Origin of the sequence: uncultured Campylobacter sp. (assembly GCF_937973075.1) — a bacterium.
In the GTDB taxonomy this organism is placed as follows: domain Bacteria; phylum Campylobacterota; class Campylobacteria; order Campylobacterales; family Campylobacteraceae; genus Campylobacter_B.
The window spans coordinates 1-57,671 of sequence record NZ_CALBWL010000023.1; the positions used below are offsets into that span (position 1 = coordinate 1).

Genomic DNA, 57,671 nt, shown 5'->3' on the forward strand with positions numbered 1-57,671 from the left:
CATATATATCTTTGTAAAAAATTTTAAGATGGGAATTTAAAAATTCCAGCAGTTCAGCATCGGCGTCTTTTTCGATCTGAAGCCGCACGAAAGCCCCTTTGCGGCGCAGCTTAAGCCCCGCTTCTAAGATCATCATAAAATCATCGGCTTCCTCCTCCTCGATCACGATGTCGGCGTTTCGCGTGACGCGGAAAGCTGCGGAGCTGATGAGCTTGTAGCCCGGGAAAATCTCCTCCGCGTGGCGCTTTACGATAGTGCCGATCGGCACGTAGGTGTTTTGCGCCACCTGCACGAAGCGCGGAATCACGCGCGGAATTCTAATCATCCCAAAATGCACCGACTCGGGCGCGCCCTCATCGCAGAGCTTGACCGCAAGGGAGAAGCTGAGATTATTTAAATGCGGGAATGGATGGGTCGCATCGACTGCGATCGGGACGATGACGGGCATTATCTGCGAGAAGAAAAACTCGTCCGCTGCGGGCTTTAGCTCGGGCTGCAGCTCGTCGTAGCTTTTGATAAAAAGCCCGTTTTTGCAAAGCTCCTTTTGTATGCCGAAATACTGCTGCTCAAGCTCGGTTTGTTCGTTTCTTAGATAGGAGCGGATCGCGCGTAGCTGCTCAAGAGGCGTCATCTCGTCATCTCCGCTGGTTATAACGCCGGCGGTAAAAAGCTGCTTCAAGCCCGCCACGCGGATCATATAAAATTCGTCTAAATTCGTGCTGTAAATCGCTAGAAATTTTAATTTTTCAATTAGCGGGATATCCTTTTTACATTGTTCCAGCACGCGGGTATTGAAGCGCAGCCAGCTTAGCTCGCGGTTTATAAAATTATTTTGTGTTTGCATAAAAAACTCCTTTTTGAATATTAATTCTAAGATTATAGCCCAATTAAGATTAAATTTTAAAGCCCAAATTTTAAGAGCTTGCAAGAGGGGCAATTTAGTATTTAAAATTCTGCCCTAATTCCCTATTTTTCCTAAATCCTTGCACATTTGCGCATTGCCGTCTTTGCAGCCCAGCTGCAAATACCGCCTTAAATATAAAATTTGCTCTTCCTCCTTCTCACTCATATCAAGCACCCATTTGCACGCTTGTTTTATTGCGAGTTAGACATAGCGCTTTCATTTCAGACGCTCTAAACGATATAAATTTAAATCAGAAAACAACGTAAATTTTATCTCTTTGCTAACGGCTACGCTTTGATTACGCTCTACCGCAGCTTGCGTTATTAAAGGAGCCAAAATTACGGGATAGAATTCTTTAATTATTACTCTTTGCCACTCTTTGGATTTGCCATCTTTTACTCCTTAATTGAATTTGCGTTGTATTTATCAGTTATTTCTTTAAATGCTTCTAGCGCACACTTTACGGGATCGTGTTCCTCCTCATCTCGTAAGCAGTTTTCTAAAGCTACCTTTAACGCGCAAGATCTTAGTTTAAATAGTTTTTTCTGATCGGTAAATTTTTCACAAGCCGTAGTGTAATTTATAACAGCCTTTTCAATGTTGCCTCTTAAACCTATGTCTTGTGTTCCAAGAGCAAAACAAGACTCCGCGATACCCGCCTTGCAAGATTTTTCATAAGGAGTGATAGAAGCTTCACGCATACCAAGCTTAGGACCTAATATATAACCAAGATCCGAGCATCCGATCATATCTCCGCTATCACATTTTTTAGATAAAATTTCTATTAGTTTAGTACACGAGCTATATTTGCCGTTTCCTTTATCGCATTCGTTATAAAGATTCTCCTCTTCAGCCGTAGGCTTATCCGCTATTGCGATAGAAGCTAAAAATATCATGGAACAAAATGCAAAATTAATTTTCCCCATATAATTTCCTTTCGACACCTTCAAAAATAATTTTACCTTTTTTTATAGGGTTACACTCTTTATCTTTTAGGCAGGCTTTTAGTTCCTCGATATTTTTGCAAACTATATCTCTATCTTTAAGATCGCTATTACAAACTTTTTCAAGACTTTTAATTGCTGCTTGCATATTACCGTTTACATATATATCTAGCGTACCCAATATAAAACAGTGATATGTACTATTAGCATCACACAGCTTAATCAGATATTTCGTAGCTTCCTCTATTCGGCGTAATGATCGTAAAAGATCACTCTGTATAGCACATGAGCGCATATCACCGCCATCGCACTCTTTAGATAAAATTTCAACGAGTTTATTGCACGAACTATATTTTCCGTCACCGTAATCGCAGGATTTCAAAAGCGCTCTTTGCTCTTCGCTCCTCAAATCTTCTAACTTTATTAAACCTGTTAAAGACGATTGTGCCGCAGCAGGGATCGATACAAATGCCATTATAAATGCAAGTAGCCAAATTTTAAGATAGAATTTTTTCATTAGCACTCTTTGCCCTTCTTTGGATTTGCCATCTTTTACTCCTTAATTAAAAATTTTAATTTTGCATTATATTTTTTTAGCCGTGTAGTAAATACTTTCTATCGCTTTTAATGGATTACATTCACTATTGCTTAAACACTCTTTTAATTTATCTTCGGCCATGCAAGATACTTGTAGAAGTTTTTCATCTTCAATGCCAAGCTCGCAAGCTTTTGAAAAACTAGCATGCGCTCTATTTATATTATCTGTGCGCCCAAGCTCATCAGATCCTAATTTAAAGCAATAAAACGCTAAATCCGCATCGCAAGCTTTCTCTAATGGTGCGATAGACTCTTCGGTCTTGCCTATCTCATATAGCACATATCCGAGCTCTCCGCATTTTTCGGCATTGCCGCCATCACAATGCTTTGATAATATATCCGTTAGCTTCGTGCAGGCACTATATTTCCCATCACCCTTATTGCAAAGCGAATATAAATTTGCTAAATCCTTTTCTTTAAAACCAAAACCCGCATACGCACACGAGAATGCCAACATCGCTATCAATACCAAACTTTTCATATCATTGCTCCACGATCCAGTTTAGAAGCTCTTTGCCTCTTTTTATCGGATTACATTCCGTATCTTTTAAGCAAATTTCAAGCTCGCTTTTAAATTTACAATATTCCTCACTGCCGTCGATTTTGGCATCGCAAATTTTATCCAAGCTTCTTATCGCTCTATCGATATTTCCCGTAGCTACTATATCTGTCGTCATTAACGAAACGCAAGACAACATCAAATTTGCATCGCAAGCCTTGTTTAAAGGCGCGATAGCGTCCCTATATCGTCCGAATGCCGATAAAACTCTCCCGCAATCTCGCAGCTCCTAAAATCTTCATTATCGCATCTTTTGGTTAAAATTTCAGCCAGTTTCATACACGCGCTGTATTTCCCATCGCCGTCATCGCAAGAGATCGCTAAATCTTTTTCCTCTTGCGTTTTGAAGTCATCTAAACTTACCTTTGCCGCAGCGGGAATTGCCGCGAATACCGCTATAAACGCAAATAACGAAATTTTAAGATAGAATTTTTTCATTATCGCTCCTTGTTTTAAGCGGCGATTATATTTAAAAATTTTTAGCTGGCTCTTAAATTTAAGGAGCGCGGCGGCACGATAAGTGCGCCGTAATCCCACCCGCCGCCTGTGCGCATGGATGAAATTTTAAAATTTCGCCGCCCGCTACGCACGAAAACTCCATAATCCGCCGTAAAATTTCGCTCGCAACGGGTCTAAGTTACGCGGGCATAATCCGTCGCCCTACTTCCCGTCTAAATTTAAAATTTCACTCGAAATTTCATCTATCGTCGCGTTGAAATCCTGCGCCAGCGCGCGCTTTAGCTCCTCTTTCGCCGCCATCATATCGCGCACGATCGCAGCTTCAAACTCCTCTCGGTTCAGCGCCTCGTCGCCCTTAGCAAACGCAAAATCCAGCCCAAACCACGTAGCCACGGCAAACGCAGGCACGCACACCACCGCGCCCGGGCCGCACACGAGCCCCGCACTACCGCTAGTCGCGCTGGCGCCCACCTTAGTAAGGGTCTTCGCGCCCGTCTTGGCCGCAGTTTTAGCAAGGCTCTTGCTTATCAGCTTTGCACCCAGCACGCCGCCCAGCACCCCTAGCCCCGTCCCGCTCGCGCGATACGCCTTGCTTTTTAGGCTGAAGCTCTGCGTGACGTTGAGATCGATTTTCGCGCCGTATTTTTTGAGCGTAAAATTTAGCGAGCTCTCATAATTTTTGACGTTTGCCGCAGCGATTTTAGCGATATTCTCGCCGAAATCCTTCGGAAAGCTTTCGCTTACGAAGAGCGCAAATTTCTCATTCAGATACGCCCCCGCATCATCGTCCCACACGCCGTGCCACAGCACCAGATAATCGCTCAGAAACGAGTAATTGAAATCCGCCATTTTCTGCGCACTAAGCCTCGCGCCCTCGTCGTAAACGGCGTCGATGTAGCTATTCAGCGCGGATGCGGCGTTTGCTTCTGCGGCGAAGCGCGTGGCGTTTAGCTCGCCTCTTAGCGCATCCGCCTCGCGAGCGCTTAAGATCAGCCGCTCGCCGCTTTGCAGCACGATCTGCACGCTCGTCTCGACCGCGCTTTTAGGATGCACGCTCTCCGAGCCGCCGCCTGCCGTGCGCGTCTGCGCGGCGCAGATCAAACACAGCGTGACGTAGGCAAGCGCGAAGATCGTGCCGCTAAAGTGCCCTATTTTGGGCGCAGCCCGCGGCATAAAAAGCACGAAGGCGCAAAGATGCAAGATCGCGCAGTAAAAGAGGAAATCTCCCGCGCAGATCAGAAACAAAAGAGCGATTTTTAGCGCGCTAGGGCTCTGCGACAGCGCCAGCTCGAACAGCGCGTTTTTGTAAAATTTCAAAGCGTAAATTTCATTTAGCAGAGCGGATTTGAAGTGTACTTGCGGCGCGGTAGATTTTAAAATTTCAAAAATTTCAGCTACCGATGCGGGGCTGGTCGCGGATTTTTCAGCAGGACTGTCGGCAGCCATACTCGGTGCGGCGGGATTTTGGGTTAAATTTTGCGCTGCGGCGGGGCTAGTCGTAAAATTTTTAGCGTTGATTTGCGGTGCGGCAGCGGTATTTGCCTTTGAATTTTCAGCCGAGGCGTACACCGCCCTGACGGAGCCCGCTTTAAAATTTGCGGTCGAAGCAGTAGGTTTTTTGGCGGCGTTCGGCACGTACTTGACGGTATTATCCGTCTCGGAATTTCCGACAACTATGGCGGCGTTGTTCACAGCGAAATTTTTAGCGGATTTAGAGGTATTATCTGCTGCTAAATTTCCGACGGGTGCGGAAGCGTTATTCCTCACGAAGTCTTCGGCGGATGAAGCGGTGCGGGCAAGCGGAGTAAAATTTATCGCAGAATTTAAAGAGTGCGCGGCGGCATACGCTGCGTCCGCGAGCCGCAAATAGGCCAAATTTATGGCGAAATTTACCGCTACGGCGAGCATTGCAAGCAGCAAAATACTAAGTTTGAGCGATAAAATTCTAGGATTTTTAATCTCTTTTAGGCTGAGCTTAAGTACCGCCAAACGCATCAGAGCAAGCCCCGCTGGCAGCGCCGCTAGCGTCACGAAAAGCGCCGCACCGCGCAGATCGGCTAGACCTAGCGCCAAAGTAGCGCTTAAAAGGATCGCGCCCGCGAAGGCTAAAACTCCGCTTATCAGCCTGCCTCTAAAAATTTTAATCAAAGTCCCGCCGCTGCGAAATAGCGCCGCATTGGCGCGCTGCCTCGCCTCGTAAAAAAAGCTAAATAGCACCCGAAATAGCGCGTAAGCCCAAAACGCCGCCAACGCGCAAAAGCTCGCGTCGTCCAAATCCTGCGCGTAAAGCGCGAAGCAAAAAACGCTAACGATCAGCGCTAGCCTAAGCGCTATTTCACAGATCCAGCGGCGCGTCGTCGTCATCGAGCCTGTTTGCCTCATTGATCTTTGGAATGCCCATCTCTTCGATATTTAGAGGCGGTGCGGGTTTAAATTTCGCCTCATCCTCTTGCGGCTCAAAAGGAGGCTCATCATCTCTTTCAAAATACGTAGCATCCTCTCGCTGCGCACTCTCCGCTCCTCGCGACGCGCCCGCTACCTTCTCTGCGCCTTGCCGCGCGTCTTTTGCGCCCCGCGATGTGTCTTTTACGCCTTGCAGAGTGTCCGCTAAATTTTTATGCACGCCCTCTGTTTCGGGCGAGACGCCGCCAGCTCTTGCATCATCTAAATTTTGCCCCTGAAATTCTTGCTTTTGCGGTGCGTCCTGTGCCGCGCGACGCACCTCTGCCAAGTCCTGTTCTGCGCTAAGCTTAGACTCGCCGTCTATCTCCTCGCCGTCCTGCTCACCGCTTTGACCGAAGCTAGGCATCTCATCAAAATCGATATTTACTCTGGAATTTCGGGCGCTAGCGAAGCTTGTGTTTAAGCTTACGCCGCTATTTTGAGCTTCATTAAAATTCTGCGTTAAATTTTGCTGTAAATTCTGCACTGCACCCTGCTGTGTCGTATCAAGGCGCGGCGTAGCAGGCTCCTCAAAGCCCTGATCTTGTAGCTGCGAGACGTAGTCGAGATTGTCATTTTCGTTAAAGATCGCGCTCTCGCTGGGTTCGCCGCCGAAGCTCGTATCGACGAAGCGGGTAAATCTACCCTGAAAACCCACCTCGATCGTCCTGCCCGCCTCGCCCGAGCGGTTTTTGCCGACGATGATTTCGGCTTTTTCCTGATAGTCGTTGCGCCTAAATACGGGCTCGCCCGCGTCCTTGCCCTCGGCCTCCAGCCGCGAAATGCGCTCGCGCTCCATCTGCTCTTTATAAACCTCGTCGCGATAGACGAAAAGTATGATGTCTGCGTCCTGCTCGATCGCGCCGCTTTCGCGCAGATCGCTTAGCATCGGGCGTTTGTTCGAGCGCGCCTCAAGCGAGCGGTTTAGCTGCGACAGCGCGATTATCGGGATATTTAGCTCGCGCGCTAAGAGCTTAAGCCCGCGTGAAATTTCGGCGATTTGCAGGTGGCGCTCGGAGTAGTTGCTCGTGCTCGTCATAAGTCCGATGTAATCGATCACGCAAAGCTCTATGTTAGCGTCCGCGGATTTGAGCTTGCGCAGCTGGGTGCGGACTTGATGGATGTTCACGTAGCCGCTGTCATAGACGAAAAGCGGCATATTCAGCACCGCATCGCAAGCGTCGTTGAAGCGCGTCCAATCGTCGTCGCTGAGCTTAGCGCTCATTATGTCGCTTAGCGGGATCGAGCTAAGCGCGCTTAGTATGCGATACATCAGCTGCACGGAGGGCATCTCGAGCGAGAAAAATACGACGCCTTTGCCGCTTTGCAGCGTTTTCATCATCAAATTTAACGCAAAGGCGGTTTTGCCCATGCCGGGGCGGGCGGCGATAATGATGAGCTCACCCGGTTTCAACCCCTTCGTACAGTCGTTTAGGAAGCGAAAGCCCGTATCTAGCCCCACGAGCTCCGAGCCTGCGAGCGCCTTTTGGCGTTTCAGCTCCTCTACCACGTCAGCGATGATCTCGTGTGATTTTTTGATGCCGCCGTGGCGCTCCTCGTCTATGAGCTCGTAAATTTTGGAGCTGATTTTATCGGCAGTGTCCTTGCTGCGCACGGCTTCGTTTACCATCGAAGGGATCTCGTGCGCGACCTTGATTAGCGAGCGCTTGATCGATTTTTCGCGCAGTTCGAGCGCGTATTTTGGGGCATCGACTACGCCGCTGGTGGCTACGACCTCGGTAAATGCGCCATCGTCGTAGCGTTCGGCTAGCCATTTTTTAACGAAGCTCGGCGCGATAGGCTCGTTGTGCGAGGAGCACTTGACGATCGCCTCGTAGATGTCGGCGTGCGGCTTGTAGAAAAAATCGCCGACCGAGATTATCTCGCTCAGCTCGCCGTATGCGTCCTCGTTTTGCAAAAGCGAGCTTAAAATCGCGCGCTCCATATCCAGATCGTATAAATTTGCAGGCACATTCTGCTTCGTTGCCATCGCTTCCCCTCGTTTCGCATTTAAATTCTATAAAATTTCAGGCTCGCCTCCGCAAATCTCTGCGGCGCGATAATTTTAAATTTTATAGAATTAAAATATCGCCTACCAGCAAAATTCTATCGGACAAAATTTTATAATTTGGGCCGCTTTAAATTTTGCTATCTAAAATTTCATCCTCGGAATTTTCGCCTTTAAAATTCCGTCAATTTTAAATTTCGCCCTTTGAAATTTTGACTCTTAAAATTTCGCTCGCCTTAAATTTAGGTGCAGGATGAAATCTAGCCGTATGAAATTTCGCGGCGTATCGGAAGCTCATTCGTCAAGATTCCGCTTTGCGGCACGGAATTCTACCGAGGCAAATCTGCGAGTAAAATTGGCGAGCGCATAGAGCCTGCGCCTAAATTTCATAGACAGCATAAATTCTACCGCTTAAAATTTCGCGCGGCAAATTCTACTCTATAAAATTTCGCTCCAAATCGCGAGTTTGAAATTTTAAAATGAAATTCCAAGACGAAATTCCAAAGCTACAATTTTAAACTCAAAAATTTCACACGAAATTTCAGCGCTAAAATTCCAAACCGAAATTATAAGCCGCACTCTCAAAGGCTCAAATTTAAAAACGCCGCCTTAAGGATGAAATTTTAAAATTTCACGCCAAAACGCGCTGTACCGATGAGCTGAGCAAACCGCGATGAGCCCGAGAGCACCTTAAAACGCCGAGCAAACTACAACTAGCCCGAGCGCGCCGAAATACCAAACCGCGAAACCGAGCCACCCAAGCCACGAATCATAGCGACATTTAAGCCGATAGGCGCCGCAGCCCTCACGCGCCTTCGCGAGCCCGCACCTCGTCCTCGACCTCTTGCAAAAACCGCTCCACGAGCTTGCTCTCCTCGAGTTTGGCGACCACTTCGCCGTGGCGCATCACGATGCCGCGCCCGTTGCCGAACGCGATAGCCACGTCCGCGCCCTTCGCCTCGCCGATCGCATTTACGACGCAGCCCATGACGCTGATATTTAGCGGCGTTTTGATATGCGCGGTTTTTTCTTCGACGATTTTGATCGCGCTTAGCAGATCGCTTTGCAAACGCCCGCAGGTAGGGCACGAGATGATATTAACGCCGCTTTTCTGCACGCCCGCGTCCTGTAGGATCGCGCGCGCGACGCGGATCTCCTCCTCGAGCTCGCCCGTGATGCTCACGCGCATCGTATCGCCGATCCCCTCCATCAGAAGCGCACCCAGCGCGATCGCGCTTTTGATGCTCGCGTGAAATTTCGTCCCCGCCTCGGTCACGCCCAGATGAAAAGGATACTCGCATAGCGGGCGCAGCGCGCGATACGCAGCCACCGTACTAGGCGCGTCCGAAGTCTTAAGCGAGATCGCGATATCGCTAAAGTCCTCGTCCTGCAGCAGCGCGGCGTTATACAGCGCGCTTTGCACCATCGCCTCCACGCTGCGGCCGTATTTTTGCTCAAACTGCTCCTCGAGTGAGCCCAAATTTACGCCGATGCGGATGGGCAAGCTGCGAGCTTTGCACGCGCGCACGACCTCTTTGATGCGATCCTTGCCGCCGATATTGCCCGGATTGATGCGGATAGCATCGACAAACTCCGCAACCTGCAGCGCTAAGCGAAAATTAAAATGGATATCCGCTACGATGGGAAGCGGCGAGCTTTTTTTGATACGTGCGAGCGCGTCCGCGTCCTGCTTATCAAGCACGGCGCAGCGCACGATGTCGCAGCCAGCGAAATACAGGCGGTTTATCTGCTCTAGCGTGCCCTCCACGTCCTTCGTTTTAGAAAAGCTCATCGACTGCACGGAGATGGGCGCGCCGCCGCCGATTTTGACGGAGCCGACGGAGATTTGGCGGGTCGGATAGCGATTTTTCAAATTTAAGCCTTTAGAATTTTTTGCGCTATTTTATTCAAAATGGGGTTAAAATTTAATAATTCGCGCTCGCCAACTGCCGCTAGAATTTTGCCTACAGAATTTCACCCGCCAAATTTTGCTCTCTAGCTTACAAAAAATCTGATTTCGCCGCGAAATTTGAGCAAATAGAGTTCTATAAAATTCCGCCATCTAATAAAATTCTAAAAATTCCGCTAGCAAGCGAAACTCTACAAAATTTGATGGCAAGCGAAATTTAATAAACCGCGCAGCCAAGCAAAATTCTGCAAATTTAGCAGGCGGGCGAAATCCTGCGACGTAAAATTACGAAATTAAGCTCTTGAAATTTCGACGAAATTTTATCCGCAGTATCGTCGCAGTGCCCGTTCGCGCAAAACTAGTGCAGTCTGGTTTATCCTAGCAGCGCGACATGCAGCCGTAAAATTTCAAAGCCCGTAGATGAAATATGAAAATTTTATTTTTAATTGCAGCAGTAGGGCATTGTTTCGCGCGGCTGCAAAGCTGAAAAAACGTCAGCCGTTCGTATTTTTGCAATGCAAGCGCCGTTCTTACAGAGGCAGCGAAATTAAACTGCCTACGCATATAAATTGCGCCGGCGCGCCGCCTAGGCTAGCGCACCAGCTCCATATTCACCTTGACCCTGCTCATCTTGTCCTGCAGCATATCCATCACCGACTCATTGCGCGACGAAGCGTCATCCATCGGGGCTTCGTGCTGCTGCCACTTGCTTTTCGGCGCGGCAGGGCCCCACTGCGACGAAAATATTAGCCCGCGCTTTTTCTCGGTCTCAGGCGCAGGCTCGTACGGCTGTGGAGCGGGCTTCGCCCAACGCTCATCATAACGCATCGCAGCACCTTGTCCTAGCGCATTACCCCGCTTTGGCGACGACATCTTACCAAGCGCGCTACCGCCAGAGCGCCCTATCGCACGGCTAGAGCGAGCAGATGTGGGAAGATAAGGCGCGCGGGCATTTTGACGAGCCGTATATTTCGTGGCGCTCGAATGAGATGCAGCTGTATGCCCCATAGCGCCAGAACGAGTTGCACTATAGCCGTAGCGAGCTCGCGGCTGTGCAATTCGAGCCGTCGTTAATTTGCGAGTTCGTGCGTCTACGGTTTTGCCGGTCTGATCATCCGCGCCTCCGTGAGTTTGCGCGCTTACGCTTCTCCGCATATCTGCGCCTCTGTAAGTTTGCTCCGTATCGCGGGCGTTTGGCACCTCATCCTCATAAATACGAGTCTTTGGCAAACGCATCAGCGTAGCGACTAGGCTCTTGCTAGCTTCATTCTGACTGCTTGATTGATTAGCCGGGCGCCTAGGTGCTTTATTTCTCACAGGATGCGATGCGGAATTTTGCCCGGGATTTTCAGTGAAATTTTTCGCATTTTTTCGCATGGAATTTTTAGCGGAATTCCTAGATGCACGCGTATTTTTTGTGAGCTTGGAATTTGAAAGGCTTTTAGCATTTGTAGGTTTTTTAGCAAGCGGCTCGGCAGGAGATTTTGCCGAGGTATTTTTACTCGGATGATCTTTAGCTCGCAGATTTTGAGATGAAATTTTAGATTTGTGGCTTTGCTGCGCGGCAAAAGCGCTAGAAAAACTCGCCAAAATGAACGCAATTAAAAAAATACGAGCTAAATTTTTCATCGTTTTCCTTTCAATGGATTTTAGGCGAAATTTAGCAAAGCTTAGATTAAGCCGCGTTAAATTTAATGAGTGAGGCTATGAAATTTCGGCTCTAATTCCAAGCCATATCGCCAAATAAAAACCTGGATAAAGGCTAAGCTTTAAAAATTCCGCAGCTAGAATTCTGTTTGGCAATAGAATTTTATCACACTAAAAATATGACGTCACGAAAAAATTTTATCTTGTAAGTGTTTAAGAAGGAGAGCTAAAAAATTTTAAAGTTTTAGAATTCTGCGCTTAAATTTTGAGTGGCAAGTCAGAATTTAAGGAAAAAAGCAAGCTCAAATAAAGTTTTTAAATTTAAAGGATAATGCGGCAAAACTGTAAATTTGCGGTGAGATACAAAATTTATCAGATCATGCGGTGACTAAAAATTACACCGCTTAATCGTTAAATTAATAATAAATCACCGCGCTTTAGACATATCCAAAACGCGGCACATATCATTATGGCGGCGTATGGCAAAAATATCGCCGCGCATAAAGCATTTCGCGGCGCTGTAAAATCTCACAGCGCCACAGCAAGGCGTATAGGAGCGCCGAATGACGCTCCTATGAGGGCTACATCATTCCGCCCATGCCACCCATTCCGCCCATATCAGGCATTGGAGGCATTGCAGGTTTCTCCTCTTTGATCTCGCTTACGGTCGCTTCGGTCGTTAGAAGCAAGCTTGCGACAGAGACCGCGTTTTGAAGCGCAATACGCTCGACCTTGACCGGATCGATGATACCTGCCTCAAACATATTGACGTACTCGCCGTTTGCGGCGTTGAAGCCGAATTTTTTGTCTGAGCCTTGCTCAACCTTATTAGCTACGACACCCGCGTCAAATCCCGCATTCTCTGCGATCTGGCGAAGCGGAGCGAAAAGCGCGCGCTTAACGATGTCTGCGCCGATAAGCTCGTCGCCGCTTAGAGCTAGCTTTACGCTAAGTCCCGCTCTGATTAGCGCAGCGCCGCCGCCGATTACGATACCCTCGTCTACGGCTGCTTTAGTTGCGTTTAAAGCGTCGTCCACGCGGTCTTTTTTCTCTTTCATCTCGGTTTCGGTCGCAGCGCCCACCTTGATAACCGCAACGCCGCCGCTAAGCTTAGCCATGCGCTCTTGAAGCTTCTCTTTGTCGTAATCGCTCGTAGTCTCAGCGATTTGAGCTTTGATCTGCAAAACGCGCGCGTCGATATCTTTTTTCTTGCCCGCGCCGCCTACGATAGTGGTGTTATCTTTGTCGATCACGATGCGCTCGGCTTGTCCAAGATCAGCCATAGAAGCACTTTCTAGCGTTCTGCCAAGCTCCTCGCTGATGACGGTACCGCCTGTTAAAATCGCAATATCTTCAAGCATCGCCTTTCTGCGATCGCCAAATCCAGGGGCTTTGACCGCGGAGATGTTTAGCACGCCGCGAAGTTTATTTACGACCAAAGTCGCAAGCGCCTCGCCCTCGATATCCTCGGCGATGATTAGAAGCGGTTTGCCGCTTTTTTGAACCTGCTCCAAAACTGGTAATAGGTCTTTTAAATTTGTAATTTTTTTGTCAAATAGAAGCACTAGCGGCGAGCTTAGCTCGACTAGCATTTTCTCGGCATTTGTAATGAAATATGGGCTTAGATAGCCGCGGTCAAACTGCATTCCCTCGACTACGTTTAACTCATCGTTGATCGATTTTGCCTCTTCGACGGTTATAACGCCGTCCTTGCCTACTCTTTCCATAGCGTCTGCGATCAGATCGCCCACCGCGCTGTCGTTATTGGCAGAGATCGTAGCAACCTGAGCGATCTCTTTTTTGCCACTTACTTTTTTAGAGGATTTTTTTAGCTCCTCGATAACCGCAGCGCTAAATTTATCCATACCGCGTTTAACCTCGATAGGATTTGCGCCCGCAGTTACGTTGCGTAGACCTTCTTTAAAGATCGCGTGAGCTAGCACGGTTGCTGTAGTAGTGCCGTCGCCTGCTTGATCGTTGGTTTTGCTCGCTACTTCGCGCACCAAAGAAGCGCCCATATTCTCTAGCGTATCTTTTAGCTCAATCTCTTTAGCGACGGTTACGCCGTCTTTTGTGATCGCAGGAGCGCCGAAGCTCTTTTGGATTAAGACATTGCGACCACGAGGTCCCATCGTAACTTTTACAGCGTCGTTTAGCTTTCTCACGCCCGCGTATAGTCTGTTTCTTGCGTCGTCTGAAAAAATAATCTCTTTTGCCATTTTCAATCCTTTTTATTTAATTATGCCTAAAACATCTTCTAAATTTAAGATAAGGTATTTCTTATCGTCTAAGCTAATCTCGCTGCCTGCGTATTTTGCAAACGCTACGGTATCGCCATTTTTGACGCCCTCGCATTCGCTGCCGACGGCTACGATTTTGCCGGTCGAAGGCTTCTCTTTTGAAGCATTGTCGGGGATGATGATGCCCGAAGCGGTCTTTTTTGTTTCCTCCTCGCGCTCTATTAGAACGCGCTTGCCAAGTGGTTGAAATTTCATTTCAGTCCTTTCTTTGATTTGTGATTTTCTAAAATTGGCACTCAATGTGTTTGAGTGCTAAGATTATATGCAAAATTTAAAATCTTGTCAATAGTTTATGAAAAATTTTTATAAAACTTTAGTGATTTTAACTCAAGTATTGAGATTTCAAACTTTAGTCTGTATGCTCGTATACGTGATAGGTAGTGGATTTTAACTCAAGTATTGAGATTTCAAACGTTAAATTTTAAGGGCTATAATACCCTCAAATTTTAAATTTTAAGGGGACGAAATGAAAATTTTCGGCATAATCTCAGGAATTTTAATCCTGCTTATCGTAGGCGCGGGCTGCCTATTTTTCAGCGATTTTGGCAACAATCTCACCAAGCCTTACATAGAAAATTTGATCAAAGAAAAAAGCGGACTTGACGTGAAGCTCGATAAATTCGATCTAAATTTCGGCGATTTGGACATCAGCGCCAACGTAAATGATGCTGCGAGCGTAAACGTAAAGGGCAAATACTCGCTTTTTGCGCGCTCTTTCGATCTTAGCTACGACGCAAACGCGCACGATCTAGCCAAGCTCGGCATCAAAACGAGCGAAGGGCTAAGCCTTAAGGGGCAAATTTTGGGCGATCTTGACAAATTCGGCATCAACGGCAGCGGGCGGATTTTTGATAGCAACGTAAAATTTTTAGCAAATTTAAAAGATCTCAAGCCGCTTGATCTGCAAATCGACGCTAAAGCTCTAAACGTCGAAAAAGCCCTTGCCGTGGCTTCGCTACCGATCTACGCCAAAGGAAATATCGACGTGCTCTCAGACATCAAGGCTAGCAGCGGCGGCGCAGAGGGCAACGCAAGCATCAAGAGTTCAAATTTGATCCTAAACGAATCTGCGTTTAAAGATATGAATATCTCCATCCCAAAGGGCGTGCAGATCACGCTAAACTCGGACATTACGGCGCAAAATGACGTCCTGCGAGCAGCAAGCAAGATTGATTCGACGCTAGGCAAGATCAGCGCCGAAAAGTCGGAATTTGATCTAAAAAATAAAACTTTAAACTCAGATTTTAATCTGAATTTGCCCGATCTAGCGAAGCTCGAAAGCCTGCTCGGGCGTAAAATTTCTGGCGACGTTAAAGCAAACGGAAATTTAAAGACCGATTTTTCTACGCTTGAGCTTTCAAACTCGCAAATTTCAGCATTTAAAGACGCGCTTAAAGCGGATGCGGGAGCCAAATTTGACCTGAAAAACAAAAACGGCGAACTGTCCGCAAAGCTAAACGCAAACGATCTAGCCGCGCTGCAAAACGTCCTGGGAGTGAAGCTGCAAGGCAAAGCAAACGGCGAGCTTAGCGCGGCTTTAGCGCAAAATGAGCTTAAAAATCTAAACTTAAATCTAAACGCGATGGGCGGTAACCTGAATGCGAGCGGAAATTTAAGCGATCTAAAGCTTAAGGCGAGCAATCTAAATCTGGCCGTGCTTTCGGCTCTGTTTTACGGCAGCGCGATCGGAGAGGGCACGATAAACGGCGATGCGAAGTTAAGCTTAAAAGACGGTATCAACGGTACGGCGCAAATTTCGCTCGCTAACGGCGTGATTTTTAAGAAATTTTTAGACGGCGCGACGGGCAAGAACTTCCCAAGTGATCTGAAAGCGGACGCGCAGGCGCAGACAAATATCAAAAACTCCGTCGCGACCTTTAGCGTAAGTGCGAACTCCGATCTGGCGCAGCTTCAGAGCCTAAACGGCACCTACGAGCTCAAAAATAAAGCGCTTAAGGCAAACTACGCGCTGCTGATCCCGAGCCTGCAGCGACTAGAGTTTTTTCTAAATCGCAGACTAAACGGCAAGATCGCAGCTACCGGCGAGCTTTCTCACGACGGAAAGAGCCTGTTTGCGACCATAAATTCCAAGGTCGCGGGCGGCGAGCTGAACGGACAGATCGCGGGCGATGAGGCGAACTTTAAAATCCAAAATTTCATCGTCAAAGAGCTTACGACGCTTCTAAATATCGATCACGTCTACGACGGCACGGGCAACGCAAATCTTACTTATAACACGAGCTCGCACGGCGGAAAATTCGACGCGATCATCAACAACGGACGCCTTCCTAGCGGCGGATTGATCGATAAAATCGGTAAAATTTTAGGTCGCGATCTAGGCGGCGAGGTCTATAACGACGCCAAAGTAAACGGCACGATCAAGCAAAATTTGATAAATTTCAATGCCGATATGAGCGCGCAAAAAAGCAAGCTAAACGTCACCGGCGGCACGCTGGATAGCAAAACGGGCGCGATTTCGGTACCGATTAAGGCAAATATCGAAAAGACCGATCTTGAAATAAACATCACCGGCACGATCAAAAATCCAAAATACGACGTGCGATCGGACTACCTCAAGGGCAAGCTCGACAAGCAGATCGGCAAGGGTATCGACAAGCTTTTCGGCGTCAAAAAGGACGATAACAGCAGCAAAAATGACGCAAAAAAGGAAAAATCTGACGCGATTAAAGGGCTGATAAATGGGCTATTTTAGCCCATTTGCTCCCATTTGGCGCTTAAAATTTATGGATACTGCTAAACGAGCGCGAAATTTAAAATTTTAAAATTTTGAAATCTCGAGCAGTTTAAATTCTAAAATTTAGCGCTAGCCGGCGCAGACAAAGCCGCAAAATTTCAAAACTCGGCGCACGCTATTTATCAAAATTTTAAATCTCGTTTCGGTATATTTTTGATGACGATTTAAATTTATCGCCGTAAGCTTATCCTACTCGCCGCCGCTACCCGCAATGAAATGCACGCCGCAACCTAGCGTCTTTTAAAGTATTTCGTATCGATATTGCGCGCCGTGTTTTCAGGCTATCCGATGCTAATTAAAATTTCGCGGCGCAACGTTTATTGCAGGCGCCATGCTTGATAAAATTTACCCGCCATAATCGCAAGAAAGATAAGCGTCAAAGCTCCAAATACCGTAGCCGTAAATTTATCATCCGTCGTAGCGTATTTGTCATATCTGAATTTCATCAGATACTCGCGCTGCGGCGGATCGACGCTTGCATTATAATCCAAAAATAAAACCTGATACGCCGTGCCGCGATCTTGAAACGGAAACGGACGGCTTTGATACCAAGCCTTAACTCGCTTGCCTTCCAGCCATTCGTATGCGATTAGCGAAATAGAAGGCTTGATATTTACGCCTTGCCACTCGTCCGCTCCTGAGCGCTTAAAATTAGCTTCCGTAATTGCCGCATTGAGCAAAATTTTATTTTTATAAAAGTAGGTTAAGTTATCCGTATCGCCATTTAAAAAGACTTTGATAAATTTGCGCTCGTCCGTAAAAATCTGCATATATTCGCGCCCATCATCGCTTCCGACATCCATGATTATTCCATTTGCGATTTTCAGATCATCTAAGCTTTTCGGATTCAAGCTAAAAAGAAATCCGTACCACATCGCCGCCAAATAAAATGCGATCATAAATAGATCGAACTTACGATCTAAGTTATGCCAAATTTCGCCGAGCTTCATCGATCATTACATTGTAAGTTTCGCTGCAAGATACGCAATTTCACAGCTTTTATTATCGCGGGCTATATTCCTGCATCATTACCACGGGCAGAAACAGTACCGTTCCCACAATTATTATCGGTATAGCTACGATGGTGCTTATCGTATACAATAGGGCGTTGCCCTCGCAGCGTTCAGGCCTAACCTCGATGTTTGCCGGGATCGGAGAGCGCAGCCTATCGCTTGGCTTCATTATTTCGCTAAGATTTTTGATCTGCACTACTCGCGCATCAAAGTTAAAAATAACTTCTATCTCGCCTTTTTTCTCATCGATTTCGATGCGGTTCGCTAGAGCCTTGATTTTGGCGACATCTGCACCGGCTGCAGAATTCAAAAATGCGCTGAAGCTACCGCGCACCTCGCCGTTTTTAGCATCGGTTACTTCGATCTGTACAAACTCGCGCTTAAGCCCCTTGGCGTATCCGCCGTCGTAAAATTCAGAAATTCTCTTAAGCGACGAGCCGTCCGTCAGCACATAGCTGAGTTTCTCACCTACGATGTATTCCTTGCCATCGTTTATGAAAAATGCCGTGATCTTTTCGGGCGTTTCGTTCGCCCCAGGCACTACGTTTTGTTTGCACTGGCATCCCACAAGCAGGACAGCTAGTAAAACCGCGATAAATTTTTTCATGATGATCCTTTAAAATTTTAAATTAGCGTATGAATTCCGCAGCCAAAGCTTTATCTCAAAAAATTTCAGCGGCGAAATTTTACGTCGATACAATTTAGCCGTAGCCGGACTTAAATTTAACTCCAAACGAAGGCTACTTCAGTGCCGCTTTGACTGCATCGCTCAGCCGTTTGCCGTCCACTCTTGAGCCGAGCGCTTCCTTGGCGGCTTTCATCACGCGCCCCATATCCTTTGCGCCGCTCGCACCGAGCTTGGCGATTAGCGAGCTAACCGCAGCGGCAAGCTCGGCATCGCTTAGCTGCGCGGGCAGATAAGACGCGATGATCTCGATCTCGCCCTGCTCTTTTTGCACCAGATCGTCGCGACCGCCCGCGCGGTACTGCTGCACGGAGTCGTTTCGGCGCTTGATCTCGCTTTGAAGTATGCTAAAGACGCGCTCGTCGCTAAGGCTGATGCGCTCGTCCACCTCGACCTGCTTAAGCGTGGCGTTAAGCATCCTCAGGCTGTCTCTGCGGAAGTGATCGCCGCTTTTCATCGCCGTTTTAATGTCTTCTAAAATTTGCTCTCGCACACCCATTTTTCGCTCCTTTAGATTGAAATTTCGGCGGTAATTGTAGCAAATTTAAAATTTGGCTCGGGTAAATTTAAGAGGATTAAATTTTAAAATTTTAAAGATTTAGCGCAATTTGCGGCTAAGCTTAAGACTCGCGCGGATATCGTCCGCGAAAATAAGCTCACGCACAAAAGGCTCGCGCAAAGCCGAGTAAAATTTAAAAAGCCTCGTAAGAACATAAAATTCCTGCGAGGCAAAGCGAGTAATTAAAGCCCGCGAAAGCTCTATTTAGCGCGTGAGAATATCATTCGCACGATTTGAAGCAAGAAGCACACGCTTCCTACCAAAAAGATCGTATCGCCGATGATACGCGCCCAGCGGAGCCCGTAGAGGCTGTCTTTCTGCAAAAATTCCGCGCTTCTTGCATACCACATACCCACGTCGATCGCCGCAAACGCCTGCAAAATTCCAACCGGAAGAAGCGAGATTAGTACCATCAGAAGCAGACCCGCATTTAGCGCCCAAAAGCCGATCTTCATCAGCGTATCGTCGAAGCTTTTGTCTTTGTAAATATAAAGCGCCACGAGCCACACGAAGCCAAGAGCCAAAAAGCCGTATACGCCAAATAGCGCCGTATGTGCGTGCACTGCGGTGGTGTTTAAGCCCTGAATATAAAATAGCGCAAGCGGCGGGTTGATCAAAAAGCCGAAAACGCCCGCGCCCAGCATATTCCAAAACGCTACGGCGATGAAGCAGTAAAGCGGCCATTTTAGGCGCTTAGCCCAATCCTGCGCGAATTGAAGCTTGTAGTAGTGAAACGCCTCCGAACCCAAAAGCACCAAAGGCACGACTTCAAGCGCCGAAAAGCTTGCACCCACAGCCATTATCGGCGTAGTGGTGCCCGCAAAATAGAGGTGGTGGAAGGTGCCCGGAATTCCGCCGATTAGGAAAATCGATGCGCTAGCAATCGAGGTGTAGGTGGCAAATTTCTTGCTTACTAAACCTAAGGACGCGAACACGAACGCCAAAGACGCCGTCGCGAAAACCTCAAAAAATCCCTCGACCCAAAGGTGCACGACCCACCAGCGCCAGTACTCCATCACAGGGATCGGCGAGCGCTGTCCGTAAAATAGTCCTGCGCCGTAAAAAAGCCCCACGGCGATGACCGAAGCGGTAAAGATCGCTAATAAATTCTTATCGCCCTCGGCTCTAAAGCCTGCGATAAAGCCGCGAAGCACGAGTACCATCCAGATCACAAGGCCCACGAACAGTATCAGCTGCCAAATTCTACCGAGGTCTAAATACTCGTATCCTTGATGTCCGATCCAGAAGCTGCTGCTTGGATCCATCTTGCCTGCAATCGCCATGTATTCGCCCGCGAAGCTGCCGACGACCAAGAAAAGAAGCGCATAGAAAAGCACGTCCACGCCGAGCTTTTGAAATTTAGGATCCTTGCCGCCGTTGATGATCGGCGCTAGAAACAATCCCGCCGCCAAAAAGCCAGTAGCGATCCAGAAAATGGATGCCTGCACATGCCAGGTGCGCGCTAGCGAGTAAGGGATATATTGCGAAATATCAAGCCCGAAAAAGGACTGACCCTCGATCGTGTAGTGCGCAACAAAGCCGCCGATGAAGGCCTGAAATGCAAACAGCGCAACCGCTACGAAAAGATATTTGCCAAGCGCCTTTTGCGACGGCGTAAGCGCCAAAGCGGCGATAGGATCGGCGCTAAGCTTCGCAGGAGCCTCGAAATCTTCGTCCTTTTTGCCATAGAAATTTCCAAACCACACCAGAAGACCGATGCCGGTAAGCAAAATAACGAGGCTTGCAATCGTCCAAACAACGTTTTCCGTGGTAGGGACATTGTCTATTAGCGGCTCGTGCGGCCAGTTATTGGTATAGGTCGCCTCTCCGCCCGGACGATCCGTAGAAACCGCCCACGCAGTCCAAAAGATGAAATCCACGAGCTCGGCGCGGTGTTGCTCGTTTGCGAGCGTGTTTTCCTTCATCGCGTAATCCTCGCGAAGCTTCTTAAAGCGCGGATCGTTTCCGAAAACGCCCATGTACTCGTCTTTTACGACCGCCATAGCCTTTAAGCGATCATCGCTTAGCTTAACGGTGCCGTCTTTTACGGTATTGGTGCGGTACTCGGCCTTGGTAAGCGCCTTGATCTGCGCCTTTTGCTCGTCGCTCAAAGCGTCAAATTTCACGCCGAAGCGCTCCTGCGACTTGATATCCATAAACGCAACCAGCTCCTTATGTAGCCAATCCGCGCTCCAATCAGGCGCTTGATACGCTCCGTGACCCCATATCGAGCCTACCTGCATACCACCGATGCTCTGCCAGGCCTCCTGTCCGCGGTAAATGCGCTCGGTACCGATCAACTCGTTGCCGCTAGCATCGGTAAATTTTACCACCGGCGGAGACTGCCTATATACCTCGCCGCCGTAAAAACCCAAGAAACTAAAGCCCACGATGAGTACCGCTACAAGCGCCATCCAGAGCTTTTTAAATTCTGCCATTTTCACTCCTTTAACTGAAATTAGGAGAGAATTCTACCCATTTAAATTTCTATAAGCATTGAGGCTCGTCAATAAAAAGATAAATTTTATCTGCTTAAGCTGGAATTTATTAAAGTATACTTGGAAGGAGTACGAAACGATTGAGAAAATATACGCATAAAATGGTGTAAAGATACGGTAATTAAATAGCGCCGAATTAGTTGTTTTAAATTTAAATAATCAAGCAGCATGGCGGCATGATGCACGCGCAACTTAGAGGCAAAAAAGATAGATATGCAAACAATCAAATTAGGCGAGGAATTTTCCTCGCCTAATTTTACTTAATTACTCCAGCCGCTTGCGTAAATCTGTGCGATCTGCTCATTGGAGCGGAATTTATCCTCACCGAAATTTACAAATCCTTTATCGCTCGCATAAGAATTTAGATCCTCGATGATCTTTGAAATTTTATCACTAGTGATGTAATCTCCATCGCCAAGCTCTATTCTCTCTACCGCAGATTTAGAGCTGAACTGGTTTTCTATGGTTAGGCTTTTGCCTGCGTAACGCAATACTAAATCCTTGCCGAAAACCCCGTTTCTGCTAAATGAAATTTCATCCTTGCGAGCGCCTTGTAGTTTTAGTACATCTCTGCCGCCGTCTTTTAAGCTTAAATACTCTTTATCTCTAATCACGACGCCGTCTAAACTCGCAGATACGATGTATGTATCATCGCCGTCCGAACCGATAAGCGTAGCGCGATTTGCAGTGGCTATCAGCGTATCGTTTCCCTTTTCGCCGTTTGCGATATCGCCTTCCGCCGCAAAGATCACATCGTCACCCTTGCCTGCATTGATATGGTTAAATTTACCGAGGCTAATAATGGTATCGTTTTGCTTCGAGCCGTTCAGGATGTTTTTATCACCGGATGAGACGATGGTACCTGCCGTTTTCAGAGTAGCCGTCTTTTTGAACTGATACCATTTCTTGCTTGGAAGCGCCAGGTTGGAATTTGAGATATTTATCTCGGTGCCGCCGTCAAGAAGAATTTTGCTAAGTTTCATATCTTTTGAGATGAAATAATCCTTAAGCGTCGTATTTGATCTGCCGCCATTAATGATCAGATCATTACCCGATCTTGCAAATTTAAGATCCGCCGCCCTGCTTGTAGTCAAATTTAGCGTATCACTTGCCTTACCGTCGATTACTATATTTTCGCTTCCGTCATTTATATAGCCGAGGTTTTTAAATTTAAGCGTTTTGGTAACCGAGATACCACCATCGCTAACTTCGATTTTAAATTCCTCTTCGCCTGCGGATTTTGAATTATAAAGATAACTTCCGTCGGAATTTAGCTTTAAATTTTTACTGCCGCTAATAAGCTTAAATCGAAGCACATCGCCGTCTACGTCGCTAGCTGCTATCTTACCCGCGTAGCTGAAAGTATTTTTAAGAGTGACGGTTTCATTAGGATCTTCTACGATCGGCGCATCATTTACCGGATTGATTTTTAGAGCAATCTCCTTTTCGCAGCTTAGTCCAAATTCGTTCGTAACTCTGATTTTAAGATTTTGCTCGCCGTTAAAATTTAGCGCAGGTTTTACGTGTAGCATTCCATTATCGTCCAGCTCGGTGCTCAAATTCTCATTTGTAGTTAAAATTTCAAATTTTAACGCGCCGCCTATTTTATTTTCCACTTCAAGCGCCCCAGTCAGACTCGTATCCTCATCGAAGACAAATTTTTCGCTTTTTATGTCGGGAGTTGAAACTTTTACGTTAAATTTAATCTCGCTTTCATCAAAGCTACCCCGACCGTCGCTCACTCTAATTTTGACGCTATCCTCGCCGATAAATTTATCGTTCGGGATGTATTCGTAGCTTCCGTATTCATTTATGCGGAATTTGCCATTTTCTGCGTCTTTTAAAATTTCATAGCTAAGCTTATCGCCGTCAGGATCAATTGCTTCTAAAGCGGATACAAACTGTCTTACATCGTTTAACTCGGCATTTACGAGCTTATCTTTGAATTTTACAGGATTATTTTGCGGAAGCTCCGCTTCAGATATCTCTTTAATAAACTCATCAAAACCATAAACCTTACCGTCAAAATAAAATTTTTCTATCTTGCCTTCGGTGTAACCTTTTTTTATAGTTATACCGCCTATAATTTCGGTTTTATTATATGGATTGTAGACCGAAATTTTCATATCGTCGCCCTCGCGCCTAAACTTTAGATCCTCAGGGCTTAAAAAGGCAAATCTTAACGCATCCGCTCCGCCGTCATCGTAGATGATGTCCTCACCATCGCCTAAATAGTATTCGTAGATATTCCTATCCTTCGATCCGATTAGCAGATCGTTACCGGCTCCGCCGTTAAGAATGTCTATACCGCTGCCGCTCATTAAGATGTCATTTCCTGCGCCACCGTAAATCTCGTCGTTAAAATCCGAACCCACTACGAGGTCGTTGCCCTCTTTTGACGAGATGATAACGCCCGAACGCTCTTTGCTATAATCAAAGGTCTCGCTAGTTTTATCGCCAAATACATGCTTGCCGATAACGCCCGTGATCTCGTTTCCTGAAAGACTAAATTTTATACCGGTTTTAGCCAGAAGTGACGAAATTTTATCATTGCTTAAATAACTCTTATTGAGCTTAAAAAGCGCGTAATTATAGTCTCTTTTTAACACCGATGCTAGCAGATTGATCGACAGAGCCGTTTCACTTGCATTCGCTTCACCGCTAATTATGCGAGCTAACTTTAAATTTAGAGCGTTAAACATAAGTGCGCAGCTTTTCGCATCCTCGCCAAAAAGTTTATTTGCTAAAATTTTACTGATAGAATCAAATTTTATATTCTCGTATTCTTTAAGCACCGCAGTAATTATATACGGATTCGCCCTTTGTTCTGCGCTAAGCCTTGCGCCGCGGAAAGCCTCCACAACGGAGATTTTCTTTTCGGTTTCGTCGTCTAGATCGCTAAGGGCGATGCTTTGCTTTTTGCTCGTCTCAAACCACACATCGCGTACTATGCCGCTGCTGCCGTCGCTTCTTCTAAATTCCCCGCTTGCGGTTATTTTATTGCCGTTTTCGCTTTGGGTATCCTCTGTAGTTTTTAAAGATATAGATGAAATTCCGAGCTCTTTTAGGCTTTTTACTTCGTCTTTTCCGCATTTGCCGTCGCCATTGTCTTGCCAAAGAAGTAGCTCACCGAATCTCTCGTCTCTTTCGTCGATCACGCCGTTATTATCGCTATCGAAATCCTTTAGAGCCTGCACGCCGTCCTTTGCATAGGTGCCATTTTTAAGCTTGGAATTTGATCCGAAAAGCTCGAAAGAATTATTGATAATCCCGTCTTTATTGATATCTACGGCTAAAATTCCATCGCCTTTTTCTATCCATGCGGTTTTATTTCTTCTGCCGTCATTTATATAATCAAAATATGCCTGCGAATTATCTAGCGGCGTAGATGTGATACCGTTGCCGTTAAGATCGAGCACGACTGGAGGCAGCGATAAATCCTGCGAGCCGAAATTATCGTTTAAAGCCCATTTGTCTAAAATTTTATCCATATCCGAGCTTAGCTCATCAAACGCTTTATCTACCGCACCCGCTCTGTACTCTTGCACGCTTTGTTTCAAACCATCATCGCCCGCCATAGCGTCGTTTAGCGATCTGACTTTACCGCTTCCCGCGAGGCTTGAAAGATCTCCCCCTTGCTCTGCGTCTTTTCTTTCGTAGATCGTATCCAAAGTATCCGATTTAAACCATCTGTTTTCAAAGCTAAGCTCCCCGTCGTTGGCGCCTATTTTAGCTCCTCCGGAGCCTGTATAGCCGCTACGTATATCTATACGCTCGATGCCTGCATTAGATAGTGACTTTATGCCATTTTTAGGGGTTGGGTTAGGAACGACCGGGCCGGAGTGATCTTCGTTGCCATGATCCGGTAAAATTTCGTCTTCTCCTATTTGTCTGAAGTATAGTCTTTTAAATCCCTTTGTCACTCCATCTTGAGAAAAGGTGGCGTCGCCAATGACAAGATTATCGTTTTCTTGCCTTCTATTCTCTCTAGTGTCGCCTGCATATATACTATCTATACCTAGTTCTTTTAGCGTTTTTATCTCGCTCCTTTGACTTATTCCGTCGCCGTTATCCTGCCAAACTAGAATTTCATTAAATTTATCGTCCTTTTCATCCAAAATTCCGTTATTATCACTATCGAATTTCTTTAACACCGCAAGACCTCTATTTATATAATCATTATTTCCCCATCCTTCAAATTTTTCGCCTATTAGTTCAGTGGTAGGATCAATGTATCCATCTCTATTTAGATCCATAGCAAGTAGCCCGTCACCTCGCTCTATCCAACCGCTCCTTTTAATCTCGCCATTTATATTAAATTTAGGCGAGGAATCGTCGCTTGGCGAAATAGAAGTGATACCATTATTATTTAGATCAAGCACAAAGGCATTTAAGGAGTTATGAATTACCTTATTTTCTTGGGCGCGATTATATATTTCTTTGTCATCCCAATCGGTACCATCTTGGAATATAAGTTGTAATCTTGAACCTCCCTTGATATATATCTTATCACTTAGCTCATCAAAACTCTTACCTTCCTCTTTTAGCGCTATCTCATACGATATCCAATCAAATAAATCATGATTCTTTCTAATAATAATGTCATCAGTAGTAATGCCTTCTTTAAATTCTATATTTGTATAAGCATAACCACGCCAAGATCTCCATACCTTATGACCGATTATGATATCTTTTCCATCCCCTCTACCAAATTTGAAGACATTAAAGCTACTACTTCTAGAGTCACTTTTAAAATAATCGTCTCCCTTGCCTGCGTCTATAATATTATATCCGCTACCTACTGATATCATATCATCTCCATCTCCGGCACCAATTTCATAATCGCCGTCTCCACAAACTATAATATCATTACCATCTCCGGCGTTAATTTTGCGACTATCGTCTCCACAAACTATAAGATCACTTTTATCGGTACCGTTATATAAAAAATCGAGATTTAATCTATTGCCGTCAGATAAAACAATATTTTCTACAATACCCGTAGTTTGAGCTGGCTCAGAAATAGCTCGCTTACGTCTAGAATTGGTACCCGCGGATAGATAAGCCGCATTATTAGCGATATTATTGTTTTCGGAAGCAATTGCCTCTGATGTCGCTACCGGTGCATCGCCAGCAACGGCATAATCGACTCCAAAGTTTATAGTAATTACGTCCGTTATTTTACTTAAATCCTCATCCTTGGTAGCGATACCGTTTTTGACGTAAATTTTAATAGATTCATTCGTCTTTTCGATGATTAAATTCTCTCTACTGATTCCCTCGCCAAATTTTAAGGTATCTATGCCATTCCAATCATATATGTTGACCTTACCGCTTCCTCTTTCATAGGTATAAAGAGTGTTGCCTAGGGTATCGTATTCACTCTCTTTTAGATTCACCTCGCTCGAATATCTTATTCCATTCAAATCCCAAGGCGCAGCATCGGAAACCAAATTAATCGACCTAGGATCGCTATATTCGGGCTTTTGCTTATCTAAATTTAGCTCTTTCACATCCTTATAAAAGATAACCTCTTTTACTCTTTTTAACCCCTGGTCTGTTTGCAGAGTAAGGTCTTTTGTTTTATCTCCCAAGAATGCTCTTGCCCTGTCGTCTCCATAGATGTATAAATTTATAGAGTTATCGTCATTATTTTTAATGTAGATGTAATCATAAATTTTGTCGCTTTTATCGATCTTCATATCGTGATTTCTATCATATCCGCTAAGAAGAGTATCCAAATAATTTAGAGATATCGATTTGATCGGGGAGTTGGCGTCGTTTATAGAGATCAGTTCGCCCTCATCCGTTTTGGCATTGCGATTTTTATCTATCCAGATACTTAGGCTGGAGTTATCCTTGCTATCTATAACTCCATCTTTATTTGTGTCAAAATCTCTAAGCAGAGATAAAGTATCCAAGGTGGTTTCGCCCTTGGAGTTTAAATATCTGTTGCCTATGATCTCACTGCCATTATCAACTATGCCGTTACGGTTTGTATCATTTACCAGCACCCCCTCGTCTTGCCCGAACCAATCAAGCATCCTCTCTTTAAATCCGTCGGAATTCATATCGAAATAGAGTTTATTGCCGGATTTATCAGTATCGGTAGTACCCGATAAATTTAACGCAGCTCCGCTCTGCTTGGAATTTGCATTATTCGCATTTGAAGCAAAGCCCGCCTTATCTTTATTACCGGAGCCAGGATTCTGCTCGGAGCGGTTAGGTACACACATACCGTCGGAGCAAGAGTCTGAATTGTCGTTTTCGTTCGCGGCTTGGGAATTTAATGGGTTAGAATTTGCGGGAGCGGTATTATTTACCGCCTGCGGTATCTTTGCTGTCAGCATAGAGTTAAGCTCGGGCTCGTCAGGGCATTCTACGTAAGGAATATCCGGAGTTGGTTTCTTAGAAGAAATCGAGATACTAGGAGTTGATCCTATGCCCCAAGACGCAGAGCCACCAGCTCCTCCGCCACTTCCGCCTGCTCCTGCACCTACACCGTATGAGGTAGAACTAGGCAAATTAAAGCTTAAATCAAAATTCTTGTGGGTCGGTTGAGGACATCTATCTTCTGGGAAGTCGATCAAAGTGGCATATGCCATATGTATATCATTTATACCTATAGCACTTGCCAATTCGGTATCAATAGGATCTACATAAAGCCCAAATACCTCTTTGCCCTCATAAATTCCATCCCTTACTACTTTAACCTTATAATCATATGAGGTTTGCCCCGCTTTTATAGTTATTTCGTCTTTGCTTTTAGCTTCATAATCACTTGGAGATTTCGCCGTATCGTCTATCGTAGTTACTTTTAGTTTTAAATCCTGACTTAAAGGCTTGCTTAGAGTTATTTTAAATACTGCATATTCATCTACTTGATCGTATACGATAGGGTTGGAGATGGAGAGAGTCGTTTTATCGGAGTATTTTTCTATTCTATTCGTATCGTCTAAATCAAAAAACCATTCACCTATAATATTTAAAGCAATAAAGTCATCAAAAGTTATAGAATCGTATGATATTCCATATCCTGCTTCTCTCGCATCTCTATATCCATCAGAGATAAATTTTTGATCCTTCTGGTCGTCAAGATAACCATAATTTCCCGTCTCTCTACCTATTCGCATACCTTCGTTCAAAAAATATTGAAATAGGGCTGCGCTAAATTTCTTTGGATTATTTTTCTTAATTTCTTTTGCGGCCTCATAATATTTTTTATATTTATCCTTATCACTCTCTCCGCCATCCGCAGGCATATCATTAGACATATCGTCAAAATAGCTTTTACCCTTCTTCAGGGCCTGTTCCATAATTTTTACGACTTGTTGCGCACCTGCAGCAGCCTTTGCAAAATTTTCATCTATTCCCATAGCTTGCGCTACAACTCCATAATTATAATTCCCAAAATTTTCGTATTTGCTCGACCTTCCCTCTGCTTTAGATGTCGTATCTCTTAGTTTGTAATCCATAGGCCCGCCAGATTTTACTAACTCATAAAAGGTTGTGGCACTCACATGCTTTTCTGGAAAAATGTTATGCGAAAATTTTTTCTGTGCAACTAATATTGACCTTATGGATGATACAAAAATTGCATTATTTTCTACACTAACATTTTCTGGAACTTCACCCTTAAAATTAAAATTCATTTCTTATCTCCTTGTAATAAAAGATTTTCAAATACGAATTTAATTGCCGAATATAATACGATATCTAGCATTAAGCAAAGAATATCCGCAGTCCCGTCTTGACCAAGATTAAAGCCGTCAATCAACTTAATATAAAATAGGCGCGCAACGATATAATCTATAAAAGGAAATGCTAGAAACAAAATAGATATCTTTCTTTTACTGATAAGAGAAAATATCATATAGACAGCGACGCAAAGGGTAAGAAATGTAGTAGTCATAAAAGTATATACTAAATCTCCTCCTCCTGCAGTTTTATATATTATATTCCAAATAGAAGCAGCTATACCAGACACACATTTAGAATAAAACAGACAAAATAAAACAAAGATAAGTACAAATAGGGCGCGAATTAAAAAGAGCGGAATCGGCTTATTTATAAATGCGCCACCGGAGTGAAAAATATCGGTAATCTTATCAGATTCATATTCCCATTTTTTCGCTGTCGTCATAATTAATTCCTTTTAACTTAAAAATCTCTATTATTCTTTTAGCTTCGTCGTTTTGCATATTGCCTTGAATAAATACCCAAAAAATTCTACTTCTCTCTACTAGATAAATTTCATTACCCAGCCATTCGGGATTTTTTCCAATCGTCTTTGCAAATTTTATTCTAAATATTACTATCCCTCAGCTTAAACTCATATATAAATCTTAAATTAAATAGCTTTAAAATTAATGCTAAAAATTTCAGAGCAAATTTCATCAACGCTATTAGCATTTATTATCTTTTAAAACGTCGATCCGTCGCTACTACTTTCGCGAGGTTTAGGAAGTGGCGAAATTTTAGTATAATACTCCTCCTTGCCGTTGTATTGGCGGCTAAAAACGCCGTCCGGGACGGTGAAGTTGCGCTTGGTTTGCGGATATTCTTTTAAATAGGCATCTAAAAATTTTGCAAACACCGGTGCTGCAGTGCGACCGCCGCCCTCGACCTTTCGCATAGGTTTATAATCGTCGTTGCCGTACCAGATGATGATCTGCAAATCGGGCGTAAAGCCGCAAAACCACGCATCTATGCTATCATTTGAGGTGCCTGTTTTACCCGCTATGTCGATGCCTTGCACGCGCGCGCGAGTACCGGTGCCGCGCTGCACGATATTTTTTAATAGCGTAGTCATCAGATACGCCTGTTCAGGGCGCAGCACGCGGCGGCGCTCAGGCTCGATAAAGCGAGTTTTGCCGTCCTTATCGGTAATCGAAACGATAAATTTTGATTTTGCAGTAATCCCAAGCCCCGGGAACATCGAATACATCGTGGAGTATTCAAGCGGCGAAATTCCGTAGCTGCCGATAGCCACTGACAGGGCTGGTGGAACGTTTTTAAAGCCGAACTCGCCAAGCTTTTTTACCGCGCGATCGACGCCGATAGATTGCATCAGATTGATCGAGGCAAGGTTGCGCGAGCGAGTTAAAGCTTCTTTGATCGTGATGTAGCCGCTGTAAGTCTTGTCGTAATTTTTCGGCTTCCACGTTTTATCGCTGCCATCGTCGAATTCTCTAGCTATATCGGGTACTTCGGTCATCGTCGAGTAGCCCATATCAAGGGCGATTTGATAGACGAAAGGCTTGAAGCTGGAGCCGGTTTGGCGCTGGGATTGGCTGGCACGATTGAAATTTGATTTCGCGTAATCCACGCCGCCTACTAAGGCTAAAATTTCGCCGTTTTGCGGATGCGTGACAACCATAGCACCGTTTACGTTGCTTGCATTGGCGTCTTTGTTGCGCTTTAAAATTTCATTGTAGCCGAAAACTAATGCCTCTTGCGCCATCGCCTGCGCCTTTAGATCAAGGCTCGTATCTATGCGGTATCCGCCCGTGCGGACGTCCGGTAGAATTTTTTCGGCTTCTTTTATAATCTCATCTACGGCATACGGCGCTACGTTTTGCGTGAGCGTTTCGTTGTAGATCGTAGGCTGTTCGTTCATCGCAAGCTCATATTCGGTCTTATTTATCCAGCCGAGCTCATGCATCCTATAAATCACGTTGTTGGCGCGCGAAAGCGACAAATCCAGGTGCTTAGTAGGATCAAAGCTGCTAGGAGCTTTCGGTAAGCCCACTAAAATCGCGATCTCTTTAAGGCTTAAATCTTGCAAATCCTTTTTAAAATATCCTAAAGCCGCCGTGCGGATGCCGTAATATCCGTGTCCGAAATACACTTCGTTGAAGTAACGCTCTAGAATTTGTTCCTTGCTTAGAGCGTTTTCTATCTTAAGCGATAGGATCGCTTCTTTAATCTTGCGATCAAGCTTCTTTTCGCTCGAAAGAACTAAATTTCGCGTGATCTGCTGCGTAATCGTGGAAGCCCCTTCGACAAATTTCATCGCTTTGACATCCTTAATAATCGCCCTAAAAATCGCCTCGACATTCACACCGCCGTGTTCGAAAAACGCCGTATCCTCGATAGCTACGAGCGCCTCGATCACGCGGCCCGGGATCTCGTCAAATTTTACGTAAATTCTATTTTGTTCATTAAAAACGTTGGCTATCAAATTGCCGTTGCGGTCATAAATTTTAGTCGTAAGCTCGGGATGATAATCGATGATCGAGTCCGATTCCAAGCGGATTTGCGAGTAAAAATACAAAAAAATTCCGCCTGCAGCAAACGCGCAAACCGTAATAAAACTAAATAAAACTCTTACCATACAAACCTCTTTAAAATTTCCAGATCAAGCCCCATCGCCGTGAATTTTGACCCACGCGAGCTTTTGATATATTTTTCGTTAAAGCCTTCGATACTCATCGCACCCGCCTTGCCACGCCAATCGCCGCTAGCGATATAACCTTTTAAATCCGCTTCATTAAATTCCGCAAATTCAAAGCTTGCGACGCTAAGCGCCGAAAGCTCTAGCGCCTTACTGCAAAAAATCATCGCAGTATAAACGGCGCAGCTAGCACCGCTTTGAGCTCGCAGCATCCTTAACGCGTCCGCTTCATCACGTGCCTTGCCTAAAATTTTACCGCCGGTAAGTACGGAGCTATCGGCAAACAGCACTCTATCATAATTTTTATAAATTTTAAAAAACTGCGTTTTTTTGGCTACGGCAACGCGGTAAGCATAGGTGCGTGCATCGTCCTTCCTAATGCCGCTTTCGTCGAAATTAAAAGGAATTTGCGTAAATTCTACGCCGTTATCCTTTAGAATTTGCGCTCTAGTAGGCGAGCTGGAAGCTAAATAAATCATCAAAACTCGCCCACCGTCACGCCTAGATAAACGCAAATCAGCGTAACTACGATATTTAGCGGGATGAAATATTTAACAACGATGATTAAATGCTCATTCGCCTCAAGCTCATCGCCCGCATCCAAAGCTCGCTTCAAAGATAAAATTTTATAATGCATGTAGATAAAATTTAGTAGTATAAAGCCGGCGCCAGCCCACAGCGTGGCAATCGCACCTTTTACCATAGGATCTGAAAATTTAAAACTTCCGCCGTCCGCAAGAAAAAATCCACTTACGCAAACGATCACCAAAAATAGCGCAAAGAACTGCTCATAGCGTTTCATATATCGCAAAATTTCTGTAAATTTTACATCTTTCGCATCCGCTTGGCTTTTACTGCTTAAATTCATAAAAATTCGCGCGATCAAAAATACGCAGATCTGCGCGCAGATCAAAAAAATCACGCTTAAAATGTGAATCAACGGCAAAATTTGCGAGGCTTTGATGAAGCCGGTATCGATTTCGTTCAAATTTTACCTTTTGCGTAAGAGATCGCCTCTTTGATCGCTTCTTCGATTTTTAGCACGTCCCTGCCGCCTGCGGTCGCAAAATCATCGCGTCCGCCGCCGCCGCCGCCTAAAATTTGCGCCGCGAGCTTAACCCATTCGCCCGCTTTAATAGGCGCGTTTTTAACGCCTGCCGCGATTGAAATTTTGCCGTCTGAGCCCACTTGCATCAGCATTATCGCCGCCTTTTCGTGGCTATTTTTAAACTCATCTATCATAGTTTTTATATCACCGCTTTCGACCGAGACTACGCAAAGTTTGGTATCACCGACATTTAAAAAAGCCAGTGCATGGGAACTGCTTGCATGCTTGATCTGATCTTTTAGCGATCTGATCTCATCTTTTAATTTCTCAATCGCGCGGAGAGGCTCAATCCCTTTTAGCTCTGCAGAAATTTCAGCAAGCTTAGCGCGATTTTGAAGCGCCAAATTTAAAGCGGCGCGCGAACAAACCGCCTCGATACGCCTAACACCCGCACTTACGCCGCTTTCTTTGACTATAAAAAACGGTCCTATCTCGCTTAAATTACGCACGTGAATTCCGCCGCAAAGCTCCTTACTAATCTCTCCGAAGCTCACGACGCGCACTTTTGAGCCGTATTTTTCGCCAAAAAGCGCAATCGCGCCGCTGTTTTTAGCGTCATCTATATCCATAATCTCAGTTTTTGCCGCACAGCCCTTGCAAACGGCATTATTTACAAATTCCTCGATTTTAGCTAGCTCCTCGTCGCTAAGTGCCTTAGGATGCGAGAAGTCAAATCTTAAGCGGTCTGCTTCGACTAAGCTTCCTGCTTGAGCTATATGAGCCCCTAGCACCGCACGAAGCGCCGCGTGTAAAAGGTGCGTCGCGCTGTGATGACGTGCAATCTGCTCACGCTCCTCAGAAACCTTGAGCCCGACGATATCGCCAATTTTCAGGTTACGATTAAGGCGCAAGTGGGATAAATTTAGCCCATAAAATTTCTGTGTATCAAACACATCGGCTATGGACTCCACTTCGCCGCTATCGCCCGTCTGACCGCCGCTTTGTGCATAAAACGGAGTGACATCAAACATCGCCCAGCCGATATCGCCGGCTTTTAGCTCATCCACTTCCGCAAAATCCTCGTTAAGTAGCGCTAAAACCTTGCTCGTGCGACTAAGCTCTTCGTAACCGCTAAATTTATTCTCGCCGAATTTCTCTAACAGCGCCTTGAAATCGCCACGGACGTTTTTATCGCCACTGCCCTTCCATGCGGCTTTAGCTATCTGCCTTTGCTCGCTCATAAGCGCGTCAAATTTAGCCTCATCCACGCGCAAATTTTTCTCGCGCAGCATATCGGCGGTCAGATCGAGCGGAAAGCCGTAGGTATCATATAACTTAAACGCGACCTCGCCGCTAAAAATTTCTTTAGTGCGCGCAAGCTCCTCGTTAAAAAGCTCGATGCCATTTGCCAAAGTGGCGAAAAACCGCTCCTCTTCGAGCTTGATCTGCTCCTTTACGGCTTGCTTTTTTTCGTTCAGATAGGCGTAGTGCCCGCCCATCAGCTCGCATACTTTATCCACAAGGCGATACATAAATGGCTCTTTGATGCCGAGCAAATAGCCATGGCGAACGGCACGGCGCAGAATTCTACGCAAAACATATCCCCTGCCCTCGCGGTTAAAATTTGTTCCCTGTGCTAGCAAAAACGTAACCGAACGGATATGATCGGCGATGACGCGATAGCTTGCGCCGCCTTCATAAACGTAAGGCTTGCCGCAAAGCTTTGCAACCTCGTCGATTAGCGGCATAAAAAGCGAGCTGTCGTAGTTGCTAAATTTGCCCTCTTTAATCGCTGTGACGCGCTCAAGCCCCATGCCAGTGTCGATGCTAGGCTTTGGAAGCGGGCTAAGTTTGCCGTCTTTGCTGCGCTCGTACTGCATGAAAACTAAATTCCAAATCTCCAAAAAGCGGTCGCCGTCGCCGCCCATATAATCCTCGGGCGAGTGAAAATGCTCCTCACCCTGATCGTAAAAAATTTCGCTGCACGGTCCGCACGGTCCGGTATCGCCCATCGCCCAAAAGTTATCGTGATCGCCGAAGCGGTAGATGCGCTCCTGCGCTATGTGGCGTGCCCAGAACTCGTAAGCTTCGTCGTCCTTTTCATGCACGGTGACATAGAGTTTGTCTTTTGGAAGCTTTAAAATTTCAGTGATAAACTCCCACGCATAGGCGATCGCCTGCTCTTTGAAATACTCGCCGAAGCTAAAATTTCCAAGCATCTCAAAAAACGTATGATGGCGCGCGGTGTAGCCGACGTTGTCTAGGTCGTTGTGTTTGCCGCCGGCGCGGATGCAGGTCTGACAGCTCGTGCGGATAGGCGGCGTCGGACGCGGAACGGCTCCTGTAAATATGCTTTTAAACGGCACCATGCCCGCGTTGGTAAAAAGCAAGCTATCATCATCCGGCACCAACGGCGCACTAGGGATGATCTGATGCCCCTTGCTTGCAAAGAAATTTAAATATTCGCTTCTAATATCCATGATTTGTCCTGATTTCAAGTTAAATTTTAAAGGCGCATTTTAGCTAAATTAGATTTTAAAAATTATAAATTTTAACCATTCTTAGTTATAATGGCGCGAAAGATTAAATTTAGGGCATGGCGATGAAAAAAAAGATAGCGATCATAGGCATGGGCGAGCTTGGTCAAAAGCACTTCAGCGAGCTAAGAAGGAGCGATTATTTCGAGCTTGTAGCGCTTTATCATAAGGGCAGCAGTGAAAATTTCGGCCCGCGCTATCCGATCTTTGATAATCTAACCGATCTTTTTAACGTCGCTAAGCCCGACGCCGTAGTCATCACAGCTCCCCCGCCATCGCATAAAGAGCTGATTTTAAAATGCCTGCCGTTTACTAAAAATATCTTTGTAGAATCTCCGCTCGCACAAAGCCTAGCCGAAGCTAGAGAGATAAACTACGCAGTCACTACTAACGGCACGCGCCTAGCCGTAGGCTACTCCGACCGCTACAATCCTGTCATCGTATCCTTGCTACGCGAGCTAGCCAAGGGGGATAAAATTTTTTCGATGAGCTTCGTAAGCGGTTTTGCAAACGATGATAGAGCAGATATCGTCGCCAATGCCCTTTTTAGAGATATCGATCTTGTGCGGCTGCTTTCTCACAGCGAGATCGCCTGCATAGAACTTAGCAAAAATATCTCTAAAGAGCGCACTCTAGCCGCATGCGCTACGCTTCACACAAAAAGCGGCTGCTATTGCACGCTAATGCAGTCCAATCTCTATCCGATCAGACGCCACGGTATCGAGATTTGCACCGACAGCGGCGTGTATTTCGGCGATCTAATCTCAATAACTCTTTTTAAAATTACGCCTGACGGGCGCGTGAATCTGCGCGTCGATCGCGATGACTTTTCGCTGCGCCGCGAACACGAAGCGTTTTGCGCGATGTGTGACAGCAGTACTAATGCAGGTCTTGCAAGCGTAGAGGATGCGATAAAAATACGAGAAATCATCTCATGAAAAAAGCCCTAATTTTACTCAACATGGGCGGTCCTAACAATCTGAGCGAGGTTGAAATTTTTTTAAAAAATATGTTTAACGACCCCTTTATTTTGAGCATTAAAAGTGGTTTTTGGCGCAGCGTTTTAGCCGCAATCATTGTAAAAAGTAGAGCGGCGGCGGCGCGTAGCAACTACGAAAAACTGGGCGGGCGCTCGCCAATATGCTCCATTACCGCCGCTCTTTGCGAGCGGGTAAATGAACTAGCGCGAGCCGAATTAAGCGCGCGGTTAAAATTTGAAGGTGCGGCGAGTGTAAGCGCTGCAAATGAACCGCCGCAAGACATTTCATTGCAGAGCAAGCCGTCGCAAGACGTCCCGACGCACGGCGAGCTGCTACAAAATGAGGCGTCGCAGGATGAAAAACCGATAGACGAGCTAATTTGCAATTATGCGATGAATTACACGCCGCCATTTGCGGAGGATGTGTTTAAAAAATATGCGGATTTTGACGAGATAATTTTGATGCCTTTGTATCCGCACTTCTCAAAAACTACGGTGCAATCGAGCCTGTGCTCTGCCGAAGCGGCGCTTAAACAGCTCGGTATAAAAAATTATAAAACCATTGACATCTTCTACGACAACGCCGCTTACAACGAAATTTTATTAAATTTAATCGCGGGGCGCGTCGCAAATTTAAGCGCGGATGAAATTTCTCAAATTTCGCTCATATTTTCTGCACATTCGCTGCCGGTAAAAATGATCACCGCGGGCGATCCCTACGAGGCGCAGGTAAAGGCGCACGTGGAAATTTTAAAAGATCTATTGGCTGCGCGCGGGATTAAATTTAAAGAGATTATCTTGGGGTATCAATCGCGCCTTGGCCCCGTGAAGTGGCTAGAGCCCAACGTAGCGGACGTTTTGCGGGATCTGCAGAGCAAAAAAGCGCTCATATTTCCGATCGCGTTTTGCGTGGATAATTCCGAAACCGATTTTGAGCTGGATATTTTTTATCGAGCCAGGGCGCGCGAGCTAGGTTATGAATACTACGAAGTGTGCAAATGCCCAAACTCCGGCGAGGATTTTGCAAAATTTATACTCGCGCAAGCGCTGTAAATTTAGAGATTAAATTTAATCTTTTAGTTTGGATTTTTTATATTCTATATGAAGCTTGAAAGTAAATATAAAAGCTATTAGAACTAAAATTATACCAGCTATAACGCTAGTTTTTCTTCCTTTGTAGAGATAGCTCATGTTTGTCGTATCTTTAAATAAAACCAAACCATCATCGCAGCGGCTCAGCTTATTCAATACAAAATCAGACATATTTATGATTATACATCGATTAAATACATATTCTTTAAAAAATATATCACAAATATATGTTCCTTCTGAAATTTTTACATCTACAAAGCGTCTAGTGATGATTTTATTATTATTTTGGATTGACACTACACAATTGGCTTTCGTACGATAATGTCCTTTGTGCCTTTTAAGTTCTTTTATAGTACCGGAAAATACGAATGGATCTCTTATGCTTTGAGTACTTGGTACGATAGAGTAGGAGTACAAGAGAAGTATCGGTGCGATAAATGAAACGCAAACAACGATTAGCGTTATAAAAGTGTGTTTCCGATCGAAGCCGAATTTAATCAAATCATACCAATAATCTACGTAGTAAAGCGGGTTTTTCATTGTATTCCTTTAGTAGCTTTTGGCAAATCAGAATATTCTTGTAGCGATTTAAAACCACCTGTAATAAGTACACCTTTTATCAACACTTCCTCTACTCATATATATCTCCTTTATTAAAATTAAGGCATTGGAATTTTGAGCGTCAGAATTTTCCTGCAAGCCTCGCTCTAAATTTTGACGCCGCCCATCTAAAAGTCTCTTTAACTTTTCAAGCCTTGCCTCGTTCATCCTTATCCCCGCTAAGCTACTGATTTAGAAGTCTAAATTTAAACCCCAAGCTAAATTTCAGAGCTTTCCTTGCGCGCCTTTATAGACGTTTTTTACGTCATAAACCAGCGAACCTGCGTAATCAAGCTCGAAAAATTGCTTATGCGCCACGGCGATTACTACGCAGTCGAATTCGCGCAAATCGGGCTTTTGCAGCAGGTCGATGTCGTAGTACCTCTTAGCATCGGCGGCGCTCGCCCAAGGATCATAGACGCTTACTTCGCAGCCGAAATTTTTAAGCTCGCTTATCATATCCACGACGCGCGTATTGCGGGTGTCGGGGCAGTTTTCTTTAAACGTCAGCCCCAAGATCAAGACCTTCGCGCCCTTTACCTTTTCGTCGTATTTTATCATCATCTTGACGACCTCCGTAGCGACGTAGCTTCCCATATTATCGTTAATGCGGCGGCTTGAGAGGATGATTTCGGGGTGATAGCCCACCTCGGTCGCCTTCTGCGCCAGATAATACGGATCGATGCCGATGCAGTGTCCGCCCACGAGGCCCGGACGGAAGCTTAAGAAATTCCACTTCGTAGCCGCCGCGTCGATGACGTCGTTGGTGTTGATACCGAGCTTGCCGAACAGGATCGCAAGCTCGTTGATAAAGCCGATATTGATATCGCGCTGGGTGTTTTCGATCACCTTCGCGGCCTCTGCGACTTTGATGCTGCTGGCGCGAAAGGTGCCATTTTGCAGGATGCTAAGATAGACGCTATCTACGACGTCCAAAGCCTCCGCAGTGCTTGCCGAGACGATCTTTTTGATCTTAGTGACGGTGTGAATTTTATCGCCGGGATTGATCCGCTCGGGCGAATATCCGCAGAAAAAATCGCGGTTAAATTTAAGCCCGCTTGCGCGCTCTAAAACCGGCACGCAGTCCTCCTCCGTAGCGCCCGGATAGACGGTGCTTTCATACACGACGATGTCGCCCTTTTTAAGCACGGCTCCGACGCTTTCGCTGGCCTTGATTAGCGGCGTGAGATCGGGACGATTTAGCCTATCTACGGGCGTCGGTACGCACACGATGTAAAAATTGCTCTGCCTCATATCATCTAGATTTGCGCTAAATTTAAGCCCGTTTTGAATCGCCGCAGCAAGCTCCTCGTCGCTAAGCTCCAGCGTGCGATCGTGCCCGCCGCGCAGCTCGTCTATGCGGTCCTGAGCTACGTCAAAGCCCACCACTTCGTGCTTTGCCGCAAACGCCGCCGCCAAAGGAAGCCCAACGTAGCCAAGCCCGATTATCGCTATTTTCATTTTTCCCTCATTCGCTTTCATATTTTCCTCTTTTCTTTGCGTTAAATTTCATCGTTAAACCTTGCCGTTAAACTCGTTAAATTTCGCAGCTGCACGGGCATACGACGCGAATTTAATAGCGCTGCGTCTTTAAATTTAAGCAGCTAAGCTCGCTCGCCGTTTTACTTGCGCTACTTGCGCGGCAAATTTAAAATTTTGCCTTGACGCGGAATTTTACGCCACGTAGAATTCCGCATCACGATAAAATTCCATCGCCGTGCCGTTAAAATTTGCGCCGCGAAATTCTATGCCGCCAAAATTCCGCGCCGTAAAATTTAAACGCCGATAAATTCAAAAAAGCCGCGCCGAATTTCGCGAATTTTCGTCGCCGCAAGCCGCAAAATTTTAAAAAACCTCGCGAAATTTAGCAAATTTAATCTTTAATTTCAACTGCCTCATCCTTGATTTCGACCTTTTGCGTAGCGTTTGCGTCAGCTGCGGGCTTTAGATAGCCCTCCTCTATCAAAATTCCTACCGCTCGCTTAAAGATCGGCAGCGCATTTTGAGCGGCGTAGTAGCTGCCTCTTTTAGGCTCGCGCACCAAAACGCCGATCGTGTAGCTGGTGTCCGCGTCGTTGGCAAAGCCGAAAAACGAGCTATTATAGGCGCTCGAATAGCCGCCTCCCTTGGCGATACGCGCAGTGCCCGTCTTGCCGCCGATTTGCAGCCCCGCTACCCGCCCCTTGCGCCCAGTGCCGCTCTCAACCGTTTTGATTAAAATTCCTTTAATCACGTCGGCGGTAGGTTTAGAGATTACCTGGCGGGTTTCGCTTTCGTTGACGATGTAAGTTTTGCCGTTATTTTCTAGATTTTCGACTAGACGCGGGCTAATCATGACGCCGCCGTTGTTAAAGACGGTGTAGGCATTAAGCATCTGAAGGAAGGTCATCTGCGCGCCGTAGCCGTAGCTGATAGTGGCTTTGTAAATTTTATTATTCAGGCTTTTGATGCTTGGGATATTTCCACTTTGCTCATACGGCAGATCGATACCCGTTTTTTGCGACATACCAAAGTTCATCAGCCCGTCATAAATAGCCTGCCCCTCCAGCCGCTCTGAAATTTTAATCATTCCGATATTTGAGCTGTGGATGATGATCTCCTCGCCGCTCATCTGCTTAGCCGGGTGCGTGTCGCGGATCGTGCGAGTACCAAGCTTATAGCTGCCGTTATAGGTATTGATGATCTCGCCCGGTTTGACAGCTTTGGCGTCATAGGCGATTGCGAAAATTATCGGCTTCATAATCGAGCCCACTTCGTATGCGTATTCGCTCGCGGTAAAATTTAAATTCTTAAGATCGTTTTTTGTGATGTTTGAGGGATCATAGCGGGCATTGGTCGCGAGGGATAAAATTTTGCCCGTTTTGGAGTTCATAATGCCCACTACGATTTCGCGCGCGTCGTAATTATCAGCGCCTTCATCGCTTAGGTGCTCTATCTTTCTTTGCAGCGTTAGCGGCACGCTTAGACGGACGTTATAGCCGTCGATCCTACCCGTTTTTTTGCTGCTGCGCTCTAGAATGATGTTGCCGCCGATATCGCGCGGGCCCACGATAAACTCATCTCTAACCGGCGCTAGATAATACTCGTAGTACTTCTCGATCCCTTTGATGCCGCTAACCTTGGTGATACCATCAACCTCTTTTTTATTGATATAGCCGATTAACGGAGTGAGCGAATCGCCGACATTGTAACTGCGCTTTTCGCCGCTTTCGCTCACGCTCATGCGGATAGGCGGATTTAGCCTGCCGTTTGAGCCTATGAAACTAACAAAGACCTTTTTTAAATTTAGCTTATATGCAAGCTCTTTTAGATGCACGGCGGTTTTGGCGTCGATCTTATACGACAGCACGGTCGTGCCGCCAGAGCCCTCGATCGCGCTTTTGACGCGCTTTTCACTATCGCCCGTGTAGATGCAGTATAGACGCACGAAAAGATCAAGCTTGTTTTTATCGATGCTGCGCGCATCGACGCTAACTTTGTAGAGTTTGACAGAATTTGCCGCGACGTAGTTATCTTTTGCGATTATCGCGCCGCGGATCGCGCTGTTGGTTTCATTGACATCCAGGCGCGGTAACTTGCGCTCGGTGCTGCCCCAAAAATATAAAATCGCCAAAAATACGAAAAGCGCCGCTGGCACGAATATAAACATCACAATAATCATACCGACTGAGGAGCTTTTATCTCTTTGCCACATCTTATTTCTTTAAAATTCTAAATTCCGCGCGTTTTCGTGCTACCGCATCTCAAGCTTTGGCTCAATGCTGCGCTCCGCGCGGAACTTTAAGATCCGCAAAGCGCCCAAAACCGCTATCTTGCACACTAAGCTCAGCAAACAGAGCGAGGAATTCCGCTCGCGGCATCTCTTTAGCACCCATAAATTTCAGATGCTCGTTCATAATCTGGCAGTCGATTAGAAAGCCGAAATTTGCAAGCACCTCACAAAGCCTAATCAGCGCGACTTTCGAAGCGTTGCTCTTTAGGCTTAGCATACTCTCGCCGCAAAACACACGCCCAAAAATTAGCCCGTATAGCCCGCCCACAAGCTCGCCATCCTCGTACACCTCGACGCTGTGAGCGTAGCCGTCTGCTGCCAAACGTGAGTAAGCCTGCACGATCTGCTCGCTGATCCACGTGCCGTCGCTCTCTTTTTTGCGCACGTCTTTGCAGCGCTCGATGAAGCCCTTAAAATTTGCGTCAAATTTCACTTCATATCGCTTAAGATAGGGCTTGATAGACTTTTGCACACGCACTTCGCGTGGATCAAGTACTGCGCGCGGATCGGGCGACCACCATAAAATCGGCTCATCCTCGTTAAACCACGGAAATATCCCTGCGCTATAAGCGCTAAGCAAGCAGTCCTCGCTCAGATCGCCGCCACTTGCAAGCGGCGCAAAATCGGGTGCATCCATAGGATCTGGAAAATCGTAAAACCGAGCCATTATTTAACGACACTGCTTTGAGCTAGTGCTGGTTGCTTTTTTTCTATCTGTGGCAAAGGCGTAGAAGTAAAGCTAAAGCTTAGCTCGCCATCTTTTACGCTCACGCTAACTAAGCCGCCCTCTTGTAGCGCGCCAAAAAGCAGCTCACCGCTTATGTGATCGCTGATCTGCGAGCTGATCTCGCGCTTTAAATTTCGCGCGCCAAACTCGTCCGAATAGCCGCGCGAGATAATCAAATCTTTTGCTTCCTTGTTTAGGCTAATTTTTACGTTTTTTAGCTGCGACTCTAGCTCGCCGATAGTCTTATCCACGATCTTTTCTAAAATTTCGCCGCTTAAGCGGTTAAAATTTATGATTTTATCGATACGATTGCGAAATTCCGGCGCAAAGAAGCTTCTTATGGCGCTATCTACTTTATAGCTCTCGTCCTTCGTAAATCCAACCTGCGGCGCCTCTTTCGTGCCTAAATTCGACGTCATTATTATGATCGTATTTTTAAAATCGGTCGTAACGCCGTTATTATCGGTAAGGCTTGCGTTATCGAAAATTCCTAAAAAAATATTCGTCATGCTAGGATGAGCTTTTTCTACCTCATCAAATAAAATGACGCTGTAGGGGTGCTTTTTGATGTTATTCGTTAAAATTCCACCGTTTTCAAAGCCCACGTATCCGGGAGGCGCGCCGATGAGCCTTGAGACGCTGTGAGCTTCCATATACTCGCTCATATCATAGCGCTCAAAATGCACTCCAAGCTGCGCGGCTAAGACCTTAGCTAGCTCACTTTTGCCCACGCCGCTACTACCTGCGAACAAAAATACGCCGATTGGGGAGCTTGCGCCTCCAAGCCCGGCGTAAGAGCGCAAAAGTGCCTTGCAAAGGCTGCTAACCGCCTCGTCTTGACCGAAAATTTCACGCTTGATATTAGCTTCCAGATTTTTTAGTACTTGTTTATTATCGACGCTACTGCTTAAATTTGCGATATTCGCGCTAATCGAAAGCGTATTTACCAAATCGTCCTTGCTGATTTCAAGCGGAGCTTCGTACGGTTTAAACGCAAAGCTCGCGCCCACCTCGTCGATGAGATCAATGGCGCTGTCGGGAAGGAATTTATCGCTTTGATATTTTTTAGCAAGCGTTACGCTATCACGCAAAATTTCGTCGCTAAATTTTACGCCGTGAAATTCCTCATATTTTTTGGCTACGCCTTTTAAAATTTCGACGCTATCGTCAATGCTAGGCTCGCTTACATCGATCTTACAAAACCTGCGGCTAAGCGCTTTATCCTGCGAAAACGAGCGGTATTCGCCGTATGTAGTAGCGCCGATGACCGATAGCTCGCCGCTTGCAAGCGAAGGCTTTAGGATGTTTGACATATCAAGTTCGTTGCGATTGCCCGTGCCTGCACCAACGATCGTGTGAATTTCATCGATAAATAAAATCGCGTTTTGATTAGCGCTAAACTCGTCTATGAGATCCTTTAGCCTCTCTTCAAACTCCCCGCGCAGCGTAGTGCCTGCGATTAGCGCGCCAGCATCGAGGGCGTAAATCACCTTATTTTTTAGCTTTTCTGGCACTTCGCCGCGGACGATTTTTAGCGCGATACCCTCGATGATCGCGGTTTTACCAACTCCCGCTTCGCCCACTAAAATCGGATTGTTTTTCTTGCGGCGACAGAGGGTTTGCAGCGTCTTTTCGATCTCTTTTTCGCGCCCGATGAGTGGATCGATCTTACCCTCAAGCGCGATTTTATTGAGGTTTGCCGTATAAAGCGAGCTAGGCGAGTCCTTTTTAATATCGCGCTCATTTATGGCGTCCTTTTCGCCCTCAAACGCAGGCTCAAATTCCGTATTCTGCCACTGTCTGCGGCTTTCGTCGTAATTCATCGCATGCGTGATATCGTCGATATCGTATGAGTTTAGCTTAATCGCTGCGGCTTCGTCGCGAGAAACGACCTCATCACGGTGATCGAAAGCGGATTTGTACTTTCTCACGATGAGCTCAAAAATCGCGGCATTGATACCGTAGTGATTTAAAATTTTAGTGCAGTCGTTTTCCTTATCATTTAAAATTTTAAGCATAAAATCGAGCTCGTTTTTAGGCTCTTTAGCGTTATTTAATTCGGTATAGAACTGCTTAAATTCTATCGTCTGCACCGGATCCTTACCGCTTGATTTAGGCATCATATCCAAAAGCCCGCCCAGATTATCCAAGATATTTAGGTAGTTAATATCCGGAATTTCTTTGGCGATGAGCCCATGGAAGGGCTTATTGTATTTAAAAATCGCATAAACTACGTGCGAAGTAGTGATGTATTCGTCCTCGCCGTCGTTTGCGACGCTGATTGCTTGTTCAAAATGTTTGTTTAAAAAAAATCCTATCATTGCTTTCCTTTAAATTTAATCCTCTTCGATCTCACATCTAAGAGGGAATCCTGCGGCCTTTGCCGCTTGTAAAACCGCTTGTTGCTTGCACTCGGCTATCTCTTTAGGATACGCGCCGCAAACCGCGCGACCCTGCTTGTGCACTTTCATCATTAAATCTACGGCATCGTTAAAGTTTTTGGCGAAAATCTCCATCAAAATATAAACCACGAAATCCATCGTCGTCACGTCGTCGTTTAGTAAAATCACCTTATACGGGCGAGGCACGAAAGATTTTGTTTTGGCGCGAGTGTGAATCTGCACGCCGGTTTTAGTTGCCATTTTTTATCCTGGCGATATCGCTTTTTATCACATCAGTATCGACCATGCCTAAGTAATACGGCTTGCCCCGCTCATCGCCCTCGTTAATGTCGGTAAGCCTTTGATATTTTCCGTCTTTAAGTACTACCTTAAAAGGGATCGAAAGCGCGTGGCGATAACCGATGTCGCTTAAAATTTGACCCACTATGCGCTCGTTCTGTTTTGAATTGGAGATGAAATAATATGCGTTAAATTTTTTCGTAAAATTTTCGATCACTTGCGCATCGGTAATGTCCTCGAAATAAATCAAGCCGACCATCAGAAAATCCGCTGAATTTTTTAGCTGAAAGTCCATCAGATGCGGCGCTTCGATGCGGCACGGCTGGCAATACGTACCGAAAATATCAAACATTAAAATTTTATTGCTGTCCGCGAGCTTAAAGCCCTTTTCTGTGCGCTCGATCGTTACCTCGCCGCCTACGACGCTTTTAAGCGTAAATCGTTCGCCCGTTTTAAACGGCATAAAAGCTACCTCCTCGCCGCTCTCGCCGCCGATACGCTCGCCATTTTTATCTTGAGCGGAATTTTTTGCCATCTGATTCTCGCTCGCGGCAGGATTCTCGCCCGCAGAGCCCGTCTTTTTCTGCGAATCATCTCCGCAGCCACTTAAGACAAAAATCGCCAAACATAATAGTAAAAATTTCTTCATTCAATTTCCTTCGGGTTTAAATTTAAGCCCGCATTTTAACCAAAGTTTTGTGAATTTAAAATGAATGCTTGTCGTATCGCTTCATCGCACTTTGCGCTTCGCGATCGGCTTCCTTACGCTTTAGCGATTCACGCTTATCGTGCAAATTTTTGCCACTAGCCAAAGCGATGCGCGCCTTTACGCGGTTTTTATCATTGAGATACAGCGACAAAACCACGATGGTAAGGCCCTCTTTGCTAACCGCGCCAAGCAGCTTGTCGATCTGCTTTCTGTGCATCAAAAGCTTTCGCACTGCCCCTTCGTCTGGACGAAAATGGGCGTTGGTGCTTTCAAGATAGCTGATATGCGCATTTAGCAAAAACAGCTCGCCGCGGATCACGCGACAAAAGCTATCTTTGAGATTGCCCCTGCCCGCGCGCAGAGCTTTGACCTCGCTACCCTTTAGCACGATGCCCGCTTCAAAGCTTTCAAGTATCGTAAAATCGTGAAATGCCTTGCGATTTTTACTCAGTTCTTTCATCTTTTTCCTTCTAAATTTAGCCCTAAGCTTAGCCCGTTTTTGCTTAAATTTAAAAGCGGGCGAGCGAAATTTTAAATTTTATATTTCAATTTAGCTTTTAAATTTTAACCGCGCGCCTTGGAATTCTTATTTTAAGAAAAACACGCTGCTGCCGCTGCCGCTTAGAAACATATCGCGATACTTGCTCATCTGCGGATATAGCTTTATGCACGGCGCGAAAAGATCATTTAACACAAAGCCGTCGTATCGCGCTAGCAGCTGTTCGCTGCTTAAACTCAACATCTCTTGCGCCTGCGCGACGTTTATATTTTGCATAAAGCTTGCGCGAAACTCATTATAAACCGCGCCGGTGGAGCAAAAGATCGCGGGCGTTAAAATTTCGATCGCGGGCAGGCGGTCCTCGAAAGGCTCGATGATCTCGCCGATACCGCGCACGTTTGCGGCCTCAAGCCCGCTAACAAAAAACGCGACGTCCGCGCCGATACTTTGCGCGATTTTAGTAAGCCGCTCGCGCGGAATTTTTAAGCTTAATTCCTCGTTCGCAAGCCACAAAAAGGCCGCCGCATCGCTACTGCCGCCCCCAAGACCGGCACCGATCGGAATATGTTTTTTAAGCACGATCTTATGCGAGCTGAAAAATTCCGCAAGCTCGCGCGCAAAGCCCGCCTGCTCAAGCGCCGCCTTGGCCTTTAAAATTATGTTATCCGCGATCTGCGCGGTGTCGCATTCAAGCGCAAAGCCGCTCGCTCGCTCAAAGCTTATCTCATCAAATAGCTCCCTGCGCAGCACGAAGCGCGAGGCGATCTCGTGGTAGCCGCCGCGCATGCCGACGACTTTTAAAAAAACATTGATCTTTGCATAAGCTTTCAAAATTTTACTCCTTCTGCGCTTTGGCGCACTTGCGTTAAATTTAACCCGCAGCAAGCTCATCTAGTGCGATTAAAATTTCAAATCCGCGCGCGAATTAAATTTCAGCCCGCGGCAAGCCCAGTGCAATCAAAATTCAAAACCGCGTTCCGTGAAGTGCGCGCCGCGGAATTTAACCCGCGATCGCGGCGCCCGATACGTAAATTTTATAAAGCGCGAAATTTTAATCCGCAACGTACGCGGCCAAATTTCAGCCCGCGGCGCAAATCTATCTCATAGATTAAAATTCCAAGCCGACAAAATTCTAGCCGCGCTGTGCTAAATCGCAAATTTAGCTTGGCGGTATGCCGCCCGCTGCAAAATCAAACCCGTCGGCGCAGACTACGCATTACCGCGAGCTAAAATTTCATTCGGCAGAGGCCGCTTGCTGCGCCGCAATAAGCCCCGACCTGCGCGCTTTGTAAATCGCGAAATTTTAATCTCGCGGCGCGTTGTAATCGCGCACCGAAAAGCAAATCGAAACGCCGCTCCGCCGGATCCGCCACGTTTAAATTTAGCCCCGCGGATTTATGCCTTTCGCGAGAGCGTCGCCTGCCTAGCCGCACGTTTAAATTTACGCCGCCTGAGGCAGATTTTGCGATCCGTGCGCAACAAAAAAGCGTGACGCTCGCTACTCCGCACGATAAAATTTAACCGCACATAGCAGCGCGCTATGCGGTTAAATTTAAACGCTTAAGCCAAGCGCTGTGCAAATATGAGCCGCACCGCAAACACATGACGCAAGCTGCACGACCGATCTTGCGGCTTAAAACCCACCGCCTGCGATCGGAACGTCGTTCCAAAGATAGCGCACCTCGCCCGAGCTTATCTCGATGATCGAGTAAAAATCGCCGCAGATAAGCAGATAGCGCCCGTCTGCGCGGCTCGCCAGATCCTTTGCGGCAAGCTTTTTGCCCAAGATCACGTCGCGCGCGTCGCCGTCGTAAAAGTTTGGCGCAAGGTCCAAAAACTCGAGCGGATTTAGTGCTGTCTCATCCGCAAAGCGCGGATCTTGCAGGTCAAAAACTCCCTCACTCTCCCGCCTAAGCGCGCTTAGCGTGCCCGTGGCGCCTAGCTTTTCTGCTAAAATTTGCGCAAAAGAGCGCACGTAGCCGCCTTCGCTGAGTGCGACGCGAAAGCTCACGAAGGGGTGAGCGTAGTTTAAAATTTCGGCATCAAAAACCCGCATCGAACTCTCTTTCAAGCTCACCTCTTCGCCCGCGCGAGCGAGCTTGTATGCGCGCACGCCGTTAATTTTCTTGGCGCTGAAAGCGGGCGGGATAAATTTTATCTCGCCGCGCATTTGCGCCATCGCGGCGTCTAAAACCTCTCGCGAAAGTGGCGGGATTTGTTCCACGCGCTCCATGTTTTCATTATCGCCGCTTGGGCTTTGCGCGCCCAGCCACAGCGTCGCGACGTAGATTTTTGGCTCCTTTTTTAAAAACCTAAAAAAGCGCGCGTATTGCCCGAATGCCACGATCAGCGCACCGCTCGCGAAAGGATCGAGCGTGCCGCTAAAGCCAGCCTTTTTCACGCCGTATTTGCGCTTAAGAGCGCTTAAAAATTTATTGCTGCCGATGCCCGCGGGCTTGTCCGTCAAAAACAATCTATTCATAAGAGCCGATCTTTTCTACGAAATTTGACATTATCACGCGCGAAATTCCGCCGAAATTTATCGTGAGTCGGTCGCCGTTTACCGCCGTAATCTGTCCGATGCCAAAGAGTTTATGTTTGATCAGCTCGCCCTTGCTAAAGCCGCTACTTTGCTCGCGCGGCGGCTCTTTAGCCACCAAACCCGCCTCGGCTATAAACCTGCTAGCATCGAGCCTCTCGCGCTTGCCGCGATAAAAACGGCTAGCGGCAAAGCTAAGCGTAAGCGTGCGCTTGGCACGCGTAATCGCTACGTATGCGAGCCTACGCTCCTCCTCGATGTCGCTACTGTCGCCCAAAAGCGGGAAAAACCCCTCCTCCAGCCCGATTACGAAAAGATGCTCGAACTCAAGCCCCTTGCTTGCGTGCACGCTCATTATATTTATCGCATCGCCCATGATGGCGTCCTGATCGCTAAGAAGGCTTAGTTCGTTTAAAAATTCCGCCAGATCAAAATCGGGCTTATTGCTCGCCTCATCCTTCAGCATAGCCAAAAACTCGTCGATGTTCGCTACCCGATCGGCGCCGTCCGGAAGCGAGGCGTAGTAAGCCTTTAGCCCGAAAGCGGGCTCTAGAGCGTCTATTTTTTTGATAGTATCGGCTAGCGCGGAGATAGAAGCGATACCGCTTTTAAGCTCGGCTAGAGCCTGCGCCGCCTTGGCGCTAAGCCCCGCGTCAGGCTCGCTAAAAGCGTCAAATAGACTGATAAGTCGCAGGCGCGAAAGCTCCTCGAGCTTTGCTAGCGAGACCTTGCCGATACCGCGCTTGGGCACGTTTATGATCCGCCTCATCGAAAAGTCGTCGTGCTCGTCGTTTACTAAGCGCAGATAGGCGATCGTATCCTTGATCTCGGCGCGCTCGTAAAATTTCACGCCGCCTACCATTTTATACGGGATTTTGGCGCGATTCAGCCCCTCTTCCAGCGCGCGCGAAAGAGCGTTTACGCGGTAAAGCACGGCGATTTGAGAGGGCGCTACGCCGCTTGAAAGCAGCTTTTTGATAGCTTCTGCGATCTTTGCCGCTTCGATACTCTCCTCGTCTGAACGCAAAATTTCGATCTTTTCGCCCCCGCCGTTCATGCTAGTAAGACTCTTGCCGAGACGGTTTTTGTTATGCGAGATGAGCTCGTTGGCGGCATTTAAAATTTCATCCGTGGAGCGGTAGTTCTGCTCGAGTTTGATAAATTTTACGTTTGAGAACTGATCTTTAAAATTTAAGATATTTTCTATCCGTGCGCCGCGCCAGCCGTAGATACTCTGATCGTCATCGCCCACCACCGCGAGGTTTTCGTGCGCGGCACAAAGCTTTTGCAGCAGTTTGAATTGAATGTCGTTGGTGTCCTGATACTCATCCACCGTGATATAGGCGTAACGGCGCGAAATTTCATCGCATAGCCGCTCATTCGCGCTTAAAATTTTATACGGCAATATCAGCAGATCATCGAAATCCACAAGATTATTTGCCGCCAAATACGCCTCGTAGCGTTTATATGCATCAGCGCAATGCGCGTAAAATCCGCTATACATCCTGCTTAGCTCATCCTCCTCGCCCTTTAGAAGCTCGTCGATATCTTTGGGGCCGATTAGGGAATTTTTGTAGGTTGAAATTTTAGCCGCCAATAGCGACGTGGGCAAATTTATCTCAAAGCCCTTGATGATCTTTTTCTTATCGTCGGTATCGATTACTTGGAAGTTTGCGCTACGCCCAAGCTCGCTAATATGAAATTTCAAAAACAAAAGCCCAAATTTATGAAAGGTGCACAGAAGCGGCACGCTGCTTAAATTTAGCCCGCTTATCAGATTAAGCGCTCGCGAGCGCATCTCGGCGGCGGCTTTATTCGTAAACGTAAGCGTGAGAGTATTCTCCGCAGGCACGCCGTTTGATAGCAGATAGGCAAGTCGCGCGGTGATCGTTTTGGTTTTGCCACTACCAGCACCCGCTAAGATTAGCATCGCTCCGTCCACATGGCTCGCAGCCTCGCGCTGAGCGGGATTAAGACCCTCTAAAATATCGCTCATTTTGAGAAAATTTTACGCGATTTTTCGCGCTTAAGCCACTCGGACTCGGGACGAGAAAAATTTACCGCGATAGGCTTGCCGTCCACGACGATCTGTAAGACCGCGTAAAACGGCACGCTAAGCGTGCTTGCAAAATCCTGCGGCCCAAATCCCGCCTCGAAAACCAGCTCATCCTTGCTAAGGTGCGCGCTAGAAAGCGTGTATTCCTCCAGCTGCAAAAAGATCGCGGGCATTTTGAAGCTTTTTAAAATTTCCTCCGGCAGCGGCGGGTCAAATTTTATCTGATCCGTCCTCACAACGATGCCAAATCCGCATCCAAGAGCCAAAACGTAATCCAAAACCGCGCCTATATTTGCGCTGCTCGCAGCGATAAATTTATCGTCTTTTAAAATTTTATCTATCATCCTAACCCCTTACAAACTCATCTACAAGCGCCGCGACCTGCTCTATGCCGATGCGCCAAAATTCGCTTTTATTGATGTCAAAGCCGAATTTCGCCACCAGCTTTTGCGGCGCGTCGCTGCCGCCCGAGCTTAAAAACTCGGTGTAAATTTGAACGAAATTTTCGAGCCTGCCGCTCTTATACAGCCCGTAAAGCGCGAGCACCAAAAGCTGCGCATAGGCGTAGGAGTAGCAGTAAAACGGCGTGTGAACGAAGTGTGGGATGTAGCTCCACCAGCTTTTGTAATGATCCTGCAAGATTAGCTCGCCGGCAAACATCTTGCGCGACTCCTCCATCCAAAGCTCACCCACCTGCTCAACGCTTAGCTCATCCGCACTCGCATGCACGCGCCGCTCAAAGGTCGTAAATCCGATCTGGCGGTAAAGCGTAGCGAAGATATCCTCGATCTTTGCCGCAAGCATCGCTCTTAGCGCAGTCTTATCGCTTGCGGTCTGCGAGAGCGTATCCGTATCGCGCGCTGCAAGCTCGCACGAACCCGCAAAGTCTTGCGAGGCGGCATGTTTTACGGCGCGCTCGTTTGGAATTTTACCGCCCTGAGCCTCTTGCGGAGCGTCGCGCTTTAAATTTTGCGAGCCGTCCGAGGCGGCGGCATTTTTTAAATTCGACAAGCCGTTTAAATTTGAAAAATTTTCGCGCATATAATCAAACACCAGCATCTCGCAGAAAACCGACGCAGTCTCCGCCGTCGTTAGCGGCGTGAAGGAGTTAAAATAGCCCACGCCGTAGCTTAGATACTGATGTATCGCGTGTCCCAGCTCGTGCGCGAGGGTAAATACGTCGCGGCGCTTGCGGGTAAAATTTAAAAGCACGAAAGGGTGAGTATCGCGCGAGCCCGAATGCGAAAATGCACCGCTTTGCTTATTTTGCGCGGGCATCGCGTCAATCCAGTTTCGCTCAAATGCGATCAGCGCAATCTGCTTAAATTTCGGGCTAAATTTTTCAAATGCTGCTAGCACGATCTGCTTAGCCTGCTCGAAGCTAAACTCGCTTTCATCGCCCTCAAGCGGCGCGTATCTGTCGTAATCATACAGCGCGTCGTAGCCTAAAATTTCGCGCTTTTTGGCGTAAAATTTGCCGACTAGATCGAAGCTTCGCTCCGTCTCTGCGATCAGTGCATCGACGCTTGCGATGTTTATCTGATTTTCCTCGTGCATCACCGCCTCGGCTTTATCGTAGCCGCGCAGCTCGCAGCGAATTTTGAGATCGGTTTTGATCATATTGTAGATATAACCAAGCAGGTGAGAGTTCTGCTCTAGCACCGCGCTTAGCGAAGCTGCGGCGTCCTTTCGCACCTCGCGATCGGAGCTATGAAGCAGGCTTAAAATTTCCTCCTCGCCAAGCTTTTGCCCGCGAAAATCAAAGCTCATCCGTGCCATACTTTCGTCAAAAAGTCGCGAAAACGCTTCGCCGCTTACGGGCGAAGTTTTTAAAAGCACACTTTCTTGCGGCAAGCTTAGCTGGTGGGCCTTGCGCTGCTTAAGTAGGCTCAAATAATATCTGAATCTCCCGCCCCCTGCGATAAACTCGTCCTGTTTTGCGGCGTCAAGCTCGTTAAACTCGAGCTCGAAAAAGAGCAGGCTCTGCGAAATGTCGTTGCAAGCCTGCTCCGTCTTGGCCTGCTGCGCCCCAAGGCTCGTATCTCGCGCAAATCTAAGATGCGCAAAGCTCATTATCTTGCCGATCTGCTCGCTGATGCTCTCATAAAGCTCAAGCGCGCCCAAAAATTTCTCCGCGCTAAGGGCTTGCAGCTTATCTTTAAATTTAAGCTCAAAATCCATAGCCTGCGCGGAGGCACTATCTATCGCGGCGCTAAATTCCGCCTCGTTTGCAAACAGCTCGCCTAAATTCCAATTCATCGTTTTCCTTTTAAAATTTTTGGATAATTTTATCAAAAAAGAATAAGTAAAATTTTAAAAACCGCAAATCCGCCGCACGGACGGAATTTGCGGTAAATTTTAAGGTGAGTTATTTTTGCATACTTTGCGACGCGATCGCCGTAAAAATCACGTCCGTGGAGCTATTGATCGCGGTTTCTACCGAATCTTGGATCACACCGATGATGAAGCCGATCGCGACCACCTGCATTGCGATGTCGTTTGAGATATTAAAGAGCGAACACGCAAGCGGTATCAGCATCAATGAGCCGCCGGGTACGCCGCTAGCGCCACACGCACCGACCGCCGAGACCACGCAAAGCAGTAGCGCCGTCCAAAAATCGGGACGCACGCCAAGCGTATGAGCCGCAGCAAGCGCTAAAATCGCGATTACCACCGCAGCGCCCGCCATATTTATCGTAGCTCCCAAAGGGATCGAGATTGAGCTTAGCTCATCGCTGATGCCGAGCTTTTTGCATAAATTTAAATTTACGGGGATATTCGCCGCCGAGCTGCGGGTGAAAAACGCCGTGAGGCCGCTTTCGCGCAGGCAGGTAAATACGAGAGGATACGGATTTTTCTTAATCACCGCAAAGACGATGAGCGGATTTACCACGAGGGCTACGAACGCCATCGCACCTACTAGCACGACTACTATTCGCACGTATCCAAGCAGCGCATCGACACCGGTTTGATACACGGTAGAAGCTACTAGACCGAAAATTCCAAACGGCGCGAGTTGGATTACGAACTGCACGATTTTGGTTACCGCTTCGCTCAGATCGGTAAAAATTTTCTTTGTTTCGTTGGTACAAAATTTAAGCGCGATGCCAAGACCTATCGCCCATGTTAAAATTCCTACGTAGTTTCCGTGCGCGATAGCGTTTAGCGGATTATCTACGACCTTAAAAAGCAGATCTTTTAGCACGATCCAAACGCTCGCAGGGACCGCATTTTCTGCCGCACCGACATTACTTAGAGCAAGATCCGTCGGGAATAAAAAGCTAGCTGCTACCCCCACGCACGAGGCTAAAAAGGTGCCTACGATATATAGGACGACTACGCGTTTTAAGCCGCTTGCGCTGCCGTATTGTTTATTTACGATCGAACTTAAAATCAAGATAAAAACTAAAATCGGAGCTACCGCTTTAAGGGCACCTACGAATAAATTTCCTAAAATTTCCGCAAAAGCTACTACGTTTATTAAAAACGAAGTGTGCTCTGCCGCAATATCGCCTGCCGTCGAACGCGCAGCAAAGCCCAAAATAGCGCCTATTATCAAACCCGTAACTATGCGCAGAACTAGATTTTTATCTTTGTAGCTGGCTACTAATTTTTGAATCGAACTCATTTTTTACCTTTCAATCAAAACGTCGTTTGAAATATATCGAAATTTTATTTAAGCACATTTAAATTTGGGCGAAATTTCGTAATTTTTAGTTAATCTTAAAACCTCGTTAGATAAAATGCCCCGAAATTTTAATCAGGAGCGGATATGTATCTTTTCACAAGCGAAGTAGTAAGCCCAGGACATCCCGATAAATGCGCCGATATCATCGCAGACAGCATCGTGGATGAAATTTTAAAGCAAGATCCCAACGGACGCGTCGCGGCGGAGGTTTTCATCGCGGGAAAACACGTAGTAATCGGCGGCGAAGTAAATGCCAAGATCGATTTTACTCACGACGATTACCGCCACATCGTAAAGGGCGCGCTTAGCGAGATCGGCTACAACGACAACCCCTACTTTACGCGCGCACAGTGCCTGCATCCGCAGGATCTGCAAGTAGACGTATTTTTAAACCAGCAAAGCCCCGACATCAACCAAGGCGTCGATCAAGAGGGCGGCGAGATCGGAGCGGGGGATCAGGGCATAATGTTCGGCTTCGCAAGCTGCGAGACGAAAAATTTTATGCCGGCGGCGATCACCTACGCGAGGCTTCTTTGCGATCACGTTTATGCCTACGCAAAGTCCCACCCTAACGAGCTTGGCGTCGATATTAAGACGCAAGTTAGCGTCGATTACGGCACGAAGAGCAATTTTGAGGAGTGCAAGCCGCAAAGCATCCATACGATCGTGGTTTCCGCGCCATGCGTCGAGAGCATGAGTATCGAGCGCGTCCGAGATCTGATCGGAAATTTAATCGATTCGGCGGGGCTTCCGAAGGAGCTTTACGACAAAAGCAAAACGATCATCTACATCAATCCTACCGGCCGCTACGTAAATCATAGCTCGCTTCACGACAGCGGCCTAACGGGGCGCAAGCTAATCGTAGATAGTTTCGGCGGCTACAGCCCTATAGGTGGCGGCGCTCAAAGCAGCAAAGACTACACCAAGGTCGATCGCAGCGGGCTTTACGCGGCGCGTTACATCGCCAAAAACATCGTCGCGGCGGGGCTTGCAAAAAAATGCATCGTCCAGCTCAGCTACGCAATCGGCGTCGCAAAGCCCGTCAGCGTCAGCGTCGATTGCATGGGGACGAATTTAGGCGCGGCGAGCGACGATGAGTTGTCCGCTTTCGTGCTTGAAAAATTCCCGCTCACTCCGCGCTGGATCATCGATAAATTCGGTCTTGATCGCCCCGGCAAAGAAAGCTTTCTCTACGCCGACGTCGCCGCACGCGGACAGGTCGGAAACGACGAATATCCGTGGGAGCAGCTTGATAGCGTGGAGCTTTTTAAGGCTTTGAAATAAAATTTTACGCTTTGCAGTAGTGCCTTTTTAGCTTACGACATTCGCTAGGCTTGCAGCAGCGAGCCTAGCTCAATATTCTACGCGGCTTTGCATGCCGTGTAGTTTTATCGCATCCCAAAAAAATAGCGTTGCGGCAAAATTCTGTATCAAAATTCTAAGCCGTGAAATTTAAGAGTTTTTGCAGGTAGAATTGAATTTTAAAATTTTAAGCCCAGCTCGCGCAAAATTTTAAAATTTACGCGGTGAAATTCCAAGGCTGAGCCCGTCTAGTTTAGTGATAAATTCTAACTAGAGCAGGCTTTAAAAAAATTTTCACGCAAGCTTTTAAATTTACAATCGCTTAAAATGAAATTTGACCTATAAAATTTTTTCTAACGCGCTTTTTACTTAATCTCCGAAGGAAAAAATTTTAAATTCTCCTTACTTATGATATTTAAGCGTGTAAATTTTAAAATTTTGCATTTTATTTGAAGTTTGCCACTTTTATTTAGCAAGAAAACCCGAAGCAAATTTCATTTAAAAGCGGCATTTGCAAGATAAAAGCGCTGAAATTTTAAAATATGGAATTTATGAACTCTACTAATTTAAAATCTCAGATTGGCATGCTTCGTCAAAGCTCCTCCGCTAACTACGCGAAATGAAAAAGCAAGATTAAATTCTCTCTCGCTCAATGTCACTCGCAAGCAAGCACGGCGGAATATCAAGCCTAAATAACGCAAAAGATAAAAGAATAAAGCAAAAAAGAGGAGGCTTGGAGCTTGATAAAATTCTAGCCTTGTGTGGCGGCGACCGAGTGGCTTTCAAACTAGGCTTTAAACGCAGTGATGCAAATTGCACGCCTTAACTTAAATGCTAAAGCAGCGATAAAATTTTATCGCTGCTTTCATAAATTAAAATTTTAAAGATACTGCCAAACTACGCAGCTGCAATAAATAAATCGCCTGCATTTTAATCACCCGCATCTCGCCTAAATTGCCGATCAAATTTAAGCCGCATACACCTTTATCTGGCGCTTAGTTTAGCCGCGCGGCATAAAAACGCAGCTAAAAAATGAAGCACTATTTCGTCTGATTATCCTCGTTTTTTGGTGCGGCAATGCTTGCATTTATCTCGCTGGCTGCGCTATTTACAGGCTCAGGAACAGAGATTTTTTTCACCGAAGCGGTGAAATTCTGCTCGGCTTCAACGTCGCCCGTTTTTTCGATATATGTAAAATCGCCCATCTTCGTCCATGTTCTAGCTTTAGCTAAAAACGCCTTTTGGCTCTCCCAAATCTCTTTGAAATCGGGATTTTTCTCGCTTTCTTCGGCTAAAATTTCATCCGTCGCCTTGCGAAGCGCACGCATAATTTCAGGCGAAAAAGAGCGAATCTGAACGTTCGGATATTTCTTTTTGATCTCGTCCCAAATTATTACGTTTTTATAAAACGTCTCGTTTTCTGCGTATTCGCGCGCCTTTGCGATAGAGGCTTCCAGGATATTTTGCAAATCCTTAGGAAGCTTCTGCCAAGTTTGTAGATTTATCACTATCTGCTGCTCGCTAGCGGGTTCTTGCCATCCCGTATAATAGTAATTTGCGACCTTGTGAAAGCCTAGAGGTATATCAAAGCTAGGACTTGCCCACTCGACCGCATCGATAGTACCCATCTCTAGCGCCATATATAGCTCACCTACCGGTATCGTAGCGACTGCGACGCCAAGGCGGCTCATAACCTCCCCGCCAAAGCTTGGAATTCTAAATTTAAGCCCTTTTAAATCGTCTAGCGTATTAATCTCTTTTTTAAAC

Annotated in this window: 40 protein-coding genes and 1 pseudogene (1 of these 41 running past the window's edge); 4 read left to right on the forward strand and 37 right to left on the reverse strand. The window is 46.4% G+C overall.

What is annotated here, in order from left to right:
* From Q0274_RS02265 to groES, 12 genes and pseudogenes are all read right to left on the reverse strand, one after another.
* Positions 1–844, reverse strand: a pseudogene (locus tag Q0274_RS02265) (RNA degradosome polyphosphate kinase); the annotation flags it as partial.
* Between the two features lie 455 nt (positions 845–1,299).
* The gene (locus Q0274_RS02270; protein ID WP_298027370.1) at positions 1,300–1,830 is read right to left on the reverse strand and encodes a hypothetical protein; all 531 of its coding nucleotides are present in this window, start codon (positions 1,828–1,830) and stop codon (positions 1,300–1,302) included.
* Complete coding sequence (locus tag Q0274_RS02275) at positions 1,817–2,365, reverse strand: hypothetical protein (protein WP_298027372.1); 549 nt, start codon at positions 2,363–2,365, stop codon at positions 1,817–1,819. Before Q0274_RS02275 ends, Q0274_RS02270 begins: the two co-directional genes overlap by 14 nt.
* A 66-nt stretch (positions 2,366–2,431) precedes the next feature.
* Positions 2,432–2,926: a hypothetical protein gene (locus tag Q0274_RS02280; protein WP_298027373.1), complete on the reverse strand. Its 495-nt coding sequence runs from the start codon at positions 2,924–2,926 to the stop codon at positions 2,432–2,434.
* 1 nt (position 2,927) lies between these two features.
* On the reverse strand, positions 2,928–3,122 hold the full coding sequence (locus tag Q0274_RS02285; protein ID WP_298027375.1) for a hypothetical protein: 195 nt from the start codon (positions 3,120–3,122) through the stop codon (positions 2,928–2,930).
* A 44-nt stretch (positions 3,123–3,166) separates the two neighbouring features.
* Positions 3,167–3,442, reverse strand: a complete 276-nt coding sequence (locus tag Q0274_RS02290; protein WP_298027377.1) for a hypothetical protein — start codon at positions 3,440–3,442, stop codon at positions 3,167–3,169.
* 222 nt (positions 3,443–3,664) lie between these two features.
* A complete protein-coding gene (locus Q0274_RS02295; protein ID WP_298027378.1) occupies positions 3,665–5,827 on the reverse strand; it encodes a hypothetical protein in 2,163 nt (720 codons plus the stop codon).
* Positions 5,799–7,895 carry a replicative DNA helicase gene (locus Q0274_RS02300; RefSeq protein WP_298027380.1) on the reverse strand — a complete coding sequence of 699 codons (2,097 nt, stop codon included), beginning with the start codon at positions 7,893–7,895 and terminating at the stop codon, positions 5,799–5,801. Before Q0274_RS02300 ends, Q0274_RS02295 begins: the two co-directional genes overlap by 29 nt.
* An 823-nt stretch (positions 7,896–8,718) precedes the next feature.
* Positions 8,719–9,786 (reverse strand): flavodoxin-dependent (E)-4-hydroxy-3-methylbut-2-enyl-diphosphate synthase, encoded by a 1,068-nt coding sequence (ispG, locus tag Q0274_RS02305; protein ID WP_297962846.1) that lies wholly within the window; start codon positions 9,784–9,786, stop codon positions 8,719–8,721.
* A 627-nt stretch (positions 9,787–10,413) separates the two neighbouring features.
* The gene (locus Q0274_RS02310) at positions 10,414–11,451 is read right to left on the reverse strand and encodes a hypothetical protein (RefSeq protein WP_298027382.1); all 1,038 of its coding nucleotides are present in this window, start codon (positions 11,449–11,451) and stop codon (positions 10,414–10,416) included.
* 599 nt (positions 11,452–12,050) lie between these two features.
* Complete coding sequence (gene groL / locus Q0274_RS02315) at positions 12,051–13,688, reverse strand: chaperonin GroEL (protein WP_298027383.1); 1,638 nt, start codon at positions 13,686–13,688, stop codon at positions 12,051–12,053.
* Positions 13,689–13,700: 12 nt separating this feature from the next.
* Complete coding sequence (groES, locus tag Q0274_RS02320) at positions 13,701–13,964, reverse strand: co-chaperone GroES (protein ID WP_005871710.1); 264 nt, start codon at positions 13,962–13,964, stop codon at positions 13,701–13,703.
* A 271-nt stretch (positions 13,965–14,235) separates the two neighbouring features.
* On the opposite strand from groES, the gene Q0274_RS02325 reads away from it, so the two are divergent.
* Positions 14,236–16,482 carry a hypothetical protein gene (locus Q0274_RS02325; RefSeq protein WP_298027385.1) on the forward strand — a complete coding sequence of 749 codons (2,247 nt, stop codon included), beginning with the start codon at positions 14,236–14,238 and terminating at the stop codon, positions 16,480–16,482.
* A gap of 359 nt (positions 16,483–16,841) precedes the next feature.
* Here the strand turns inward: Q0274_RS02325 and Q0274_RS02330 are convergent, their stop codons facing one another.
* From Q0274_RS02330 to alaS, 10 genes are all read right to left on the reverse strand, one after another.
* A complete protein-coding gene (locus Q0274_RS02330; protein WP_298027386.1) occupies positions 16,842–17,474 on the reverse strand; it encodes a hypothetical protein in 633 nt (210 codons plus the stop codon).
* Positions 17,475–17,526: 52 nt separating this feature from the next.
* Positions 17,527–18,144 carry a hypothetical protein gene (locus tag Q0274_RS02335; RefSeq protein ID WP_298027388.1) on the reverse strand — a complete coding sequence of 206 codons (618 nt, stop codon included), beginning with the start codon at positions 18,142–18,144 and terminating at the stop codon, positions 17,527–17,529.
* A 133-nt stretch (positions 18,145–18,277) separates the two neighbouring features.
* Positions 18,278–18,721, reverse strand: a complete 444-nt coding sequence (locus tag Q0274_RS02340; RefSeq protein WP_298027390.1) for a GatB/YqeY domain-containing protein — start codon at positions 18,719–18,721, stop codon at positions 18,278–18,280.
* Positions 18,722–18,981: 260 nt separating this feature from the next.
* On the reverse strand, positions 18,982–21,219 hold the full coding sequence (locus Q0274_RS02345) for a nitric-oxide reductase large subunit (protein WP_298027391.1): 2,238 nt from the start codon (positions 21,217–21,219) through the stop codon (positions 18,982–18,984).
* A 320-nt stretch (positions 21,220–21,539) separates the two neighbouring features.
* The gene (locus Q0274_RS02350) at positions 21,540–28,931 is read right to left on the reverse strand and encodes an Ig-like domain-containing protein (protein WP_298027393.1); all 7,392 of its coding nucleotides are present in this window, start codon (positions 28,929–28,931) and stop codon (positions 21,540–21,542) included.
* Positions 28,928–29,422: a hypothetical protein gene (locus Q0274_RS02355; protein ID WP_298027395.1), complete on the reverse strand. Its 495-nt coding sequence runs from the start codon at positions 29,420–29,422 to the stop codon at positions 28,928–28,930. The genes Q0274_RS02350 and Q0274_RS02355 overlap by 4 nt, the downstream gene beginning before the upstream one ends.
* Before the next feature lie 279 nt (positions 29,423–29,701).
* Positions 29,702–31,615 carry a transglycosylase domain-containing protein gene (locus Q0274_RS02360; protein WP_298027397.1) on the reverse strand — a complete coding sequence of 638 codons (1,914 nt, stop codon included), beginning with the start codon at positions 31,613–31,615 and terminating at the stop codon, positions 29,702–29,704.
* Positions 31,609–32,154 carry a septum formation inhibitor Maf gene (maf, locus tag Q0274_RS02365; RefSeq protein WP_298027398.1) on the reverse strand — a complete coding sequence of 182 codons (546 nt, stop codon included), beginning with the start codon at positions 32,152–32,154 and terminating at the stop codon, positions 31,609–31,611. Before maf ends, Q0274_RS02360 begins: the two co-directional genes overlap by 7 nt.
* Complete coding sequence (locus Q0274_RS02370; protein ID WP_298027399.1) at positions 32,154–32,663, reverse strand: hypothetical protein; 510 nt, start codon at positions 32,661–32,663, stop codon at positions 32,154–32,156. The genes maf and Q0274_RS02370 overlap by 1 nt, the downstream gene beginning before the upstream one ends.
* Positions 32,660–35,203: an alanine--tRNA ligase gene (gene alaS, locus Q0274_RS02375; protein WP_298027401.1), complete on the reverse strand. Its 2,544-nt coding sequence runs from the start codon at positions 35,201–35,203 to the stop codon at positions 32,660–32,662. The genes Q0274_RS02370 and alaS overlap by 4 nt, the downstream gene beginning before the upstream one ends.
* 122 nt (positions 35,204–35,325) lie before the next feature.
* On the opposite strand from alaS, the gene Q0274_RS02380 reads away from it, so the two are divergent.
* Positions 35,326–36,198, forward strand: a complete 873-nt coding sequence (locus Q0274_RS02380) for a Gfo/Idh/MocA family protein (protein ID WP_040304050.1) — start codon at positions 35,326–35,328, stop codon at positions 36,196–36,198.
* Positions 36,195–37,292, forward strand: coding sequence for a ferrochelatase (hemH, locus tag Q0274_RS02385; RefSeq protein ID WP_298027403.1), 1,098 nt, complete (start codon positions 36,195–36,197; stop codon positions 37,290–37,292). Before Q0274_RS02380 ends, hemH begins: the two co-directional genes overlap by 4 nt.
* Positions 37,293–37,307: 15 nt before the next feature.
* Here hemH and Q0274_RS02390 read toward each other — a convergent pair whose 3' ends face one another.
* The 14 genes from Q0274_RS02390 to sstT all read right to left on the reverse strand — a co-directional run bounded on the left by Q0274_RS02390 (position 37,308) and on the right by sstT (position 54,542).
* A complete protein-coding gene (locus tag Q0274_RS02390) occupies positions 37,308–37,871 on the reverse strand; it encodes a hypothetical protein (RefSeq protein WP_291936655.1) in 564 nt (187 codons plus the stop codon).
* A gap of 285 nt (positions 37,872–38,156) precedes the next feature.
* Positions 38,157–39,392: a nucleotide sugar dehydrogenase gene (locus Q0274_RS02395; RefSeq protein WP_298027405.1), complete on the reverse strand. Its 1,236-nt coding sequence runs from the start codon at positions 39,390–39,392 to the stop codon at positions 38,157–38,159.
* Positions 39,393–39,804: 412 nt separating this feature from the next.
* Positions 39,805–41,625 carry a penicillin-binding protein 2 gene (locus Q0274_RS02400; RefSeq protein WP_298027407.1) on the reverse strand — a complete coding sequence of 607 codons (1,821 nt, stop codon included), beginning with the start codon at positions 41,623–41,625 and terminating at the stop codon, positions 39,805–39,807.
* A gap of 61 nt (positions 41,626–41,686) precedes the next feature.
* Complete coding sequence (gene aat / locus Q0274_RS02405; protein ID WP_298027409.1) at positions 41,687–42,370, reverse strand: leucyl/phenylalanyl-tRNA--protein transferase; 684 nt, start codon at positions 42,368–42,370, stop codon at positions 41,687–41,689.
* The gene (locus Q0274_RS02410; protein WP_298027411.1) at positions 42,370–44,751 is read right to left on the reverse strand and encodes an AAA family ATPase; all 2,382 of its coding nucleotides are present in this window, start codon (positions 44,749–44,751) and stop codon (positions 42,370–42,372) included. The genes aat and Q0274_RS02410 overlap by 1 nt, the downstream gene beginning before the upstream one ends.
* Before the next feature lie 15 nt (positions 44,752–44,766).
* The gene (locus tag Q0274_RS02415) at positions 44,767–45,072 is read right to left on the reverse strand and encodes an ATP-dependent Clp protease adaptor ClpS (RefSeq protein ID WP_291936640.1); all 306 of its coding nucleotides are present in this window, start codon (positions 45,070–45,072) and stop codon (positions 44,767–44,769) included.
* Positions 45,062–45,760 carry a TlpA family protein disulfide reductase gene (locus Q0274_RS02420; RefSeq protein ID WP_298027413.1) on the reverse strand — a complete coding sequence of 233 codons (699 nt, stop codon included), beginning with the start codon at positions 45,758–45,760 and terminating at the stop codon, positions 45,062–45,064. The genes Q0274_RS02415 and Q0274_RS02420 overlap by 11 nt, the downstream gene beginning before the upstream one ends.
* Positions 45,761–45,815: 55 nt before the next feature.
* On the reverse strand, positions 45,816–46,280 hold the full coding sequence (gene smpB / locus Q0274_RS02425; protein ID WP_298027415.1) for an SsrA-binding protein SmpB: 465 nt from the start codon (positions 46,278–46,280) through the stop codon (positions 45,816–45,818).
* Positions 46,281–46,406: 126 nt separating this feature from the next.
* Complete coding sequence (locus tag Q0274_RS02430) at positions 46,407–47,150, reverse strand: 4-(cytidine 5'-diphospho)-2-C-methyl-D-erythritol kinase (protein WP_298027417.1); 744 nt, start codon at positions 47,148–47,150, stop codon at positions 46,407–46,409.
* 802 nt (positions 47,151–47,952) lie between these two features.
* Positions 47,953–48,801: a tRNA pseudouridine(55) synthase TruB gene (gene truB / locus Q0274_RS02435; RefSeq protein WP_298027419.1), complete on the reverse strand. Its 849-nt coding sequence runs from the start codon at positions 48,799–48,801 to the stop codon at positions 47,953–47,955.
* Positions 48,794–50,854, reverse strand: coding sequence for an ATP-dependent helicase (locus tag Q0274_RS02440; RefSeq protein ID WP_298027421.1), 2,061 nt, complete (start codon positions 50,852–50,854; stop codon positions 48,794–48,796). Before Q0274_RS02440 ends, truB begins: the two co-directional genes overlap by 8 nt.
* Positions 50,851–51,258, reverse strand: a complete 408-nt coding sequence (locus Q0274_RS02445) for a hypothetical protein (protein WP_297949196.1) — start codon at positions 51,256–51,258, stop codon at positions 50,851–50,853. Before Q0274_RS02445 ends, Q0274_RS02440 begins: the two co-directional genes overlap by 4 nt.
* Position 51,259: 1 nt before the next feature.
* Complete coding sequence (locus Q0274_RS02450) at positions 51,260–53,173, reverse strand: M3 family oligoendopeptidase (RefSeq protein ID WP_298027422.1); 1,914 nt, start codon at positions 53,171–53,173, stop codon at positions 51,260–51,262.
* Positions 53,174–53,282: 109 nt separating this feature from the next.
* On the reverse strand, positions 53,283–54,542 hold the full coding sequence (gene sstT / locus Q0274_RS02455; protein WP_298027424.1) for a serine/threonine transporter SstT: 1,260 nt from the start codon (positions 54,540–54,542) through the stop codon (positions 53,283–53,285).
* 144 nt (positions 54,543–54,686) lie between these two features.
* Here sstT and metK point away from each other — a divergent pair, with 144 nt between their 5' ends.
* On the forward strand, positions 54,687–55,886 hold the full coding sequence (metK, locus tag Q0274_RS02460) for a methionine adenosyltransferase (protein ID WP_298027426.1): 1,200 nt from the start codon (positions 54,687–54,689) through the stop codon (positions 55,884–55,886).
* Positions 55,887–56,944: 1,058 nt separating this feature from the next.
* Here metK and Q0274_RS02465 read toward each other — a convergent pair.
* Positions 56,945–57,671, reverse strand: the 3' portion of a protein-coding gene (locus Q0274_RS02465; protein WP_298027428.1) for a TRAP transporter substrate-binding protein. It continues 458 nt past the right edge of the window; 727 of the gene's 1,185 nt are visible here — the last part of the coding sequence; its start codon lies beyond the right edge, outside the window — the gene reads right to left on this strand; the stop codon is at positions 56,945–56,947.

Bases quoted from the DNA above. Each gene is read 5' to 3' on its own strand.
- Q0274_RS02325 (WP_298027385.1), top strand. From the start codon at position 14,236: ATGAAAATTTTCGGCATAATCTCAGGAATTTTAATCCTGCTTATCGTA.
- alaS (WP_298027401.1), bottom strand. From the start codon at position 35,203: ATGGATATTAGAAGCGAATATTTAAATTTCTTTGCAAGCAAGGGGCAT.
- Q0274_RS02380 (WP_040304050.1), top strand. From the start codon at position 35,326: ATGAAAAAAAAGATAGCGATCATAGGCATGGGCGAGCTTGGTCAAAAG.
- smpB (WP_298027415.1), bottom strand. From the start codon at position 46,280: ATGAAAGAACTGAGTAAAAATCGCAAGGCATTTCACGATTTTACGATA.
- truB (WP_298027419.1), bottom strand. From the start codon at position 48,801: ATGAATAGATTGTTTTTGACGGACAAGCCCGCGGGCATCGGCAGCAAT.
- Q0274_RS02390 (WP_291936655.1), bottom strand. From the start codon at position 37,871: ATGAAAAACCCGCTTTACTACGTAGATTATTGGTATGATTTGATTAAA.
- Q0274_RS02400 (WP_298027407.1), bottom strand. From the start codon at position 41,625: ATGTGGCAAAGAGATAAAAGCTCCTCAGTCGGTATGATTATTGTGATG.
- Q0274_RS02295 (WP_298027378.1), bottom strand. From the start codon at position 5,827: ATGACGACGACGCGCCGCTGGATCTGTGAAATAGCGCTTAGGCTAGCG.
- Q0274_RS02270 (WP_298027370.1), bottom strand. From the start codon at position 1,830: ATGGGGAAAATTAATTTTGCATTTTGTTCCATGATATTTTTAGCTTCT.
- Q0274_RS02340 (WP_298027390.1), bottom strand. From the start codon at position 18,721: ATGGGTGTGCGAGAGCAAATTTTAGAAGACATTAAAACGGCGATGAAA.
- Q0274_RS02355 (WP_298027395.1), bottom strand. From the start codon at position 29,422: ATGACGACAGCGAAAAAATGGGAATATGAATCTGATAAGATTACCGAT.
- maf (WP_298027398.1), bottom strand. From the start codon at position 32,154: ATGATTTATTTAGCTTCCAGCTCGCCTACTAGAGCGCAAATTCTAAAG.
- Q0274_RS02445 (WP_297949196.1), bottom strand. From the start codon at position 51,258: ATGATAGATAAAATTTTAAAAGACGATAAATTTATCGCTGCGAGCAGC.
- Q0274_RS02285 (WP_298027375.1), bottom strand. From the start codon at position 3,122: ATGACGACAGATATAGTAGCTACGGGAAATATCGATAGAGCGATAAGA.
- Q0274_RS02395 (WP_298027405.1), bottom strand. From the start codon at position 39,392: ATGAAAATAGCGATAATCGGGCTTGGCTACGTTGGGCTTCCTTTGGCG.
- Q0274_RS02345 (WP_298027391.1), bottom strand. From the start codon at position 21,219: ATGGCAGAATTTAAAAAGCTCTGGATGGCGCTTGTAGCGGTACTCATC.
- Q0274_RS02350 (WP_298027393.1), bottom strand. From the start codon at position 28,931: ATGAATTTTAATTTTAAGGGTGAAGTTCCAGAAAATGTTAGTGTAGAA.
- Q0274_RS02335 (WP_298027388.1), bottom strand. From the start codon at position 18,144: ATGAAAAAATTTATCGCGGTTTTACTAGCTGTCCTGCTTGTGGGATGC.
- Q0274_RS02450 (WP_298027422.1), bottom strand. From the start codon at position 53,173: ATGAATTGGAATTTAGGCGAGCTGTTTGCAAACGAGGCGGAATTTAGC.
- Q0274_RS02300 (WP_298027380.1), bottom strand. From the start codon at position 7,895: ATGGCAACGAAGCAGAATGTGCCTGCAAATTTATACGATCTGGATATG.
- Q0274_RS02360 (WP_298027397.1), bottom strand. From the start codon at position 31,615: ATGGTAAGAGTTTTATTTAGTTTTATTACGGTTTGCGCGTTTGCTGCA.
- Q0274_RS02415 (WP_291936640.1), bottom strand. From the start codon at position 45,072: ATGGCAACTAAAACCGGCGTGCAGATTCACACTCGCGCCAAAACAAAA.
- Q0274_RS02275 (WP_298027372.1), bottom strand. From the start codon at position 2,365: ATGAAAAAATTCTATCTTAAAATTTGGCTACTTGCATTTATAATGGCA.
- Q0274_RS02410 (WP_298027411.1), bottom strand. From the start codon at position 44,751: ATGATAGGATTTTTTTTAAACAAACATTTTGAACAAGCAATCAGCGTC.
- Q0274_RS02310 (WP_298027382.1), bottom strand. From the start codon at position 11,451: ATGAAAAATTTAGCTCGTATTTTTTTAATTGCGTTCATTTTGGCGAGT.
- hemH (WP_298027403.1), top strand. From the start codon at position 36,195: ATGAAAAAAGCCCTAATTTTACTCAACATGGGCGGTCCTAACAATCTG.
- sstT (WP_298027424.1), bottom strand. From the start codon at position 54,542: ATGAGTTCGATTCAAAAATTAGTAGCCAGCTACAAAGATAAAAATCTA.
- aat (WP_298027409.1), bottom strand. From the start codon at position 42,370: ATGGCTCGGTTTTACGATTTTCCAGATCCTATGGATGCACCCGATTTT.
- Q0274_RS02330 (WP_298027386.1), bottom strand. From the start codon at position 17,474: ATGAAGCTCGGCGAAATTTGGCATAACTTAGATCGTAAGTTCGATCTA.
- Q0274_RS02440 (WP_298027421.1), bottom strand. From the start codon at position 50,854: ATGAGCGATATTTTAGAGGGTCTTAATCCCGCTCAGCGCGAGGCTGCG.
- groES (WP_005871710.1), bottom strand. From the start codon at position 13,964: ATGAAATTTCAACCACTTGGCAAGCGCGTTCTAATAGAGCGCGAGGAG.
- Q0274_RS02280 (WP_298027373.1), bottom strand. From the start codon at position 2,926: ATGAAAAGTTTGGTATTGATAGCGATGTTGGCATTCTCGTGTGCGTAT.
- groL (WP_298027383.1), bottom strand. From the start codon at position 13,688: ATGGCAAAAGAGATTATTTTTTCAGACGACGCAAGAAACAGACTATAC.
- metK (WP_298027426.1), top strand. From the start codon at position 54,687: ATGTATCTTTTCACAAGCGAAGTAGTAAGCCCAGGACATCCCGATAAA.
- Q0274_RS02420 (WP_298027413.1), bottom strand. From the start codon at position 45,760: ATGAAGAAATTTTTACTATTATGTTTGGCGATTTTTGTCTTAAGTGGC.
- Q0274_RS02290 (WP_298027377.1), bottom strand. From the start codon at position 3,442: ATGAAAAAATTCTATCTTAAAATTTCGTTATTTGCGTTTATAGCGGTA.